The sequence below is a fragment of the Streptomyces sp. NPDC020845 genome (assembly GCF_044334165.1).
Lineage (GTDB): Bacteria > Actinomycetota > Actinomycetes > Streptomycetales > Streptomycetaceae > Streptomyces.
Map to the genome: position 1 here is coordinate 54,440 of NZ_JBIRSJ010000011.1, position 55,055 is coordinate 109,494.

55 protein-coding genes and 1 pseudogene (2 of these 56 running past the window's edge) are annotated in these 55,055 nt (G+C 71.9%); 30 read left to right on the forward strand and 26 right to left on the reverse strand.

The window, feature by feature from the left end:
* Window positions 1-829 carry the 5' portion of an FtsX-like permease family protein gene (locus ACH4U7_RS28790; RefSeq protein WP_398530726.1) on the reverse strand. It extends 1,613 nt beyond the left edge of the window, so only the first 829 of its 2,442 coding nucleotides appear in the window; the start codon lies at window positions 827-829; its stop codon lies off the left edge, out of view.
* The gene (locus ACH4U7_RS28795) at window positions 826-1,527 is read right to left on the reverse strand and encodes an ABC transporter ATP-binding protein (protein WP_398530727.1); all 702 of its coding nucleotides are present in this window, start codon (window positions 1,525-1,527) and stop codon (window positions 826-828) included. Before ACH4U7_RS28795 ends, ACH4U7_RS28790 begins: the two co-directional genes overlap by 4 nt.
* A gap of 218 nt (window positions 1,528-1,745) precedes the next feature.
* Between ACH4U7_RS28795 and ACH4U7_RS28800 the strand changes: the two genes are divergently transcribed.
* A complete protein-coding gene (locus tag ACH4U7_RS28800; RefSeq protein WP_398530728.1) occupies window positions 1,746-3,113 on the forward strand; it encodes a sensor histidine kinase in 1,368 nt (455 codons plus the stop codon).
* Window positions 3,114-3,158: 45 nt separating this feature from the next.
* On the opposite strand, the gene tnpB is transcribed toward ACH4U7_RS28800, so the two are convergent.
* A complete protein-coding gene (gene tnpB / locus ACH4U7_RS28805) occupies window positions 3,159-4,622 on the reverse strand; it encodes an IS607 family element RNA-guided endonuclease TnpB (protein WP_398530729.1) in 1,464 nt (487 codons plus the stop codon).
* Between the two features lie 264 nt (window positions 4,623-4,886).
* Here tnpB and ACH4U7_RS28810 point away from each other — a divergent pair, with 264 nt between their 5' ends.
* Window positions 4,887-5,573 (forward strand): response regulator, encoded by a 687-nt coding sequence (locus tag ACH4U7_RS28810; protein WP_398531021.1) that lies wholly within the window; start codon window positions 4,887-4,889, stop codon window positions 5,571-5,573.
* A gap of 168 nt (window positions 5,574-5,741) precedes the next feature.
* Window positions 5,742-7,100 (forward strand): DUF1996 domain-containing protein, encoded by a 1,359-nt coding sequence (locus ACH4U7_RS28815; protein WP_398530730.1) that lies wholly within the window; start codon window positions 5,742-5,744, stop codon window positions 7,098-7,100.
* A 57-nt stretch (window positions 7,101-7,157) separates the two neighbouring features.
* Here the strand turns inward: ACH4U7_RS28815 and ACH4U7_RS28820 are convergent, their stop codons facing one another.
* Window positions 7,158-7,613, reverse strand: coding sequence for a hypothetical protein (locus ACH4U7_RS28820; protein ID WP_398530731.1), 456 nt, complete (start codon window positions 7,611-7,613; stop codon window positions 7,158-7,160).
* Window positions 7,614-7,870: 257 nt separating this feature from the next.
* Between ACH4U7_RS28820 and ACH4U7_RS28825 the strand changes: the two genes are divergently transcribed.
* A complete protein-coding gene (locus ACH4U7_RS28825) occupies window positions 7,871-9,202 on the forward strand; it encodes a FlgD immunoglobulin-like domain containing protein (protein WP_398530732.1) in 1,332 nt (443 codons plus the stop codon).
* Window positions 9,203-9,259: 57 nt separating this feature from the next.
* Window positions 9,260-9,625 (forward strand): PH domain-containing protein, encoded by a 366-nt coding sequence (locus ACH4U7_RS28830; protein ID WP_398530733.1) that lies wholly within the window; start codon window positions 9,260-9,262, stop codon window positions 9,623-9,625.
* A 116-nt stretch (window positions 9,626-9,741) separates the two neighbouring features.
* On the opposite strand, the gene ACH4U7_RS28835 is transcribed toward ACH4U7_RS28830, so the two are convergent.
* From ACH4U7_RS28835 to ACH4U7_RS28845, 3 genes are all read right to left on the reverse strand, one after another.
* Window positions 9,742-10,050, reverse strand: coding sequence for a hypothetical protein (locus ACH4U7_RS28835; protein ID WP_398530734.1), 309 nt, complete (start codon window positions 10,048-10,050; stop codon window positions 9,742-9,744).
* A gap of 554 nt (window positions 10,051-10,604) precedes the next feature.
* Window positions 10,605-11,318 carry a response regulator gene (locus ACH4U7_RS28840; protein ID WP_398530735.1) on the reverse strand — a complete coding sequence of 238 codons (714 nt, stop codon included), beginning with the start codon at window positions 11,316-11,318 and terminating at the stop codon, window positions 10,605-10,607.
* Complete coding sequence (locus ACH4U7_RS28845; protein WP_398530736.1) at window positions 11,315-12,484, reverse strand: sensor histidine kinase; 1,170 nt, start codon at window positions 12,482-12,484, stop codon at window positions 11,315-11,317. The genes ACH4U7_RS28840 and ACH4U7_RS28845 overlap by 4 nt, the downstream gene beginning before the upstream one ends.
* 363 nt (window positions 12,485-12,847) lie before the next feature.
* Between ACH4U7_RS28845 and ACH4U7_RS28850 the strand changes: the two genes are divergently transcribed.
* From ACH4U7_RS28850 to ACH4U7_RS28860, 3 genes are read left to right on the forward strand one after another with little or no spacing between them, the layout of a single operon-like run.
* Window positions 12,848-13,771 carry an ABC transporter ATP-binding protein gene (locus ACH4U7_RS28850; RefSeq protein ID WP_398531022.1) on the forward strand — a complete coding sequence of 308 codons (924 nt, stop codon included), beginning with the start codon at window positions 12,848-12,850 and terminating at the stop codon, window positions 13,769-13,771.
* Window positions 13,768-15,210: an ABC transporter permease subunit gene (locus tag ACH4U7_RS28855; protein ID WP_398530737.1), complete on the forward strand. Its 1,443-nt coding sequence runs from the start codon at window positions 13,768-13,770 to the stop codon at window positions 15,208-15,210. Before ACH4U7_RS28850 ends, ACH4U7_RS28855 begins: the two co-directional genes overlap by 4 nt.
* Window positions 15,203-16,000 (forward strand): hypothetical protein, encoded by a 798-nt coding sequence (locus ACH4U7_RS28860; RefSeq protein WP_398530738.1) that lies wholly within the window; start codon window positions 15,203-15,205, stop codon window positions 15,998-16,000. Before ACH4U7_RS28855 ends, ACH4U7_RS28860 begins: the two co-directional genes overlap by 8 nt.
* 291 nt (window positions 16,001-16,291) lie before the next feature.
* Here the strand turns inward: ACH4U7_RS28860 and ACH4U7_RS28865 are convergent.
* A pseudogene (locus tag ACH4U7_RS28865) lies at window positions 16,292-16,399 on the reverse strand (RNA-guided endonuclease TnpB family protein); the annotation flags it as partial.
* A 12-nt stretch (window positions 16,400-16,411) separates the two neighbouring features.
* Window positions 16,412-17,371 (reverse strand): D-2-hydroxyacid dehydrogenase family protein, encoded by a 960-nt coding sequence (locus ACH4U7_RS28870; protein ID WP_398530739.1) that lies wholly within the window; start codon window positions 17,369-17,371, stop codon window positions 16,412-16,414.
* A gap of 105 nt (window positions 17,372-17,476) precedes the next feature.
* Between ACH4U7_RS28870 and ACH4U7_RS28875 the strand changes: the two genes are divergently transcribed.
* Window positions 17,477-18,232 carry a hypothetical protein gene (locus tag ACH4U7_RS28875; protein ID WP_398530740.1) on the forward strand — a complete coding sequence of 252 codons (756 nt, stop codon included), beginning with the start codon at window positions 17,477-17,479 and terminating at the stop codon, window positions 18,230-18,232.
* Between the two features lie 25 nt (window positions 18,233-18,257).
* Here the strand turns inward: ACH4U7_RS28875 and ACH4U7_RS28880 are convergent, their stop codons facing one another.
* Together ACH4U7_RS28880 and ACH4U7_RS28885 are read right to left on the reverse strand one after the other, a co-directional pair.
* A complete protein-coding gene (locus tag ACH4U7_RS28880) occupies window positions 18,258-18,557 on the reverse strand; it encodes a putative quinol monooxygenase (protein WP_398530741.1) in 300 nt (99 codons plus the stop codon).
* Window positions 18,558-18,589: 32 nt separating this feature from the next.
* Window positions 18,590-19,654, reverse strand: a complete 1,065-nt coding sequence (locus tag ACH4U7_RS28885) for an aldo/keto reductase (protein ID WP_398530742.1) — start codon at window positions 19,652-19,654, stop codon at window positions 18,590-18,592.
* A 186-nt stretch (window positions 19,655-19,840) separates the two neighbouring features.
* On the opposite strand from ACH4U7_RS28885, the gene ACH4U7_RS28890 reads away from it, so the two are divergent.
* Window positions 19,841-20,800: a helix-turn-helix transcriptional regulator gene (locus ACH4U7_RS28890; protein WP_398530743.1), complete on the forward strand. Its 960-nt coding sequence runs from the start codon at window positions 19,841-19,843 to the stop codon at window positions 20,798-20,800.
* 647 nt (window positions 20,801-21,447) lie between these two features.
* On the opposite strand, the gene ACH4U7_RS28895 is transcribed toward ACH4U7_RS28890, so the two are convergent.
* The 4 genes from ACH4U7_RS28895 to ACH4U7_RS28910 are packed head-to-tail and all read right to left on the reverse strand — an operon-like array spanning window position 21,448 to window position 25,197.
* Window positions 21,448-22,749: an ABC transporter permease gene (locus tag ACH4U7_RS28895; protein WP_398530744.1), complete on the reverse strand. Its 1,302-nt coding sequence runs from the start codon at window positions 22,747-22,749 to the stop codon at window positions 21,448-21,450.
* Window positions 22,749-23,405 (reverse strand): ABC transporter ATP-binding protein, encoded by a 657-nt coding sequence (locus ACH4U7_RS28900; protein ID WP_089513719.1) that lies wholly within the window; start codon window positions 23,403-23,405, stop codon window positions 22,749-22,751. Before ACH4U7_RS28900 ends, ACH4U7_RS28895 begins: the two co-directional genes overlap by 1 nt.
* Window positions 23,402-24,649, reverse strand: a complete 1,248-nt coding sequence (locus tag ACH4U7_RS28905; protein ID WP_398530745.1) for an efflux RND transporter periplasmic adaptor subunit — start codon at window positions 24,647-24,649, stop codon at window positions 23,402-23,404. The genes ACH4U7_RS28900 and ACH4U7_RS28905 overlap by 4 nt, the downstream gene beginning before the upstream one ends.
* A complete protein-coding gene (locus tag ACH4U7_RS28910; RefSeq protein WP_398530746.1) occupies window positions 24,649-25,197 on the reverse strand; it encodes a hypothetical protein in 549 nt (182 codons plus the stop codon). The genes ACH4U7_RS28905 and ACH4U7_RS28910 overlap by 1 nt, the downstream gene beginning before the upstream one ends.
* Before the next feature lie 159 nt (window positions 25,198-25,356).
* Between ACH4U7_RS28910 and ACH4U7_RS28915 the strand changes: the two genes are divergently transcribed.
* The 3 genes from ACH4U7_RS28915 to ACH4U7_RS28925 all read left to right on the forward strand — a co-directional run bounded on the left by ACH4U7_RS28915 (window position 25,357) and on the right by ACH4U7_RS28925 (window position 27,958).
* A complete protein-coding gene (locus ACH4U7_RS28915) occupies window positions 25,357-26,067 on the forward strand; it encodes a response regulator transcription factor (protein WP_398530747.1) in 711 nt (236 codons plus the stop codon).
* Entirely contained in the window at window positions 26,064-27,332 is a 1,269-nt protein-coding gene (locus tag ACH4U7_RS28920) for a sensor histidine kinase (RefSeq protein ID WP_398530748.1), read from the forward strand. Before ACH4U7_RS28915 ends, ACH4U7_RS28920 begins: the two co-directional genes overlap by 4 nt.
* Window positions 27,333-27,406: 74 nt before the next feature.
* Entirely contained in the window at window positions 27,407-27,958 is a 552-nt protein-coding gene (locus ACH4U7_RS28925) for a hypothetical protein (RefSeq protein ID WP_398530749.1), read from the forward strand.
* A gap of 36 nt (window positions 27,959-27,994) precedes the next feature.
* Here the strand turns inward: ACH4U7_RS28925 and ACH4U7_RS28930 are convergent, their stop codons facing one another.
* The gene (locus ACH4U7_RS28930) at window positions 27,995-28,366 is read right to left on the reverse strand and encodes a hypothetical protein (protein WP_398530750.1); all 372 of its coding nucleotides are present in this window, start codon (window positions 28,364-28,366) and stop codon (window positions 27,995-27,997) included.
* A gap of 677 nt (window positions 28,367-29,043) precedes the next feature.
* Window positions 29,044-30,222 (reverse strand): hypothetical protein, encoded by a 1,179-nt coding sequence (locus ACH4U7_RS28935; RefSeq protein WP_398530751.1) that lies wholly within the window; start codon window positions 30,220-30,222, stop codon window positions 29,044-29,046.
* A gap of 399 nt (window positions 30,223-30,621) precedes the next feature.
* Between ACH4U7_RS28935 and ACH4U7_RS28940 the strand changes: the two genes are divergently transcribed.
* From ACH4U7_RS28940 to ACH4U7_RS28950, 3 genes are all read left to right on the forward strand, one after another.
* Window positions 30,622-31,770: an ATP-binding protein gene (locus tag ACH4U7_RS28940; protein ID WP_398530752.1), complete on the forward strand. Its 1,149-nt coding sequence runs from the start codon at window positions 30,622-30,624 to the stop codon at window positions 31,768-31,770.
* Between the two features lie 178 nt (window positions 31,771-31,948).
* Window positions 31,949-32,929, forward strand: a complete 981-nt coding sequence (locus ACH4U7_RS28945; protein WP_398530753.1) for an ATP-binding cassette domain-containing protein — start codon at window positions 31,949-31,951, stop codon at window positions 32,927-32,929.
* On the forward strand, window positions 32,929-33,756 hold the full coding sequence (locus ACH4U7_RS28950; RefSeq protein WP_398530754.1) for an ABC transporter permease: 828 nt from the start codon (window positions 32,929-32,931) through the stop codon (window positions 33,754-33,756). Before ACH4U7_RS28945 ends, ACH4U7_RS28950 begins: the two co-directional genes overlap by 1 nt.
* Here ACH4U7_RS28950 and ACH4U7_RS28955 read toward each other — a convergent pair.
* Window positions 33,753-37,100 (reverse strand): ATP-binding protein, encoded by a 3,348-nt coding sequence (locus ACH4U7_RS28955; RefSeq protein ID WP_398530755.1) that lies wholly within the window; start codon window positions 37,098-37,100, stop codon window positions 33,753-33,755. The two genes, ACH4U7_RS28950 and ACH4U7_RS28955, sit on opposite strands and share 4 nt — an antisense overlap.
* A 92-nt stretch (window positions 37,101-37,192) precedes the next feature.
* Window positions 37,193-37,768 carry a MarR family winged helix-turn-helix transcriptional regulator gene (locus ACH4U7_RS28960; protein WP_398530756.1) on the reverse strand — a complete coding sequence of 192 codons (576 nt, stop codon included), beginning with the start codon at window positions 37,766-37,768 and terminating at the stop codon, window positions 37,193-37,195.
* Window positions 37,769-37,855: 87 nt separating this feature from the next.
* Here ACH4U7_RS28960 and ACH4U7_RS28965 point away from each other — a divergent pair, with 87 nt between their 5' ends.
* Window positions 37,856-38,326, forward strand: coding sequence for an SgcJ/EcaC family oxidoreductase (locus ACH4U7_RS28965; protein ID WP_398530757.1), 471 nt, complete (start codon window positions 37,856-37,858; stop codon window positions 38,324-38,326).
* A gap of 68 nt (window positions 38,327-38,394) precedes the next feature.
* On the opposite strand, the gene ACH4U7_RS28970 is transcribed toward ACH4U7_RS28965, so the two are convergent.
* Together ACH4U7_RS28970 and ACH4U7_RS28975 are read right to left on the reverse strand one after the other, a co-directional pair.
* A complete protein-coding gene (locus ACH4U7_RS28970; RefSeq protein WP_398530758.1) occupies window positions 38,395-39,741 on the reverse strand; it encodes a diacylglycerol/lipid kinase family protein in 1,347 nt (448 codons plus the stop codon).
* Window positions 39,742-39,957: 216 nt separating this feature from the next.
* Complete coding sequence (locus tag ACH4U7_RS28975) at window positions 39,958-40,644, reverse strand: TetR/AcrR family transcriptional regulator (protein WP_398530759.1); 687 nt, start codon at window positions 40,642-40,644, stop codon at window positions 39,958-39,960.
* Window positions 40,645-40,765: 121 nt separating this feature from the next.
* Here ACH4U7_RS28975 and ACH4U7_RS28980 point away from each other — a divergent pair, with 121 nt between their 5' ends.
* The 4 genes from ACH4U7_RS28980 (at window position 40,766) to ACH4U7_RS28995 (ending at window position 43,728) form a co-directional block, all read left to right on the forward strand.
* Window positions 40,766-41,326 carry an NAD(P)H-dependent oxidoreductase gene (locus tag ACH4U7_RS28980; protein WP_398530760.1) on the forward strand — a complete coding sequence of 187 codons (561 nt, stop codon included), beginning with the start codon at window positions 40,766-40,768 and terminating at the stop codon, window positions 41,324-41,326.
* Window positions 41,327-41,449: 123 nt separating this feature from the next.
* Window positions 41,450-42,193, forward strand: a complete 744-nt coding sequence (locus tag ACH4U7_RS28985) for an alpha/beta hydrolase (protein ID WP_398530761.1) — start codon at window positions 41,450-41,452, stop codon at window positions 42,191-42,193.
* A gap of 136 nt (window positions 42,194-42,329) precedes the next feature.
* On the forward strand, window positions 42,330-42,581 hold the full coding sequence (locus ACH4U7_RS28990; protein WP_385621976.1) for a hypothetical protein: 252 nt from the start codon (window positions 42,330-42,332) through the stop codon (window positions 42,579-42,581).
* 10 nt (window positions 42,582-42,591) lie between these two features.
* Complete coding sequence (locus ACH4U7_RS28995; protein ID WP_398530762.1) at window positions 42,592-43,728, forward strand: flotillin family protein; 1,137 nt, start codon at window positions 42,592-42,594, stop codon at window positions 43,726-43,728.
* Window positions 43,729-43,771: 43 nt separating this feature from the next.
* On the opposite strand, the gene ACH4U7_RS29000 is transcribed toward ACH4U7_RS28995, so the two are convergent.
* The gene (locus ACH4U7_RS29000; protein ID WP_385621972.1) at window positions 43,772-44,158 is read right to left on the reverse strand and encodes a luciferase family protein; all 387 of its coding nucleotides are present in this window, start codon (window positions 44,156-44,158) and stop codon (window positions 43,772-43,774) included.
* A gap of 888 nt (window positions 44,159-45,046) precedes the next feature.
* Between ACH4U7_RS29000 and ACH4U7_RS29005 the strand changes: the two genes are divergently transcribed.
* Window positions 45,047-46,231: a thiolase family protein gene (locus ACH4U7_RS29005; RefSeq protein WP_398530763.1), complete on the forward strand. Its 1,185-nt coding sequence runs from the start codon at window positions 45,047-45,049 to the stop codon at window positions 46,229-46,231.
* A gap of 151 nt (window positions 46,232-46,382) precedes the next feature.
* Here ACH4U7_RS29005 and ACH4U7_RS29010 read toward each other — a convergent pair whose 3' ends face one another.
* Window positions 46,383-46,871 (reverse strand): hypothetical protein, encoded by a 489-nt coding sequence (locus ACH4U7_RS29010; RefSeq protein ID WP_398530764.1) that lies wholly within the window; start codon window positions 46,869-46,871, stop codon window positions 46,383-46,385.
* A 321-nt stretch (window positions 46,872-47,192) separates the two neighbouring features.
* On the opposite strand from ACH4U7_RS29010, the gene ACH4U7_RS29015 reads away from it, so the two are divergent.
* The 6 genes from ACH4U7_RS29015 to ACH4U7_RS29040 all read left to right on the forward strand — a co-directional run bounded on the left by ACH4U7_RS29015 (window position 47,193) and on the right by ACH4U7_RS29040 (window position 50,173).
* The gene (locus ACH4U7_RS29015; RefSeq protein ID WP_398530765.1) at window positions 47,193-48,455 is read left to right on the forward strand and encodes a helix-turn-helix domain-containing protein; all 1,263 of its coding nucleotides are present in this window, start codon (window positions 47,193-47,195) and stop codon (window positions 48,453-48,455) included.
* 188 nt (window positions 48,456-48,643) lie between these two features.
* Window positions 48,644-48,979: a hypothetical protein gene (locus ACH4U7_RS29020; RefSeq protein ID WP_398530766.1), complete on the forward strand. Its 336-nt coding sequence runs from the start codon at window positions 48,644-48,646 to the stop codon at window positions 48,977-48,979.
* Window positions 48,976-49,161: a hypothetical protein gene (locus ACH4U7_RS29025; RefSeq protein ID WP_398530767.1), complete on the forward strand. Its 186-nt coding sequence runs from the start codon at window positions 48,976-48,978 to the stop codon at window positions 49,159-49,161. The genes ACH4U7_RS29020 and ACH4U7_RS29025 overlap by 4 nt, the downstream gene beginning before the upstream one ends.
* Entirely contained in the window at window positions 49,158-49,361 is a 204-nt protein-coding gene (locus ACH4U7_RS29030) for a hypothetical protein (protein ID WP_398530768.1), read from the forward strand. The genes ACH4U7_RS29025 and ACH4U7_RS29030 overlap by 4 nt, the downstream gene beginning before the upstream one ends.
* Window positions 49,362-49,492: 131 nt before the next feature.
* The gene (locus ACH4U7_RS29035; RefSeq protein WP_398530769.1) at window positions 49,493-49,618 is read left to right on the forward strand and encodes a hypothetical protein; all 126 of its coding nucleotides are present in this window, start codon (window positions 49,493-49,495) and stop codon (window positions 49,616-49,618) included.
* A gap of 69 nt (window positions 49,619-49,687) precedes the next feature.
* Entirely contained in the window at window positions 49,688-50,173 is a 486-nt protein-coding gene (locus ACH4U7_RS29040) for a hypothetical protein (protein WP_398530770.1), read from the forward strand.
* A gap of 171 nt (window positions 50,174-50,344) precedes the next feature.
* Here the strand turns inward: ACH4U7_RS29040 and ACH4U7_RS29045 are convergent, their stop codons facing one another.
* A complete protein-coding gene (locus ACH4U7_RS29045) occupies window positions 50,345-51,055 on the reverse strand; it encodes a DUF4232 domain-containing protein (protein WP_398530771.1) in 711 nt (236 codons plus the stop codon).
* A 205-nt stretch (window positions 51,056-51,260) separates the two neighbouring features.
* Between ACH4U7_RS29045 and ACH4U7_RS29050 the strand changes: the two genes are divergently transcribed.
* Window positions 51,261-52,193, forward strand: a complete 933-nt coding sequence (locus tag ACH4U7_RS29050) for an alpha/beta hydrolase (RefSeq protein WP_398530772.1) — start codon at window positions 51,261-51,263, stop codon at window positions 52,191-52,193.
* Between the two features lie 16 nt (window positions 52,194-52,209).
* The gene (locus ACH4U7_RS29055; RefSeq protein WP_398530773.1) at window positions 52,210-52,929 is read left to right on the forward strand and encodes a helix-turn-helix transcriptional regulator; all 720 of its coding nucleotides are present in this window, start codon (window positions 52,210-52,212) and stop codon (window positions 52,927-52,929) included.
* A gap of 30 nt (window positions 52,930-52,959) precedes the next feature.
* Here the strand turns inward: ACH4U7_RS29055 and ACH4U7_RS29060 are convergent, their stop codons facing one another.
* Window positions 52,960-53,571, reverse strand: coding sequence for a GNAT family N-acetyltransferase (locus ACH4U7_RS29060; RefSeq protein WP_398530774.1), 612 nt, complete (start codon window positions 53,569-53,571; stop codon window positions 52,960-52,962).
* Between the two features lie 22 nt (window positions 53,572-53,593).
* Window positions 53,594-55,055, reverse strand: partial view of a putative T7SS-secreted protein gene (locus ACH4U7_RS29065; protein ID WP_398530775.1) — the end only. The gene runs 3,224 nt beyond the window's last position; 1,462 of the gene's 4,686 nt are visible here — the last part of the coding sequence; the start codon falls outside the window, past its right edge — the gene reads right to left on this strand; it ends in the stop codon at window positions 53,594-53,596.

Sequence of the window (55,055 nt, forward strand, 5' to 3'; positions counted from 1 at the left end):
CGCCGACCGCACCGGCCACCACATTCCCCACGATCAGCACCGCCATGATCAGGCCGAGCACGCCGAAGGCGACGAGGAACGGCACGAACACCGCGGTCTCCTGCTCGGCCTCCCGTTTGACGGCGAGCCAGGGCTGGTCGCCGACCCGCGCCCCGGCGGGCACCGCCGCCGTCACCGCCGCGCGCCCCGCGGCGATCCGGGCGCCGGTGTCCGCGTGAGCGAAGCGGTAGAGCATCTGATAGCCGGGGCGAACGCCGGGCCCGGTCAGCGCGGCGATCTGGGAGGGGGCCACCCAGGCGTCGGCGGTGCGGCTGACCGAGCGGGCCACGCCGACCACGGTCAGCGTCGGGTCGCCGGGCAGGTCGGGGAAGTTCAACCGCAGGCCCGGCGAAGGGGGCACGCCGGCCTCGGCGGACAGCACGATCTGGCCGGGCCGGGTGGCCCAGACCCCCTGGGTCAGGGTGACGCGGTCGACCGGATCGCGGCCGGGATCGGCGCGGCCGACGACCGACATCGGTGCGAGCTTCTGGCCGTCGAGGCTCGGGGTGACCGACGCGGTCGGGAAGGGCCCGGCCGCCGCCGTGACCCCACGGGCGTCCGCGGACCCGGCCAACTGCGCGGCCGTGGCCTTGGCCGCGTCGTACCGCACCGACAGATGCGCGCCGCGCTGCTTGGCGAAGGCGTCGGCGAACGGCGCGCTGGAGGCCACGAGCAGCGAGGCGCACAGGACGGCCGCGGTCACCGCCATCGTGGTGGCCAGGCCGATCACTGCGTTCTGCACCCGGCGGCGGCGCACCCCCGAGCGCACGACGCGGCCCAGGGCGCTCATCGGGCCTCCTCCGCCATGACGGTGTGCCCTTCTGCGGCGATCCGGCCGTCGACCAGCCGGACCGTACGCGTCGTACAGGACTGCGCGAGCCCGAGATCGTGGGTGACCAGGACCACCGTCTGCCCGGCGGCGTTGAGCTCGGTGAGCAGATCGCGGACGGCCTCGCCCGCGGCGGTGTCCAGCGCTCCGGTCGGCTCGTCGGCCAGCAGCAGCGCGGGCCGGTTGACCAGGGCCCGGGCCACCGCGACGCGCTGCCGCTCGCCGCCGGACAGCCGGCCCGGGTAGGCGTCGGCGTGCCGGTCGACGCCGAGCGACTGGAGCAGTTCGGCCGCGCGCCGGTGAGCCGCGCCGCGCGACCGGCCCGCCATGCGCGCGGGCAGGGCGACGTTGTCCTCGACGGTCAGATCGTCGAGCAGATTGAAGAACTGGAAGACCATGCCGATCTTCGCGCGCCGGAAGCGCGCCGAAGCCGCCTCGCCCAGGGTGTCCACGCGCACGCCGTCCACCGTGACCGTTCCGGAGTCCGGCCGGTCCAGGCCCGCGATCAGATTGAGCAGTGTGGACTTGCCGCTGCCGGACGGCCCGAGGACCGCGACGGCCTCCCCGGGCCGCACGGTCAGCGACACGTCGTCCAGCGCGGGCGGCCCCCCGTCGTATCCGCGGCTCACATCCCGCAGTTCGATCACCGGCGTGGTCATGCACATCTCCCTCGATACGTACGCGTCTGGCGCGATTGGACGCTAGGCGTGGGGCCTGCCGGGGCACGTCGCTCGGCCGGGGCATTTCCAGTACCGCGCTGGGATGAGGGTGGCCGGTGTCATCCCCGCGATGTAGGCGAGCGATGTACGGGCGGACGGCCCCCAGGACCGGCGGGAGGATGTGGCGGGGCCGGGCCGGTGGCCAGAATGGGCCGGTGATGAACGTGCCGTTGGCGGACCGGCTGCGCGGAGCGGCCAAGGCGCTCAAGCGCGCGACCGGCCCGCTGCCCCGCCCCACCCGCCGCGGCCTGGTCTTCGACGCGGCGCTGGCGCTGGTCCTGGCCGTCGTCACGGTCCAGTACGCCGTGGAGCACGCGGACGGGCAGGTCAGGGCGGTCGTCGACGGCGTGGTCGAGCCGTGGTTCCCCGCCGGATCGCCCGAGCCCGAGCCCCCACCCGCGCCGCCGCTGCTCCCGGGCGGCCCGCCCCCGGTCCCGGACTGGCAGGGCGGCTGGTTCGTCCCGGCGGCCGTGGCGGTGCTCGCCTCGGCGCCGCTCGCGCTGCGCCGCCGGTATCCGCTCGCCGTGCTGTGGATCGTGACGGTCGCGGTCGCGCTGACGCCGACGGAGACGCCCAGGATCACCTCGTACGCCTGCGTGATCGCCGCCTACGGCGCCGCGGCCTACAGCCCGTACCGGGTGGCCACGCTGGCGAGTCTGCCGGTGGCGGTGTTCGCGCTGAGCAGGCTCGCGGACGGCTCGCTGCCCGTCGTCCAGAACGAGTACGTCCCGCTGCTGATCCTGGTGCCGATCGTGGTGGCGGCCAATGGGCTGCGCACCTGGCAGCTGCGGGCCGGCGAGAGCCACGCGCGCATGTCGGCGCTGGAGCGCGAGCGGGCCGAGGAGTTGCGCCGCGCCGCCGAGCAGGAACGCGCCCGTATCGCGCGCGAGTTGCATGACGTGGTGACGCACAACGTGAGCGTGATGATCATCCAGGCGGGGGCCGCCCGCAAGGTCATGGCGGCCACCCCCGACCGGGCCCGCGAGGCGCTGCTCGCGGTCGAGGCGAGCGGCCGGGCGGCCATGGCCGAACTGCGCCACGCCATGGGCCTGCTGACGATGGACGACGGCGCCAGAGGCGGCGCCTCCGACAAGGCCGAGGCCACCTCGGACCTGGCCCCGGACCTCGCCCCACAGCCGGGCCTGGGCCAGTTGGACGCGCTGGTCGCCCGGGTGCGGGAAGCCGGGCTGCCAGTCGAGCTCACCGTGTCCGGGACGCCGCGCCCCGTACCGTCCGGGGTCGGCCTCGCCGCGTACCGCGTGGTGCAGGAGGCGCTGACCAACACCGTGAAACACGCGGCCGGATCGAAGGCGGCGGTCACCGTCGACTACGGCGACGACCGGCTGCGGGTGGCGGTCACCGACACCGGCGGCACCCCGAGCGCGTCCGCGGCGGCCGGCGGCGGGCGCGGGCTGATCGGCCTGCGCGAGCGGCTGGCCGTCTACGGTGGGACCCTGCACACCGGGCCACGCCCCGGTGGCGGTTACCGCGTCGAAGCAACCATCCGTTGCTCAAAGTCTCAGTGACTCTCAGCATTCCAGACGTTTCTGCCTGAAAGGTCCGTGACGGTGTCACCAGAGCGCGAGTTGCGCTTCGGCGTCCTGACGACGGTCTCCCGTTTCCTTCCGCCGCGGATGCGGCAGGCTTGCGCCACCTGCCCGCCCGCCCCGGCCGGTGTTCCGGCCGAGGCGTTGGCGACGGGTCTTGCGGTCGGCTCCACGGGGCTTCGACACGCGCGGCGTGTCCTGGTCTCCGGCCACTCCGGTACCAGTGGTACAGGCCGCCGCGAGAGCGACCAGATTGCGCCCTGCGTTCTCGTCCCGGTCCAGGACCAGGCCGCAGGCATCGCAGGTGAAGACTCGAACATGCAGCGGCAGCTTGGCTTTCACCACGCCGCAGTTCGAGCAGGTCTTGGAGCTGGGGTACCAGCGGTCCGCCACGATGGTGGGACAGGCGTTCCGTTGGCCCTTGTAGGTGAGCTGGCGCCGGATCTCCCCGAACCCGGCATCGGCCACACGGCGGGCGAGCCGTTTGTTGCGGAGCATTCCGGCGACGTTGAGGTCCTCGACCGCCACGGTCCCGTACTCGGCACGCACACGGGTGGTGAACTTGTGCAGCGCATCGGTGCGCAGGTTCGCCACCCGGTGGTGGCGCCTGTTGCGCTCGCGGTTGGCCTTCTCCCACCGCCTCGACGGCTTCCGGCCGGTCCTGCGGTCAGGACCCTGCCGCCGGCAGACGCGGCGGGAGTGGAACCTCAGCAGTTTGAGGACGCCGTCCAGGTGCTTCGGGTTCGGCTCGTACCGTGTCTGGCCGGAACTGTCGGCCAGGACCGCGAGGTGCCCCACGCCCAGGTCGATCCCGACCGCCGTATCCGGCCGGGCAACGCGGGTGATCTCCCGGGCTGCCTCCACCTGGAGGGAGACGAACCATCGCCCGCGCTCATGCCGGACGGTCGCGGACAGGATGCGCGCCATGCCGGCCTGGATGCCGGCCAGGAGTTTCCGCGTGGGTTCGTGGGTGCGGATCGTGCCCAGCCGGGGCAGGGTGACGTGTCGGCCGTCCGGCTCCAGGCGGATCGTGCCGGTGGTGAACCGGCACGTCAGGCGGGCCTTCCGCTTCGGCTTCCGGCGCGGGACACCCATCCGGCGCCCTTTGCGTTTGCCCTGCTTGGACTTGGCGTAGTTGTCGAACGCGGCGGCCGCGTTCGCCAGGCCGGTGTTGTATGCCTCCTTGGAATTCTCCTCCCACCGCCCGGCGAATCTCGGGTCGGTGGCCTTGATCCGGTTGAACTCCTTGCGCAGCGCGGGCAGCGACCACGGCCGCCACGGCGTCAACTCCTCCTCACCCAAGCCGTAGGTGGCTTCGGCCCTGCGCTGCCACCACGAGGCCGTCACCCACGACACGGCCCAGTTATAGGCGGCACGGGCGGCACCGCAATGCGAGCGCAGCGCCCGCCCCTGCCCCGCGTTCGGATCGAGAGCGAACTTGTAAGCCTGCACCACACAGCCAGACCGCGGCCCGAACTTCCCCCTCACGTGGCTGCCTCCCCCTGCTCGAAGATCCCCTCACCGCACCCAGCGAGCACCACACACAAAGGTCACGCATTCGACGAAGGAACACCCGTTTCCATCCGGGAAGGCAAAGACCCGGGCCCATACCAGGCAGGACACGCCATGACACACCGCCCCGGTCAGAGAGCTTCACGCCATCACGACACAAACCGAGAGAGACTGAGATGCACTGATGGATTACTCGGCAGCTGTCATCCCCCTGGAGGAGATGTGCCCCCTGGAGGAGAGGTGACCGGGCCGCTGCGCGTGGTGGTCGCCGACGATCAGGCGCTCGTCCGTACTGGTTTCACGATGATCCTGGCGGCCGACGGCATCGACGTCGTCGCCGAGGCGGCGGACGGCGCCGAGGCCGTCGAGGCGGTCCGGCGCACCCGGCCGGATGTGGTGCTGATGGACATCCGGATGCCGGAGGTGGACGGCCTGGAGGCCACCCGGCGCATTCTGGCCGGTGCCCCCGGCGAGCCCCGCGTAATCATCCTGACCACGTTCGACCTCGACCATTTCGTCTACGCGGCGCTGTCCGCCGGGGCCAGCGGCTTCCTCCTCAAGGACGTCACCCCCGAGCATCTGGTCGCCGCCGTCCGCATGGTCCGCGACGGCGACGCGCTGCTGGCCCCGGCCATCACCCGCCGCCTCGTGGAGCGTTACGCCCGCCGCGACCCCGACACCTCCGCGCTCCACCGCGACCTGGCCGCGCTGACCCCGCGCGAGGCGGAGGTGCTGCGGCTGCTGGCCCAGGGCCTGTCCAACGCCGAACTCGCCGCCCGCCTCCACCTCTCCGAGGCCACCGTCAAGACCCATGTCGCCCGCATCCTCGCCAAGCTCGGGCTGCGCGACCGGGTCCAGGCCGTGGTCGTGGCGTATGAAACCGGGCTGGTCAGCCCCGGTGCGCGACGGGATGCCGTGGGCGGCTGAGAACAACCCTGAGAAGAACCGCCCCCGTTTACGTATCTCTTCGGTATGCGACGACAACCGATGAGGGGCGGCCCGGTGAAAAACAGGAAGAGACATAAGCGGTCCCGAGTGATCGTTATGTCCGTGGTCGGCGTGACGGCCTTGGCTGTCGGGGGCGGAGCGCTCCTGATGACCGACAACAACGCCTCGGCCGCCAAGGAGACCCCGGCGCAGCAAGCGGCCGCCCGGGCCGGCATGACGGTCAAGTGCCCGGATGTCGCCACCAGCCTGTCGAACGTGCCGCAGCAAGCGCGGCCCGCCGTCAACAACGAGCTGGCGAAGATGGACAGCCAGGTCGCCGACGCGTACCAGCGGCTCGCGGAGCCGGGCGCGAAAGCCGACCAGGAGTCCGTACGCACCCGCGTACTGGACCCGCTGACATCCGAACGGCGGCAGACCCTGGACCGGATCGCCACCGAGATCGAGAAGGTACAGCCCCGCCCGTCGGGCCTGGACTCGCTTGCGGCCTGCACGCTCAAGCAGGACCAGGCGGCTGCCGCGAACGCCCAGGCCGCGGCGCCGAACACCCCCGCGGCGGGGGACGCGGCCCCGGCCGCGGGCGCCCAGGGCACGGGCGCACAGGGCACGGGCGGTCAGCAGCAGTCCGGCCCGCAGCGGGCGGACTTCGTGGACATCCGCAAGGTCAGGCCCAACGTCAAGAACCCCCGGGTGCAGGCCAAGGGCTCCAAGGGCACCTTCTCCTCGCGCTGCGGACGCAACGAGAACAAGCACTTCAACTCCGACAACGTCATCGTGGCCCCCGGCGTGAGCAACGGCGCCCACCACATGCACGACTACGTCGGCAACAAGAAGACGGACGCCTTCGCCTCCAACCAGGTCCTCGAATCCGCCGGGACCACCTGCACCAACGGCGACCGCTCCACCCACTACTGGCCGGTCCTGCGGCTCCAGGACGGCACGAAGGAGTTCGACGCGGGCGCCCCGGGCGGCGGTACGGAGGGCAACGTGGGGCGCATCCTGCGGCCCACCTCCGTACAGCTCAGCTTCAAGGGCAACCCCGTCTCCAAGGTCGTGGAGATGCCCAAGTTCCTGCGCATCATCACCGGTGATGCCAAGGCGTTCACCAACGGCACGGCCAACGCCAACGCGTCCTGGAGCTGCACCGGATTCGAGAACCGCCAGCTGAAGGACAAGTACCCGGTGTGCCCGAAGGGCAGCAACGTGGTGCGCACGTTCAAGTTCCAGAGCTGCTGGGACGGCAAGAACATCGACAGCGCGAACCACCGTACGCATGTGGCGTTCGCCCGCGCGGACGGCTCGTGCCAGCAGGGGTTCAAGGCCATTCCGCAGCTGGTCCAGCGGATCACCTACAAGCTCGCACCCGGCGCCCGCAACTTCGCGGTGGACAGCTTCCCCGAGCAGTTGCACAAGCCGGTGACGGACCACGGCGACTTCATCAACGTAATGTCGCAGAAGCTGATGAAGCAGGCCGTGAGCTGCATCAACAGCGGCCGCAAGTGCGGCTGACACACTGACGACCCGGCAGGGGGATGCCCTCCCCTGCCGGGTCCTTTACGTTTCCGCTCAGACGGCGGGCGCGGGCCGCAGGCCCAGAGCCTTGAAGGCGATGCGCTGGTCGACGTAGAGCAGGGCCATCGTGGTCCCGCACATCACCGTGGCGAAGGCCAGATGCCCCGCCACCGACGTCACCTCGGCGCCGACCGCCCCCAGGGCGGCATGCGCGCCCAGACGCAGGGCGATCAGCCCGAAGGCGATCTTCCGGGTGCGGGAGTTCTTCAGCATCGCCCGCACCAGCTTCATCCGGCGGCGCAGCACGGTCAGCCCCACCACGATATTGACGGCGGCGAAGGCCGCGATCACCATCCAGGCGCCCGACCAGGCGTGACACAGGTCGTACGCCGCGCCGCACACGCCCTCGAAGGCGAAGAACCACACCGGCAGCGGCTTGACGTCCGCGAGGTCCGCGGCGGGCGCCGTGGCCTGGACCCGGTCCCGCTGCTTGGTGATGGTGGCGTTCATGTCCGTCCCTCGGTGGTCGGTGTCGCGCTTCCTGCTGACACTTCGATCCTGCCGATCGCCCGCCGCGGAGGGCAGATCCGGCCATCACCACCTGTCGATGACAAATGTCAGTGCCCGCCCGCTGAACAGAAGCTTCCGCTGCCGCCCCACTGCTACGCTCCGTCCGACTCGCCCTCGAGGCGCATACGGGGCCCCACACCCGAGGACCTGGTTCACCCCCGCCACCACGGCGGAATCCACCGTTCTGGGAGGCCCCTTTGAGACGCCCTGCCCGTCGTCCGTTACTTGCCGCCGCCATCGTCGCCCTCGTCGCGAGCGCCACCTCGACCACCGGCGCGAACGCCGCGGACACCCCGCTGCCGATCCAGACGGACGGCGTCTGGGGCATCGACTTCGCGGGCGGCACCTTGACCACCGTGGAGCACAGCGCGTCCCGCGAGCAGTACGTCATGACACGGCGGGTCGCTCCGGACGGGTCGACCGCGGCCACCCGGGTCCCGATGATGTACGCCGGTACGTTCGCCGACGGGGACCACATCAAGCGCGTGCCGTGCGACGCGGGCGACTGCGTCCCGCTGATGGGCTCCGGCAACGGCGACGTCGGCCTTGTCTTCGTGAACGACGACAAGGAATACGTCCAGATCCGGACCAGCCCCAACTCCTACCACGGCGTGGAACCGGCCGTGACGGGCGCCCGGATCGTGGATGTCACCGGCCGCTACTTCCTCCACAACGCCCAGTCGACCAGCAAGCAGTACCTCGACGACCTCCAGCCGTACCGCACCACCGACGTCCGGATCACCCGCTCCATCACCGCCGCCTCCGTATGGGGCACCCGGCTGTGGGCCGCGGGCTCCACCGCCGGGACGGTCACCCAGACCGACATCAAGACGAAGAAACTCGTCGAGACGGTCGCCACCGGCGCGCCCTGCGTCATCAAGGAACTGCAGGTCATGGGCCGCTGGGTCTACTGGAGCTGCGGCACGGCCAGCCCGGCCGGGGTGTACGACCGCACGGCGAAGAAGAGCTTCACCGTCCCCTCAGGACCCGCCCTGGTAGGCGACGGCTACCTGGTCCGCCACGACCGAACCGCCGGCCACCTCCTGCTCACGGACTTCCACACAGGCACCGCGACCGCCCCGCGCCCGATCGCGGACCTGCCGGCCGGTAATACGGCCGACCAGCGCCGGCTCACCTGGGCCGTGGACAAGTGGGGCGGCGATATCGCGTACGTCGACCCCGCCAAGGCCATCCACGTCGTGCCCAGCGGGGTGCCCAGCCAGTCCCTGGCGAAGATCGAGTCCGATGTGGACGACAATTCCCTGGACGTGGACAACCCGCCCTGGGGCAGCACCTGGCAGTTCAACAAGCCGGTGACCTGGACCTTCACCGTCAAGAACGCGAGCGGGCGCACCGTCCGCACCCTCACGGGGAGCGGCAGCCCCCAGGCGGACGTCGCGTGGGACGGCAAGACCGACGCGGGCACGTACACCGCCAACGGCCGCCACACCTGGACGCTGACCGCCAAGGCCGTCGAGGGCGCGGGCACGAGCACCACCACCGGGGAGATCGTCGTAAGCGGCGCCTGACCGGCGGGACACGGCATACATACGGAAATCGCACAACGACGATAAATGGGGGCTGACATGGCACTGTTCGGCAACGCACACACTGTCGACCCGGCGGCGGCGCAGAAGGACTACGAGCGGCTGCTGGGACAGGGTGAGCAGGTGCAGGCCGCGTATCAGTTGATACGGGACACCATCCTCTTCACCGACCGCCGACTCATCCTCGTCGACAAGCAGGGCATCACCGGCAAGAAGGTGGAGTACCACTCCGTCCCGTACAAGAGCATCACCCACTTCGCGGTCGAGACCGCTGGCACCTTCGACCTCGACGCGGAACTCAAGATCTGGATCTCCGGCACCGCCGCCCCGATCGAGAAGACCTTCACCAAGGGGGTCGACATCTATGAGGTGCAGGCGATCCTGACGCAGTTCGTGGCGAAGTAGCGAGGTCTTCACGATTCCGCATGGGGGCTGAGCGGGCGGTATCGGGGTGCAGATCAGACGGGTTGTACCGATCACCCCTACCGCACTGCTCAGGAGGGCGAGCGGGCCGCCTCGTCTCAGAGGGGGACGGCGACGGCGTTGAACGTCGTTTCCGGTGTCTGGGGCGAGGTGAAGCGGGCATTGACGAGGTAGAGGCGGTCGGCCCAGCGGGCGACGGTGGTGGGGACGTCGAAGCGGGGGTCGGTGATCGTGCGGCGCAACGTCGCCGTGCGGGCTCTGGTGTCGAGGTCGAAGACGCTGATGAGGTTCAGCCGGTTCTGTACCACGTACAGTGTGCGGCCGATACGGAGGAGGCCGTCGCCGTTGGCCACGTCGGCCGCGCCGACGAGCGCGATCTCCTTGGCGCGACCGCTCCTCAGGTCCACGCGGTAGAGCCTGCCGGGCGAGCTGCTGACGACGATCAGCCCTCGGCCGTCGAGGGTGCCGACGACGCCGTTGGCGTTGTAGACGTTGGGCGTCTGTACCCAGTCGCCACCGAGCCGCAGGCGGCGGACCTCTCCGGCGCGGCCGCGCGGTAGACGACCCGCGCGGTCCCTGCGCCGCCGCCTGAGATGTACAGCAAGCCGTCCTCGTCCAGCTTGAGCCCCACGGCCACCGTGCCCGTGGTGCCCTTATGGATGACTCGGCCCTTGCCCGTGCGCAGATCGGTGCGGTAAACCGCGCCGTTGGCGCGTGAGCCCATATAGGCGTACGGCCTGTGGCCGATGGTGATCCCTTCAGGGATGAAACCGTCGGGGAGCGGGAACTCGGTCGGCCACGCGGCGGCCTGCGCCGCGGAGAAGGGTGCGGCGCGTCGGCTGGGGGTGGTTCTGGGTTCGACTCGTCATGCCTCGCAGTCTCACGCGCGGGCGATCGATGAGTCCAACACATGCCTGTCACTTCATCGATCTCGATACGAGATAGGTCTACAACGGCAGGGCTACCAGGGCCCCTTCCATGGCCCGCCCGAACGGGGCACGACGAGCCCGAACTCGTACGCCAGCATCACCGCCTGGGCCCGGTCGCGGGCGCCGAGTTTGGCCAGGACTCGGCTGACGTGGGTCTTGACGGTCTCGGCGCTCACCGTGAGGCGGGCGGCGATCTCGGCGTTGGACAGGCCCTCCGCGATGAGCCGGAGCACTTCGGTTTCGCGCGGGGTCAGGAGGGCGAGCGGGGAGGGTTCGGCGGTGTGGGGGCGTAGGCGGACGAACTCGCCGATGAGGCGGCGGGTGACGGTGGGGGCGAGCAGGGCTTCGCCGGCGGCGACCACGCGTACGGCCTCGAAGAGGCGTTCCGCGGTCATGTCCTTGAGGAGGAAGCCGCTGGCGCCGGCGGCCAGGGCGTCGTAGACGTACTCGTCGAGGTCGAAGGTGGTCAGCATGACGATGCGCGGGCCACGGCCGGGTCCGGCGCCGGTCCCGGCACCCGCCCCGGCACCCGCGATGATGCGGCGGGTGGCCTCGATGCCGTCCAGGACCGGCATACGCACATCCATGAGGACGACGTCGGGGCGCGTCTCGCGGCAGACCCCCACCGCCGCGGCGCCGTCCGCCGCGCTGCCGACGACGGACAGGTCGGGCTGGGTGTCCAGCAGTGCGCCGAATCCGGCGCGCACCACGTCCTGGTCGTCGGCGATGACGATGCGTACGGTCATGCGGCCGCCTCGCGCAGCGGCAGTTCGGCCGCGACGACGAAGCCGCCCGCTGGGCCGTGTTCGGTGTGCAGGGTGCCGCCGGCCATGGCGACGCGTTCGCGCATGCCGAGGAGGCCGTGGCCGGCGTCGGGGGTGGAAGCAGGGTCGGTGAGGGCTGGTCCCGCGCCGATGTCGCGTACGGTGACGCGCAGTGCGTCCTCGGCGTAGTGGAGTTCGACGTCGACCGGTGCGCCGGGGGCGTGTCGGCGGGCGTTGGTCAGGGCCTCCTGGACGATGCGGTAGGCGGTGAGCTGCAGGCCCGGGTCCAGGGGGGTGATCCGGCCGCGTACGACGAGCCGGACCCCGCCGCCCGCGGTGTCGCGGGCCTCGTCGACGAGGGTGAGCAGCTGGTCGAGTCCGGGCTGTGGCCGGCGCGTCGCGGGCGCCTCGGCCGACGCGTCGTCGCGCAACACGCCCAGCAGGCGGCGCATTTCGGTGAGCGCCTGCCGGGCCGTGTCGCCGATCGCCAGTAGCCGCTCGGCGCCCAGCGGGGGCAGCCCGGGGGTGGTCAGCCGGGCGGTCTCGGCCTGCACGGACAGGGTGGAGATGTGGTGGGCGACGACATCGTGGAGCTCGCGGGCGATCCGGGCCCGCTCGCCGCGCGCCGCGTGTTCCAGCACGGTGTGCGCGTACGCCCCCTCGGCCGCGGACCGGGCGGCGGCCTCGCCGCCGGCCCGCCGTGCCGCGCCGGCGGCGAGCGCGGCCGCGGCGCCCACCAGCAGGGCTACGCCGAAGGGCTTGCCGCCCGCCGCGGTTGGGGCCGGGCCCACCGTGTATGCCACGAAGGGGACGGCGAGCAGGAGCGTGGTGCGGGGCGAGCGGCGCAGTCCGGTCAGATAGAGCAGTGCGGCGAGGGCGGGCAGCGCGGCGGCGCAGGGCAGCCGGCCGCTGAGTGGGGTCAGCAGGACCGCGGCCGTCACCGCCGAGGCGGCGGGGAGGAGTTGGCTGCGGGCGAAGGCGAGCGGTGCGGTCGAGCCGAGGACCAGGGCCAGGGTGAGTGGGATGTCGGCGGCCGGGGGCCGGTCGTCGAGGGGTACGACGGCCTGGAGCAGCCCGGCGGCGCACAGCGCCGCGGCCGCGACGAGCGGCAGGTCCGGCGCCCGGCCGAGCCGCCGCAGCGCCGACACCCCACGCCCCGCCGCCCTGCGCGCCCCGATCGCCCCTCGCCCGTCAGCGACACGCCCGACCGCCCCGCGCCCGTCGGCGGCGAGCCTCGCCGCTGCGCGCTCAGCCGCCCCGCGCCCGTCAGCGACGCCCCCGTCAGCAGCGCGCCCCGCCGCCCCACGCCCGGCTGTCCCAGCCGCTACGCGCCCCGCAGCCCGCTCCGCCACGCCGGCCAGGGGCTTTCTCCACCTCACGCCGGTCATTATGCGGCGTGCGGCGCTCCCTGCCGTCCCCCGTGCGGGGGACACCCGGGCCGGAAAGATTCCCCACCGGCGTGACGGCCTGCCGAACACCGCTGCGTAGCGTCCCTGGACATGGCGAAAACCATGACGGGCCTCTCGATCGAGGCCCACGAACTGCGGAAGCGCTATGGGCCCACGGCGGCCGTGGACGGGCTGACGTTCGCGGTGCGGCCCGGGCTGGTCACCGGGTTCGTCGGGCCCAATGGCGCGGGGAAGTCGACGACCATGCGGATGGTGATGGGGCTCGACGCCCCGGACGGGGGCACCGCCATGATCGGCGGCCGGCCGTACGCCTCGCTGCGCGAGCCGTTGAAGGTCGTCGGGGCGCTGCTGGATGCCGAGGCGGTGCATCCCGGGCGTCGGGCGCGCAGCCATCTGCTGTGGCTGGCGCGGTACAACGGGCTGCCCGCACGGCGGGTCGACGAGGTGTTGGAGCTGGTCGGGCTCGCGTCCGCCGCGCGGCGGCGGGCGGGGGGCTTCTCGCTGGGGATGCGGCAGCGGCTCGGTATCGCGGCGGCGCTGTTGGGCGATCCGCCGGTGCTGATTCTGGACGAGCCGGTCAACGGGCTCGATCCCGAGGGCATCCAGTGGATCCGTGGCTTTCTGCGGTCGCTGGCCGCCGAGGGGCGCACCGTGCTGGTCTCCAGCCACTTGATGAGCGAACTGGAGGACACCGCCGACCACGTCATCGTCATCGGCCGGGGCCGACTGCTCGCGGACACCGATGTGGCGACGCTGCTGGCCGCCGCGTCCAAGGGGCGCGTGACGCTGCGTACCCCGCGCCGCGCGGAAGCGGTGACGGCGCTGACCGGGGCCGGGGCCGAGGTAGCGGTGTTGGGGCCCGACCGGCTCACCGTGGACGGGCTGGCCGCCGAGCGCGTGGTGGCGCTGCTCGGCGCGGGCGGGGTGCCGTTCTCGGAGGTGGCGGCGCATCGCGCCTCACTGGAGGAGGCCTATCTCGAGCTGACTCGGGACGCCGGGGAGTTCCGGGCAAAGGAGGGCTCGTGATACGCGCTATCCGCGCCGAGTGGACCAAGCTGATATCGGTGCGCAGCACCGCCGTCGCCCTGCTGGCCGCCGTCGCCCTGACCGTCCTCATCGGCTATCTCGCCGCGCAGGGCGGCCACGGCAACGCCAACGACGCCCCGCAGACCGTCGACCACTTCAGCTTCGTACACCGCGGACTCGCCGGCGACGGCTCCGTCACCGCGCGCGTCGCGCGACAGAAGGAGAGCGCCCCCTGGGCGAAGTCCGGCGTCGTCATCAAGGCGTCCACGGCCAGCGGCTCCTCCTACGTCGCCCTGATGGTCACCCCCGACCACGGCGTACGGATGCTGGCCGACGCGAAGACCGAGATCACCGGCGGCGGCGACACCAACGCCCCCGTGTGGCTGCGGCTGACCCGCTCGGGGCGGGATGTGACCGGGTACGAGTCGGCGGACGGCCGTACGTGGCGGAAGGTCGGGACCCTCACCGCCCGCGCGCTGCCGGACAAGGCGCAGACGGGGCTGTTCGTGGCCTCCCACGGGCGCAACCATGAGCGCCTGGCGGGCCCCGGCAATATCCTGGGCGGCTTCCGTCCCACGATCGGCCGGGCCGTCTTCGACCATGTCGCGCTGGCCCCGGCAGGGGCTTTCACTGCGGACGACTGGCGGTTGACGGACGTGGCCGAGGCCCCCGTGACGGCCGGCCCGCCCGTGGAGATCCGTACGGCGGCCGAGGCCCCCGGCACCCTGCGGCGCGCCGGCGGCACGTTCACCGTCACCGGGAGCGGCGACCTGGGCCGTGTCGGGTTGGCGGGCGTCGGCAGCGAGCTCCATGGCTTCGACCGGGTCAAGAACAGCCTCTCCGGGACGGAGTTCGGGCTGATCGCGGTGATCGCGCTGGGCGTGCTCGCCATGACCGCCGAGTACCGGACCGGCACGATCCGTACGACGTTCAGCGCCTCCCCGCACCGCGCCCGGGTGCTGGCCGCCAAGGCCGTCGTGCTGGCGTCCACCGTGTTCGCCGCAGGGCTCGCCGCGGGCGTCACCGCGCTCCTGCTGACCCGGCCGATCCAGCGCCGCAACGGCATGGGGCCGCCGCTCTTCCCCGACCCGTCCCTCGGTGACCCGACGGTGCTGCGCGCGGTCGTCGGCACGGCGGCGGCGATGGCCCTGATCGCGCTGTTCTCCCTGGGTGTCGGTGTGCTGCTGCGGCGTACGGCGGGGGCGGTGATCCTGCTCTTCGCGGTGTTCCTGGTGGTTCCGATCGTCGCCCAGGTCAGCTCGATCGGCGTCAACACCTGGGTCAACCGGGCCACCCCGATCGCGGGCCTGGCCGTACGCCAGACGATCCACCAGCTCGGCGACGCGATCAGCCCGTTGGGCGGCCTCGCCGTGCTGTGCGGGTACACGGCGGTGGCCCTCGGCGCCGCGTTCTGGGTGCAGGGCAGGCGCGATGCGTGAGGCGCGGCGCGCCGGGCGGGGACTGAGCGCAGGGCGGGCGCTGCGCGCCGAGTGGACCAAGCTGTGCACGGTGCCGTCCCAGCTGTGGACCCTGGCGGCCCTGGCCGCGCTGATGGCGGGCGTGACCGCGCTCACCGCCGCGGGCCAGGGGCGCCCCCGCGACACCCCGGCGGACCCGGTGGCGCTCGTTCTGTCGGGCGTCTACGCCGCGCAACTCGCCGCCCTCGCGGTCGGGGTGGCGCTGGTCGCCTCCGAGTACCAGCCGAGGGTGATCCGTACGACGCTGGCCGCGCACCCGGGACGGACCGGCGTCCTCGCAGCGAAGGCCGCCGTCGTGACCGCGGCGGTGCTCGGCGCCGGTGTCCCCGGGGTGCTCGGGTCGGTGCTGGCCGGGCGGGCCGTACTGGCGGGGCGGGGGTACGGTACGGCGGCCCTGTCCGACCCGGAGCTGTGGCGTGCGGCCGTCGGCACCCTGCTGTACCTGGCGCTGGTCGCGCTGCTGGGCGCCGGGGTGGCCGCCGTGCTCCGGCACGCCGGGGTGGCCGTCGGGGCCACGGCGGCGCTGCTGTACGGCCCGTTTCTGGCCACGAAGGTCGTCCCGATGTCCACGCACGCCCTTCACCTGGTCCAGAAGGCCTCGCCGATGAGCGCCGGCCTCGCCGCCCAGACCACCCTCCCGGGCACCGGCCCCGCGCCACTCGGCCCGTGGGCGGGGCTCGGCGTCCTCGCCGCCTGGGCCGGGGCGGCGCTGGCCGTGGGGTGGGCGGGGCTGCGGTTCCGGGATGCGTGACGGGATGCGTGACGCGACGCGTGACGCGACGCGTAAGGGGACCGCGTCAGTTTTCCCCGGGTGACGCGAGCAGTTCCCGTACGGCCCGCCGATGAACTCGACGTCGTCGGGGTTGGCTCCGGCGCCCGTCAGATGGCCCCACTCGCCGGGAATGACCCGTACGTCACCGCCCGGGATATGGCCCGATGCCCATGCCTCGTCCTCGGGCGGGAATTGAAGTGCTCTTCCGGCTGAAGCCGGGAGATTCCCACCTACCCTGCGGTGGCGGGCTTGACGCCACGAGTGCGCCTGACGACTGCGGCCGACCTTGGGGATGTTGACCATGCCCCAGCGGCGGTGCACTCGCTTGATCTGAAGGTCACGCCCCTGGGGAATGTCCACCGACATCACCGTACGGAAGGCGTACGGGCGTCAGCCGAGGACGCGTACGGGCGAGCCGTCGAGGAAGGCGCGGATGTCCTCGACGGCCTCGCCGTAGTACCGGCGGTAGTTGTCCTGGGAGACATAGCCCAGATGCGGGGTGGCCAGCAGCCGGGGCACGGTGCGCATGGGGTGGTCCGCCGGAAGCGGTTCGACGTCGAACACATCGACCCCCGCCCCGGCGAAGGCGCCGCGCCGCAGGGCGTCGATCAGCGCGTCCTGGTCGACGATGGCGGCCCGGGAGGTGTTGACGAGGTACGCGGTCGGCTTGAGCAGGGCCAACTCGGCGGCGCCCAGCAGCCCGCGGGTGCGGTCGCTCAGCGCGAGGTGGATGGAGACCACGTCACTGGAGGCCAGCAGCTCCTCCTTGGAACCGGCGAGCGCCACCCCGACCTCGTCGGCCCGCTGCCGCGTCAGGTTCTGGCTCCAGGCCGTCACCTCCATCCCGAAGGCCTGCCCGATCCCCGCCACCCGGCTGCCGATCTTGCCCAGGCCCAGCAGCCCCAGCCGACGGCCGTGCAGATCCGCGCCGACCGTGCTCTGCCAGGGCCCGCCCGTACGCAGCGCGGTGTTCTCGACCACCAGGCCCCGGGCCAGGCCGAGGATCAGCGCCCAGGTCAGCTCGACCGGCGGCGCCTGGGAGCTGGCGGTGCCGCAGACCGTCACGCCGTGGCGCTCGGCAGCGGCGTAGTCGATCACCGAGTTGCGCATCCCGGAGGCGATCAGCAGCTTCAGCTTGGGCAGCCTGGAGAGCAGCGAGGCGGGAAAGGCCACGCGCTCGCGCAAGGTCACGATGAGGTCGAAGTCGGCCAGAGCCGCGGCGAGTTCATCCTCGGTGCCGAAGTGCTCGGTGAAGCTCACCACCTCCACCCGATCCAGGACAGGCGTCCAGTCGGCGCTGGTCATGGCCACCCCCTGGAAGTCGTCGAGCACCGCACAGCGCAGCTTCATTCCGCTCCCTCACCGCGGTTTTCCGCGTTATGTTGTCCGTTTCGTTGTCCGGGCACGGCCTGTGAGGCTGTTCCCGGCACAGGTTTATCGGCCATACTGCCCGCCGTGGAGCAGCGCATAGGACCGAGCACCCCGCCCGTGCCCGCCGCCGGGTTCGATCCGGCGTACATCCCGGGCATCACGGCCCCGCGCCCTGATGAGCCGAAGGAGGCAGCCGAGCCGTCACCCGAGGACGCCGTCCCTGACGAGGCCGCGGTCGCCGTGGATGACGTCGATGACGAGCGGGCCGAATCCGCGGACGCGGCCGAAGAGGACACCGCCGAGGCCGAGACCGCCGACGCCGAGGCGAAGGCCGAGGACGGAGACGAGGAGGAGGCCGACGGCCCCGTCTTCAAGGCCTCCGACCACCGCGGCTCGATCAGCGCCGGCCGTCGCGGTGTCACCCTCCTGCTGGACGGCGAGACGGCCGAGTTCGACTGGAGCGAGGTCGGCGCGGTCGAGATCGACACCCCGCGGTTCGGGCGCAGGTTCTCCGTCACGGTCTACACGACCGCCCGCCGCTGGTACTCGGCCGATGTCGCGGCGTCGTCGAGGAAGGCCCTCAAGGAGTGGACGGCGGAACTCGACGCGGTCCTGGACACCTACTTCGAGGACACGAAGCCCGAGGACAGGAAGCCCGAGGACACGAAGGCCAAGGACACGAAGGCCAAGGACACGAAGGCCAAGGACACGAAGGCCAAGGACGCCGAGCCCGAGGACGCCAAGCCCGAGAAGGCCGAGCCCAAGGACGCCAAGCCCAAGGACGCCAAGCCCGAGAAGGCCAAGCCCTCAGACACCGAGTCCTCAGACGCCAAGTCCTGATGCCTCCCCGCGCGTCCGGCCGGGGTCACCCCGGCGGCCGCGCGGCCATCAGCCTTCGTACGGCCATCGGCTCGGCGAGCACCAGGTCAAGCACCTGCCGGGCATGGCAGACATGCGGGGTGGTGCCGTGCCGGGCGAGGGCTTCGGGGTCCGTCCACTCCGCCACCACCACCATGTGACCCGGGTTGTTGGGGTCGGCGTAGGGCCGGTAGGCGAGACAGCCGGGCTCCTCCAAGGACGGTTCGATCAACGCTTCCAGGGCGGTGCGGAGCCGGTCCTCCTGCCCTGGCTCGGCCACGCACTCGGCGACGACGACAAGGGACATGCCGGGGCCTCCTGTGACTGCCGGGACAGCGGTCAGGGGCGGGCCGGTCCGGTACCGGCGCCGGACGCGGTGATGGCGGAGGCGATCTCGTCCAGATCGGCCCGCGCAAGCTCCACACCGCCCGCCCCGATCCAGCCGTCGACCTGGCCGGACTTTCGGGCGCCGACGATGGCCCCGGTGATACCGGGCCAGGCCAGCGCCCACGCGATGGCCACCTCGGCGACGGAGGCCCCGTGCCGCTCGGCGACGGGCCGCAGCGCGTCGGCCAGCTGGAGATTGGCGGCCAGGCCCGTGGTGAAGTCGGCGTGGGCGGAGCGCCAGTCGTCGGCGGACAGGCCCGCCGCCCGCTGGGCGGTGAAGGCGCCGGTCAGCAGCCCGGACTGGAGCGGGGAGTACACGATCACGCCGGTCTCATGGGCGTGCGCCCAGGCGATCTCGGCGGCGGCCGAGCGGTTGATGGCCGAGAACGGCGGCTGGATGACATCGACGTGGGCGATCCGCTCAGCGGCCGCCAACTGCTCGGCCGAGTGGTTGGACAGGCCGATCGCCCGGACCTTGCCTTCGGCCTTCAGATCGGCCATGACCTGCCAGTACTCCTCCAGCGGCGTGGCGTTCGGGGACACCGCGCCGAAGCCGCCGCCGGCGTACTCCAGGGATTCGCCGGTGTCCGGGTAGTGCACCTGGTACAGGTCGATGTGGTCGACGCCCAGCCGCCGCAGCGAGTCCTCGATCTCGCGGCGCACACTGGCGGGCTTCATGATCCGGCGGGGCGCGGCCTTCGGATCGGCCGGGTCCCAGACCAGCCCCGCCTTGGTGAACAGATACGGGCGCTCGCCCTCGGACAGGTCGGCCACGGCCTTGCCGACCAGTTCCTCGGAGTGGCCGAGCCCGTAGACGGCGGCGGTGTCGATCCAGTTGACGCCGGAGGCGACCGCGTGGCGGATCGCGGCGATCGACTCGGCGTCGTCGGTGGCTCCCCAGCTGAAGCGCCAGTTGGCCCCGGACACCGCCCAGGAGCCGAAGCCGACCCGGGTGATGTCCATGCCGGTGGTGCCGAGGGGGAGGGCGGGGAGGCCGCCCACGGTCGTGGTGGTCACAGCAGGTTCTCCTGAATGAGACGGGATGAGAGGTGTCGCGCCGGAACCGTTGGAACCGTTGGAACCGTTCCGGCGAGACCAACTCTCGCCGCCTCGCGGCGGCGTACCCAGTGGCAGCCGGTGCCTGGGCACGGCGTGACCAGGCTGGCCTCCCCGCGCCGAGCACGGGACGGCGATACTTACCGCATGGCACTGGACAGACGCGCGGAGCTCGGCGAATTCCTCCGGTCCCGACGGGCCCGGCTGCGGCCCGAGGAGCTGGGCCTGCCGGGCTACGGCGGCCGCAGGCGGGTCCCCGGGCTGCGCAGGGAGGAGCTGGCCCAGCTGGCCGGGGTGAGCGTCGATCACTACGTCCGGCTGGAGCAGGGCCGTACCCTGCACTTCTCCGAGGCGGTGCTGGACGCGGTCGCCCGCGCGCTGCGGCTGGACGCCGTGGAGCGCGAGCACCTCTACCGGCTGGCCCGCCCCTGGTCGGAGGCGGACCGTACGGAGGCGGCGGACCTGCCGCAGCGCGTACGGCCTGGGCTGCGGCGGCTGCTGGACTCGGTGACCGACGTCCCGGCGTACATCGTCGGCCGGAACACCGACGTCCTGGCCTGGAACCACCTCGCCGCGGCCTTGATCACCGACTTCGGGGCGCTGCCGCCGGCCGAGCGGAACCTGGCCCGGCTGGTCTTCCTCGACGAGGGAATGCGCAGCCTGTACGCCGACTGGCCCGGCAAGGCGAGCGATGTGGCCGCCTATCTGCGGCTCGACGCGGCCCGCCACCCCGACGACCCGGGGACGGCGGCGCTGCTCGACGAACTCTCCGCCGCCAGCCCGGCGTTCCGCGAGGCATGGGCGGAGCACCAGCTCAAGGACAAGACGCACGGGCGGTATGTCTACCGGCACCCCGTGGTCGGCGAGCTGGACCTCGGCTTCGAGACCCTGCGCCTGCCTGACGACCCCGACCAGGCGCTGATCGCCCACACCGTGGAGGAGGGCTCCCCGTCCGAGACCGCGCTACGGCTGCTGACGGCGTGGGCTCAGGAGCGCGGCAGCACACCGAGTGCCTGGGCAGTGGGGGTGGAGTCCGGCTTGAAGGAGACCGCCACCAGCGGGGCGTCCAGGCCGGGGTCGGAGACGGTGAGCACGAGGACCGGATAGTCGGCCGCGTCGTTGCTGCGGGGCGGGGTGGACGCCATGAGGTCGGACATCGAGTAGCCGTGCCGCAGCGCCGAGGGCGGCAGCTCGACCATGAAGTGCAGCGGCTTCTCGCGGGTGACGCGTATCGCCCCGTCCTTGGCGGCGGATGTCTCGACGGACTTCGGCGACAGCCCCTTGGCCTCCGCCATCAGGCCCTTCCCGTGCGGGGCGCAGAAGCGGACCGACACCCCGCCGCGCGCGAGAGGCGGGTGGAGGACGAGCGGGTGGCGGCCCACGTTGATGCTCGCCCCGATGGTGAAGTGCTTCTCGCCGCCCATCGCGGATTTCGAGGAGTATCCGTAGCTGAGCGTGAGCAGCCGCGGCTCCTTTTCGTCCCAGACCCCGGGGTGGGGCGCGTCCTTCACGCAGGGGTCGTCGGCGGGCCATGGGGCGGCTTCGCCGGCCGCGTCCCGCGAGCCGCGGGTGCCCAGGTACACCAGGGTGAGCAGGCTCAGGACCAGCACCGCGATCAGCGCGTACGAGCGCCGTGACAGGTTCAACTCCCCCTCCTTGCCCCACCTTGTCCGGTCCTGCCATCCAACCATGCCGGACTGACAAGGCGGCGAGCCGCCCGCCCACGGGGGGGGTGGGCAGGCGGCTGGGCCCGTTCACGGCATGGCCAGGGCCTCCGTCGGGGAGAGCCGGGAGGCGCGGAGCGCCGGGTAGAGGCCGGCCAGGCCGCCGATGGCGAGGGTCGCGGCCAGGCCGCCGAGCAGCGCCCACGGTGGGATCACCACGGGCCAGCCCTGCGACAGCGCGTAGCCCGCCGTCACCGTGGCGCCCAAAAGCGCGCCGCCCGCCCCGCCCAGGGCGGACAGGAGCTGGGACTCCGCGACGAACTGGGTGCGGATCTGGCCCCGGGTCGCGCCCAGGGAGCGGCGCAGCCCGATCTCCGCCCGGCGCTCCAGTACGGAGATCACCATCGTGTTGGCCACCCCGACGCCGCCGACAAGAAGCGCCACCGCGCCAAGGCCGAGGAGCAGTCCGGTGAATGCCTCGCCCGCCGCCTGCTGGGCGGCCAGGGCGTCCGACGGGCGGGAGACCTCGACCTCGCCGGGCGCCTCGGGGTTGGCGGTGGCGCCCAGGACGGAGGCCACCGACTCGACCGCGGAGTCCTGCGAGCGGGTGTAGATCGTGGTGGGGCGCCCGTCGAAGTACAGCTCGGTCTCGGCCGCGCGCCAGCCGACGAGGGCCGCGGTGTCCAGCTCGGGGGCGAGCGGGGCGGGTTCGAGGACGCCGACGACGGTGAACCACCGGCCGCCGATCAGGACCTGGGTGTCCGGGCCGACCTGCCCGATCCCGAGCCGTTCCGCGGCGGTGGCGCCGAGCACGGTCGTCGGGTAGGTGCTGGTCGCGCCGTTGAGCCAGCTGCCGGTGCGGAGCTTGGCGCCGAGGGTGGCGCGCAGATCGGTACGGGCGGCGTAGGCGGCGAGGCCGTTGGTCTCCGCCTCGGGGATCTTGTCCGTACGGTAGACCTTGGCGTCGGAGAGCTTGCCGACGGCCGACACCGAGTACACCGGGCCGATCCGCGACACCATCTCCTCCGCGGTCTCCGGCAGCCGCGCCTGGCCGCCCGACATCGTCGAACCGGGCGAGACGGTCAGCAGGTTGGTGCCCAGCGCGGCGAGGCTGCGGTCGAGATCGGCGCGGGAGGACGACGAGATGCCGACCACCGCGACCATCGCCGCGATGCCGATGGCGATGCCCAGCGCGGAGAGGAAGGCCCGCAGCGGGCGGGTGCGCAGGCCCACCGCGCCGACCTTGACCACATCGCGGGGGCGCAGCCGGGCGGGGCGGAGCGCATCGGCGCGCCGATCCGTACGCCCGGCCCGGTCCGTACGCTTCGTAGCCTCCGTAGCCTCCGTAGGCTCCGTAGGCTCCGTACGCCCAGGGTGTGTGTCCGTGGCCATCAGTCCGCCACCACCCGCCCGTCGCGCATCCGCACCTGCCGGGGCAGACCGCCCGCGATCTCCCAGTCATGCGTGATGATCACGACGGTCGTCCCCCCGGCGTGCAGCTCCCGCAGCAGCCGCATCACCTCGGCACCGGAGACCGAGTCGAGCGCGCCGGTCGGCTCGTCGGCCAGCAGCAGCGCGGGGTCGCCCGCGACCGCGCGGGCGATGGCGACGCGCTGCCGCTCGCCGCCGGACAGCTCGTGCGGCTCGTGGTGCACCCGGTGGCCGAGCCCGACCCGGTTCAGCATCAGCGCGGCGCGCCTGCGCCGCTCGCCCACCGGCAGCCCGGAGTACAGGAGCCCGTCGGCGACGTTGTCCAGCGCCGAGGTGCCGGTGGCGAGGTGGAAGTGCTGGAAGACGAAGCCGATGCGGCTCGCCCGCAGCGCGGAGAGCTTGGTGTCGGAGAGCGTGCCGATGTCGTAGCCGTCGATGCGCACACCGCCGGTCGTGGGCCGGTCCAGGGTGCCGAGGATGTGCAGCATCGTCGACTTGCCGGAGCCGGACGGGCCGACGATGCCGACGAGTTCGCCCGGTGCGATGTCCAGGTTGACGCCGCCCAGCGCGGTGACCCCGCCCGGATAGGTCTTGGTCACATCCGTCAGACGGATCACTTGGGCACCCCCACCTTCATGCCCTCGGCGAGGCCCTTGCCCGAGATCTCCACCCGGCCGTCGGCGAACAGACCGGTGGTGACCGGCACGTACTCCGAGGTCGAGCCATGGACGACCTCCACGCCGAAGCCGCCCTCGGCGAGCGCCAGCAGCGCGCCGACCGGCACGGTGAGCACGTCCTTACGGGTCTCGGAGGTGAAGTCGACGTGCACCGCGGCCAGTGCGTAGGCGTCGGCGGCCTTGCGGCCCGTCTCGTCCTTGAACCCGACGACCACCTCGACCTTCGTCTTCGCCTCCTCCCCCTGCCCGTTGCCCGGCTCGATCACCGTGGCGACGTCCTGGACGGTGCCCTTGACGGTCCGGTCGTCCGGCAGCTCGACCTCGACCTCCCTGCCCTTCTTGGCCAGCCGCTGGTCGGCGGGGTCGAGCTCCACCGTGACGGCCTGCTCGGTGCCGGTGTACGACAGCACCTTGCCGCCGGGGCCGACCGTGTCGCCCTTACGGGCCGCCACGCTGTCCACCCGGACCGCGTCGGGCGCGAACACCACGCTGCCCAGCTCCACGGCCCCGGTCTCCGCGAGCCCCAGGTCCTCCTGCCACTCGCGCACCGCGTCGGCCGTGGTGTCGGTGTACTCGTCGTCGACCGTGAAGCCCGTGTAGCCGAGCGCGCTGAGGTTCTTTTCCAGCTGGCGTACGTCCGCGCCCTCGGCGCCCTTCTTCAGGGCGCGGTACGCGGGCGTCGAGCCGTACATCAGCGTCACCGGGCGTCCGTCCACCTCGTACAGCGCCTTGCCGCGGGTGATCCGGTCCCCCGCCTCGGGCGCCTCGGTGACCGTGCCGGGCCGCCGGGCGGCCAGGGTGGTCGTGGGGCCGAAGCCGAGCTGTCCGTCGACGCTCTGGGTGTCCTTGAGCGTCCGGCGGGTCACCTCGGCGGTGCTCGGCGGCAGTTCGCTCGCCGCCTTGTCGCCCGAGCCGCGGTCGCCAAGTCCCAGCTTCGCGGCCGTGACGCCGCCGCCCGCCAGCAGGACGAGCACGGCGAGGGCGACCACCTTCCTGCCCCGGCCCCTGGCCTTACGGCGCCGGGGGCTCAGGGCGGTTGCCGGCTCCGGCGCCTGCTCCGATGCCCGCTGCGACGGCTGCTCCGACTTCCGCTCAGGCGCCCGCTCAGACTCCCGCTCGGGTGTCCGCTCTCGCTCGCGCGCCGGCTCCCGGTCCTGCGCGCTGTCCACGGTCACCTCCCCCATCAGCCCTTTTCCTTGTGGAGGGTGCCGCCACCGCCGATGAACTTGTTGCACGCCTTCTCCGCCTTGGAGAAGTCGGGGTCGTCCATGATCGATCCCTCGACCCGGAGTCCGCCCTCCGTCACCGGGTCCGGGAAGTTCTCCACGCCCTCCTCACGCATGCACTTGGCGTACTTGCGCATGTTCTCCTGCGCCTTCGCGTCCGGCTTGCGTCCGCCCCCGTTCTGCACCGGGTCGTACTCGCGGCAGGCCTCCTGGGCCTTCTCCACCGTCCCCTTGGGGGTGCCGGGCGGGATGGCGAGCCTGATCCCCTGCCCGGGCTCCGGGTCCTCCATGTCGATGCCGTGCTCGCGCATGCACTGCGCGAACTTGACCCCCATCTCCTGTGGATCCATGCTCGGGCCCGCGCTGCCGCCGCCGTCCTTCTTCGCGCCGTTCGCCGAGGCCACCTTGCCGTCGCCGCCGCCGTCGGAGCCACATCCGGTCAGGGACAGGGCGAGGGTCAGCGCCAGTGGCACGGCCGCTGCCATGCCGAGGATCCGCCTGCTCATGGCGTCGTCTCCTTCTGCTCGATCGATCCGTACGAGAAGGGATGCAAGAGCAGACCGCGTTTCCCCCACGTTTCCGTCGCCTCTTAACGGCGCGGAAACGCCGCGCCGGGCACCATGGCCTCGCCGGGCCGGGGAGGGCCGGACGGGGAGGGGAGACCGATGCGGGTACTGGTGGTCGAGGACGAACCCTTGCTCGCCGACGCGATCACGGAGTGGCTGCGCGACGAGCCGCACGCGGTCGATGTCGCGTACGACGGCGCGGCGGCGCTGGAGCGGCTGACCGTCAACGACTACGACGTGGTCGTCCTGGACCGGGACCTGCCCGGTGTGCACGGCGACGACATCTGCCGCGAGCTGGCCGGAACCGGAGCCGGAGCCGGAGCTGAGGCGGGAGCCGGGGCCGAAGCCGGAGCCAGGGCAGGGACGACGGCGCGGGTGCTGATGCTCACCGCCGCCGCCGAGGTCGCCGACCGCGTCGCCGGGCTCACCCTCGGCGCCGACGACTATCTCACCAAGCCCTTCGCCTTCGCCGAACTCGCCGCCCGCGTCCAGGCGCTGGGCCGCCGCAGCCGCCCGGCCGCGCCGCCGGTGCTGCGCCGGGCCGGTATCACCCTGGACCCGGCCCGCCGTGAGGTGTTCCGGGACGGGCGCTACGTACCGCTGTCGAAGAAGGAGTTCGCCGTGCTGACCGAGCTGCTGCGGGCCGACGGAAGCGCGGTCTCCGCCGAACAGCTGCTGGAGAAGGCCTGGGACGAGCACGCCGACCCGTTCACCGGGGCGGTCCGGCTGGCCGTGCTGAAGCTGCGCCGCAAGCTCGGCGAGCCGCAGGTCGTCGAGACCGTCACGGGCGTGGGGTACCGGATCGTATGACGCGCCGCCTGAAATTCCTGCCGCGCCGGATCAGCCTGCGGGCCCGGCTCACCCTGATCTACGGAGGGCTGTTCCTCGCGGCCGGCGTGGTGCTGCTCGGCGTCACGTACGCGCTGTTCAACCAGCAGCTCGCCGGCGGCGGTCTGAAGATCTACGCACGCAACGTGAAGTCCGACGGCCCCGCCACGGGCCCGCCCCAGGATCGGGTGATCACCGGGGACGGCGATGTCCTCACCGACAAGACGGCGCAGAAGTGGGTGAAGGACGAACGCGACCGGCTGAACGCGGCCGCCACCACCTCGCTCATCACCCAGGGCGGGCTCGCCCTCCTGGTCGTCGGCGGCGTGGCGGCCGGCTTCGGCTGGCTGGCCGCCGGCCGGGTGCTGGCCCCGCTGCACCGGGTCACCGACACCGCCCGCCGTATCGCGAGCGCCCCCGCCGCCGACCGGGGCCTGCATGAGCGAATCGCCCTGCGCGGCCCCGACGACGAGGTCAAGGACCTCGCCGACACCTTCGACACGATGGTCGAACGGCTCGACCGGTCCTTCGACGGCCAGCGCCGCTTCGTCGCCAACGCCTCCCACGAGCTGCGCACCCCGCTGACCCTGGGGCGGGCCCTGGTCGAGGTGGCCATGCACCGCAGAACCGCCTCCGAGGACGTCAAACAGCTCGGCGAGAACCTTCTTGAGATCAACGCCCGCCACGAGCGGCTGATCACCGGGCTGTTGCTGCTCGCGAGCTCGGAGAACGAGATCACCGAGCGGGCGCCGGTAGATCTCTCCGACGTCGTGGACCATGTCGTCGGACAGACCGCGCGGGAAGCGGAGGCGGCCGGGATCACGCTGACGCAGGAGACCGCCCCGGCCCCCACCACCGGCGACGCGCTGCTGCTGGAGCGGCTGGTGCACAACCTCGTCGAGAACGGCATCCGCCACAACACCCCCGACGGCGACGACGGTGGCGGCCGGGTACGGGTCGCCTGCCGCGCCCGCGACGACGGCCGGATCGAGGTCGAGGTGGACAACACCGGCCCCGCCATCCCCCCGTACGAGCTCCCCGCCCTCTTCGAGCCCTTCCGCCGCCTCGGCACCGACCGCCTGGTCACCGCCAAGGGCGCGGGCCTCGGCCTGTCCATCGTCCGCTCCATCGCCCGCGCCCACGGCGGCGAGGTCACGGCCCGCCCCCGCGAGGGCGGCGGCCTGACCGTGACGGTGACCCTGCCCGCGCACGCGGAGGCGGCCGAGGAGGCGGACGAGGCCCCGTAGCCGCCCCATAGCGCTTCGGCGCGGCTAGGCTTCGCCGCGATCTCGATCTCGAATGCGGCGCCGGAGGCAGCAGCGTGAGTGAGGAAACGGACCGGGCCAAGGCCGTCAGGCTGGAGCGGGAGTACCGCGACGCCCTCAAAGCCGAGGCCGATGACGACATATTGGATTCGCTCCGCGGCGAACTCGAAGAAACCTACCGCCGGATCCTGGAAACCGATCCCGACGATGCGAACACCCTGATCGAGCTGGCCGTGCTCCTCTCCACGGATGTGCAGGTGCCGGGCGGAGAGTCGGTGGAGCTGTTGTGGCGGGTGTTCGACATGGACCGCGCGGATGAAGACGTGTGCGAGTCCCTGGTGGGCCTGCTGGAGAACCTCTCCGAGGAGGAAGAAGCGGACGAGGTCTACCGGCTGGCCTCGGAAGCGGGAAATCTCCAGGCGACCTTCGAGCTCGCGGCGCGATTGGACGAACGAGGGGACCTCGAGGAGGCGGAACCGCTCTACCGCCGGGCGGCCGAGGCGGGCCACACCCACGCCGTGGCGAACCTCGCCGCCCTTCTGGAGGAACGCGGCGACCACGAAGCGGCCACGGCGCTCAGAAACGGCGAGGGCGCCCGCCCCCGCTAAGGGAAGGCCTGGTCCGGCCGATGGGACCGCGACGGCTCAGAAGTCGTCCGGCAGCTGCGAGATCCGCCGCTCTTCGCGTCGTTGCCTGACAAACATGAGCCGCACGTAGGCGACCGGTATAAAAGCCGCGACGCACCACCACAGGACCGCATCGAGAGCGTGCTCCGCATAGAGCGCCAGGCACGCCACCCAGCCGGCCGCCGGCAACGTCAGGCCCCAAAAGATCTCCCCGGCCCGGCCCTGGAAGCCCTTGACCGCCGACTCGGCCCCCCAGTCGTAGTGTTCCCACAACGCGGCCGTCATCAGCGCTCCGTACCCGGCCCAGAGCCAGCTCCAGCCGCGGAGCGCGATGGCGGCCAAAGCGATGACAACACCGAAAGCGGGGAAGAGGAGGGAGCGCAGCACCACGTGTCGGTCGAGGCGGGCGGGAGACGACGGGGGCGGCTCCGGAATGCCGGGCGGCGCCCCGCCCGCACCCCGCACCGCCCTCCAGTGCGTCCGCGGCCGCCAACCGTTCTTCCGCCTCGTCGCCGCGGCCAAGGCCCTCCAGTATCAACGCCTCCTGGACCAGGGCAGCCACCTCCTCATGCGGCAGCCGGTGCTCTCGGGCCAGATCGGCGGCCTGTCGTGTCGTGGTGATGGCCTGCTCCTCGTCACCCGCTCCGTTCAGCGCGACCGACAACGCGATCAGAGCACCGATGACAGCGCGGATGTCGCCCAGCCGCTGGGCCAGGTCGAGGGCCTGGGAGGCATGGAACCGGGCCGACTCCCAGTCGGGGGGCTCGCTCTCGGCGTCCCGCGGCAAGGGCCAGGAGCCGAAACCCTGCGCGAGCTTGGCCAGATCGATGTGCACGAGGCAGGCGGCGTCCGGGGCGGCTGCCGCGTGGGCGACGGCGAGCGCACGCTGGAACGCGTGCGAGGCATCGGCATCCCGTCCGAGGTGCGCGTGTGCCTCGCCCAGACAGTCGAGCGCAATGGCGAGTCTGCGCTGGTCACCCAGCCGGTTCGAGGCCTTGACGGCCCTGCGGAAGTGTCGGGCGGCGGACTTGTAGTCCGCCCGATTCAGGGCCACCGTCCCCAGCTGCTCATGGGCGAAGGTGACGATCACCCCCCCGGCGCGTCTGGAACCTGTCGTAGACGCGCAGACATACCCAGGACCTTTCGTCGTCATCCAGCGCCGCGTACTGCCGGCCCATTGCCAGGAACAGGTCCGCTTCCCGTACCAGGTCCCCCCGCCACTGGGCCGCGATCACCATCTCGCGGAGCAGGCGCAGGGCTTCGACGATACGGGCCTGCCGGACGAGGAACCCTGCCAGGGGCGCGGCCAGCGGCTCCACGCGCTCGTACAGGCCCGCGTCCACGGCCGCGTCGACGGCGCTCGCGAGCATACGGCGCTCTTGCCCGAGCCACTCGTCGTCCGCCCCCGCCACACGCTGTGCGCAGTGGGTGAGGAAGCGGTCGAGGGCAGCCCTGCGCTCCGGCTCGGGCTCGTCGGCCAGGCGCTCGCGGGCGTACAGCCGCGTCAGGTCGTGGAAGCGGACCCGGCCGTGCGCGTCGCCGGGTTCCAGCAGGTGGGACCGGCGCAGGCGGCGCAGGGCGGGTCCTGTCTCGCTCTCGGGGCGGCCGCTGAGGGCCGCTGCCGACGCCGCGTCGAGGAAGGTGCCGGGATGGAGGCCGAGCAGGCGGAACAGACGCGCGTCGGCCGGTGGGAGGGCGTGGTACGAGACGTCGAACGCGGCCTCCAGGCCGAGCTCGGCGAGCCGCGCCGACTCGGTGCGCAGGGCTGCCAACAGCAGCCCCGCCCCCGCTTCCTGGTCCTCCCTCAGCCGGGCCGCCGCGACGCTCAGGGCGAGCGGCAGCCTTCCGCACAGCCGGGCGACCTCGTCCAGTTCGGCGTCCGGGACCGTCCCCGGCGAGCCGAGTACGGTGCGGGCGTCCTCGGCGGAGAGCGGGGCCAGGCGCAGTGCGGCGGTGCCGGGGGCCTCAAGGGGCATGCGTGAGGTGACGAGGAGGCGGTGCGTGCCCTCGGGCGGGAGACAGGCGGCGAGCGGGGTGTCGTCGGACGCGTTGTCCAGCACGACGAGCACGGCCCCGCGTCGCTCGCCCTGTCGCACCAATTCCGTGCGCAACAGCGCGGTAAGTCCGATGCGATGGGCCGGCAGCTGATCACCGGGGATGCCCAGCATGCGCAGCAGCTCGCCCAGCAGTTCCTCTGTGGTGGGCGGCCGTTCGGCCCCACGAGTGCCCAGGTCGGCGTAGAGCACTCCGCCTCGGAAGCGGCGCTCGGTGACCGCGCGGTGCGCCGCTGGGTGACGACCTGGCGCCGGAACCACTTCCTGCGGTACCAGCGCACCGTACGGCGGTGGGGGAAGCGGCAGACGTCGGCCACCTTCACCATCACCCCGACCAGCCCGCCCAGCCGCTGGGCCACCTGCTCGTCCCGGGCCAGCGCCTCGGCCCGTTCCTTCATTTCCTGGAGGGTGTAGCGGCGTTCCTCGGCGATCGCCTGTTTGACCATCCGCGCGATCTTGGAGTTCTGCTTGGCGGGGAGCTGCCCGTCGTCCGGCCGCCAGACGTACAGCGCCGCGAAGGCCGCCGCGAAACGGGGAAAGCTGATGGGCAGCCGGTAGGCCGGGCGGCCGTCGTATCCGCAGCCCTGGGCGATGGCCAGCAGCTCGGTGACGACCTGCTGCTCCTGTGTCTCCTCCTCCGGCAGCTCGTCCGGGCAGTTGAGCGGCAGGACGCCGCGGTACCGCTCGTGGAAGCGGCGGGGCCAGCCCCGTACGGGTGGTCTGCTGGCGAGCACCGCCCCCCTGCGGGGGCGCGCACAGATGGAACTCGTGGTTCGCCCTTTCGGATACCGGGCTACCGCCGACTTCTGGGGGGTCGCCGACGCCCCTGCCCTTGCGGCTCGTCTCCATGCCGTGGTCGGCGGCACGCCGGCGTACCGACGGCAGTTCCTGGGGGACGATGTGCCCGGCAGCCTGGAGGAGTTCGACGACTGGATCTGCCGTACGGTCCTGTCCCCCTTCAGTCCTCTCTTCAGGGAGGCGCGGTATCTGCCCGCCGAGGAGGCGGACATCCGGGACACCGCGCTGTACCACTCGGTCCTCGCCGCGGTGGCCCAGGGCAACACCACCCGGGGCGGGATCGCGGGCTATATCGGCCGTAAGTCAGTGGACATCTCACACCCGCTCCGTGTGCTGGAGGACAGTCATCTGCTGGCGCGGGAGGCGGACATCTTCCGGGCCGGGAAGTCGCAGTACCGCATCACCGAGCCGCTGATCAATTTCTACGAGGCCGTAATGCGACCCGCCTGGGCCCGCCTGGAGAGTGGCCAGGCGGCCGAGGTGTGGGGCCAGTCCGCGGAGCGTTTCGCTGCCCAGGTGGCCGGGCCGCACTTCGAGGCGGTGTGTCGTGAGTACATGCTGGGGCCCGGACGGTCCCTGCTCGGCTCGACCTTGGGCGAGGTCGGCTGTGGTGTGGTGACAGACCCGGCAGCGCGGCGGCAGATTCAAGTCGATGTGGCCGTGGCCGAACCCGGGTCGGGCGGGAGAAAGCCGGCGGTCCACCTGCTCGGTGAGGCGAAGTGGGGCACGATCATGGGGCTGAGCCACCTGGAGCGTCTCGCTCGGGCTCGGGAACTCCTCGCCGGACGCGGCATGGACACCGGACAGTGCGCGCTGGCCTGCTTCAGCGCCGCGGGCTTCAGCGACGCGCTGCGCGGCGAGGCGGCACGCGGCGGCGACGGTGTGCTGCTCATCGGCGTCGACGAGCTCTACGGCGAAGCGGTGCCCGCGCCGCAACGCTGATCGGCCCGGCGTTCCAACGGCCCTGGGCACCGCGTGCGACTACGCCGGACGAGACGGTAGCGGCGGCCCGTTCTCGGGACCGGGTCGGCCGGGTCGGCCAGGCGGTCATCGAGCGGGGCCGCGGGCGTGAAACCGTCGTGAAACCGCCGTGAACCCGGCCGCCCGCACCCTCTTGGGCATGACGACTTCCCAATCCCCCCGGGCCATCACGGCGACCGGACTGCGCAAGGCGTACGGCGAGCAGGTGGTGCTCGACGGCATCGATCTGGACATCGCCGAGGGCACGGTCTTCTCGCTGCTCGGGCCCAACGGCGCCGGCAAGACCACCATGGTCCAGATCCTGTCCACGCTGATCGGCGCCGACGGCGGTGATATCCGCGTCGCCGGGCACGATCCGGCCGAGGACCCCGACGCGGTGCGGTCCGCGATCGGGGTGACCGGACAGTTCTCGGCGGTGGACCATCTGCTCACCGGCGAGGAGAACCTGCTCCTGATGGCCGACCTGAACTACCTGGGCCGGCGCGAGGGGCGGCGGCGCGCCGCCGAGTTGCTGGAGCGGTTCGACCTGGTCGACGCGGCCAAGAGGACGCCCGCCACCTATTCGGGCGGGATGCAGCGGCGGCTCGACATCGCGATGACCCTGGTCGGGCAGCCGCGCATCATCTTCCTCGACGAGCCGACCACCGGCCTCGACCCGCGCAGCCGGCACACCATGTGGCAGATCGTCCGGGACCTGGTGGCGGACGGGGTCACGGTGTTCCTGACCACGCAGTACCTGGACGAGGCCGATCAGCTCGCCGACCGGATCGCGGTGCTCAACGGCGGGAAGCTGGTCGCGGAGGGGACCGCGGAAGAGCTCAAGCGGCGGATTCCCGGGGGGCATGTACGGCTGCGGTTCGCCGTGCCCGGCGATCTCGAACGGGCCGCCCGCGCCTTCGGCGAGGTCTCGCGCGACGACGAAGCGCTCACCCTCCAGGTGCCGAGCGACGGCAGCGTCCGGGAGCTGAGGTCCCTGCTCGACTGGCTGGACGCCGAGTCGATCGAGGCCGAGGAGCTGTCCGTACACACCCCCGACCTCGACGACGTCTTCTTCGCCCTCACCGAAAAGCCCGGCGACCCGACCGACCGGACCACCACCGCACAGAAGGTGAACGCGTGATGAGCAGCACCCTGTCCCGTCCCCCGTCCCGTCCTCTGTCCCGTCCGCTGAGCGATTCCATGACGATGCTGCGGCGCAACCTCCGGCACGCGCTGCGCTACCCCGCCATGTCGATCTCCGTCCTCGCGATGCCGATCGTCATGCTGCTGCTGTTCGTGTACGTCTTCGGTGGCGCGCTGGGCACCGGTGTCGGCCCGATGGGCGGGGCAGCGGGCGGCGATACGGACTACATCGACTACGCCGCCCCCGGAATCATCCTGATGGCGGCGACCTCCGGATCGCTGGCGATGGCGGTGGCCATCTCCGTCGACATGACCGCGGGCATCATCAACCGGTTCCGTACGATGGCGATCTCGCGGTCGTCGGTGCTGATCGGACACGTCGTCGGCTGTGTGCTCCAGACGCTGATCACCATCGCGCTGGTCATCGGGCTCGCGCTGGCCATGGGGTTCCGGCCGAACGCCACCGCCGTCGAATGGCTTGCCGTATTCAGCCTCCTGGCGCTGGTCACCATCGCGCTCACCTGGCTCGCGGCGGCCATGGGAATGGCGTGCAAGAGCCCCGAGACCGCGAGCAACGCGCCCATGCCGCTGCAGTTCCTGCCGTTCCTCGGCAGCGCGATCGTCCCCACGGACTCGATGCCGACCGCGCTGCGCTGGTTCGCCGAGTACCAGCCCTACACCCCGATCATCGAGACGCTGCGGGGGCTGCTGATGGGCACGGAGATCGGGAACAGCGGCCTCATCGCGGTGGCCTGGTGCGTGGGGCTGACCCTGGTCGGCTTCCTCTGGGCGCGGGCGATGTTCAAGCGGGAGCCCCGGCGTTAGCGGGCCCGGCAGTGCCCGCCTGGCCTGCGTTGCCCGCCGTACTCCCGTGGCGCAGGCGTCAGAGGCTCGATCGCCGTCAGGGCCGTGGCCAGCAGCTCTTCCCGCCCCAGGGCGGCGTACGAGGACACCGCGCCCTCGTACGCCGCCCTGTCGGCCTGTTCGGCCGCGTGGCGGGCGCGGGCGGAGGCCATGGTCGGCTGGAAGCCGCGCAGGAAACGGAACCGCTCCGCCAGGGCGATCAGCCGCGCGCCGGTCGTACGGGCCGCCGCGTCCCCGGTGCGCTCCGCGCGATCGAGTTCCACCATGGCCAGGGCCAGCAGCAGCGCACCGCACACCGGGAGGTCCATCAGATAGGCCGGGGGCTTCTCGACGGGGTGGCTGAGCATTGTCCACAGCTTGTGGGGAAGTTCGCGGACGGCCTCCTCGATCAGGTCGAGGCGGCCGTGGTGCGCGTGGGCGACCACGGCGGCGGCCTCGATCTCCAGGGTCCAGGGCTCCAGGCCGGGCGGATCGGTGCGGTAGAGCGCGTTCTCGCCGCTCTCCGACGTCCCGACGGCCCGCCGCCACTCGCGCAGCCCGGCCTCGGTGTCGCCACGCGCGAGCCACAGCTCCGCCCGCATACCGAGGCCGAAGGCGAGCGCGCCGACCGTCTCCGCCTCCGTCTCCGGCTCCGGCTCCGTCTCCGTCTCCGCCGCCTCCTCCTGCCGTTCGGGCGTCGTCAGCGGCAGCCAGTGCTCCGCCTCGTCGATGGCGCCGAGTTGCAGATTGGCGAGGATCAGGGCCGCCTTGATGCCGGTGATGTCCCCCCACGGCATGGCCCCCTCCATCAGCCGCAGCGCCGCGACCAGATGGCGCTTGCCCTCCTCGCCCCGCTCGGCCTGCAGGGACAGTTCGCTGATCCGAGTGCGGGCCATGACCTCGACCCAGTCGGCGCCCCGGCCCCGGAACGCGTCCAGCATCCGCTCGGCCGCCCGGATCGCGCCGTCCACATCGCCCTGCCGCTCCAGGACATAGCTCGCGAGGGAGTTGGCGACGACCGCCAACAGCGGCTCGTCACTGTCGCACAGCGCACGCAGCGGGGCCGGATCCGGCCCCAGCACCTCGGGCGCGGCGGCCATTACGGTCGCGATGGCCCGTACGAGGGTGTCGGGCGGGGCGGGCGGCAGCCGGCGCAGGACGGCCAGCGGGCGGCCTGCGCGCAGCCCGACGACGGTGAAGGTGTTCGCGGTGAACAGCGCCGTGGCGGTCCGGGTGACCTCGATGAGCGCGGGGTCGGACCCCCGCTCGGGCCGGTAGTGCGACAGCAGCCGGCTGCTCTGCTCGGCCAGTGCGGCGACGCGCGTGTAGTTGCCCTCGACCGTCCACAAGGACGCGAGTACGGCGGACGTCGCCGCGACCGCCGGGCCGTCGTCTCGTGCCAGCCCGTACCGCAGGGCGTGGACGAGGTTGTCCTGCTCCGCCCGGATCCGGTCGAGGGGCGCGAAGAAGTCGCGTTCATGGGGCGAGTCGTGGTGCGCCACGCCGAAGTCGCGGGCCCACCCGAGGAAACGGCCGATCACGCGATCCGTCTCCCCGGCCGCCTCCCGGTGAGCGGTGCTGAACTCCCGTACGGTCTCCAGCATCCGGAAGCGCGCCCCCGCCGGGGTGTCGGCGACCTTGAGCAGCGACTGGTCGGCCAGGTCCGCGAGCACCCCGAGGGCGTCGTCCTCTTCTCCCTCGTCTTCTCCCTCGGCGCCCAGGAGGTGGCACGCGGCGTCCGCCGTGAATCCGCCCGGGAAGACGGACAGCGCCCGCAGCGCCGCCTGTCCGGCCGGATCCAGCAGGTTCCAGCTCCAGTCGACGACGGCGTGCAGCGTACGGTGGCGGCTGGGCGCGTCCCGCGCGCCGCCGCGCAGCAGGGTGAACCGGTCCTCCAGGCGACGGGCGATCTCCGCGACCGACATGACCCGGACCCGCGCGGCCGCCAGCTCCACCGCCAGCGGCAGCCCGTCCAGATGGCGGCACAGCTCCTCGACGGCGTCGGCGGGCAGATCGGCGCCGGGCCGTACCGCCCGCGCCCGCTGCTCGAACAGCTCGACCGTCGTCGCCCGGCTCAGCTCCGGCAGCAGATACACGGCCTCGGAGGACAGGCCGAGCGGGGCCCGGCTCGTGGTGAGCACCCGCAAGTCCTGCGTCATGGACACCAGGTGGTGCACCAGCTCGGCGGCGGCGCGGATGACATGCTCGCAGTTGTCCAGCACCAGCAGCACCGGCCCGGAACCGAGGGCGGCCAGGATGCCGCTGAGGACGTCAGTCGGCAGGCCCAGATGGCCGACCGCGCCGGGCGGGGCCTCGCCGACGCCGAGCGCCGACGCGACCTCCCTGACCACGTCCTCGTCGGAGGTGACGCCCGCGAGCCCGACGAAGTACACGGCGCGCCGCTCGGCCCGGCGGCTCACGGCGTGCGCCAGCCGCGTCTTGCCCAGGCCGCCGGGGCCGACGACCGAGGCGACGCGGGAGGCGTGCAGCAGCTCCGCCACCGCGGCGATGTCCTCGTCGCGGCCGAGCAAGCGATTGGGCTCGTACGGGACGCCGTGCCGCACCAACGGCGCCTCGCCCCGCAACAGCTCCTCGTGGACGGCCTGGAGCGCCGGGCCGGGGTCGGTGCCGAGCTCGTCGCGCAGCGCGCGGCGGTAGGTGTCGTACCTGGCCAGCGCCGCGGACGGGCCGAGCGTGGCCGCCTCGCAGCGCAACAGCTCCAGCAGCACCTCCTCGTCCCGCGGCCGCTCGCGGGCCAGGCCGTCCAGCGGCTCGGCCGCCTCGGCGCGGCGGCCGAGCCGGGACAGGGCCAGCGCGCGGGCGCGCGCCAGCGTCCGGTACGTCGCGGCCCGCTCCGCGCGCAGGGCGGCCACCGGGTCCTCGGCCGCGCCGCCCCGCACCGCGCCGTCGGCCTCGCCGCCCGGGTCGCCCTCCCACAGCGCGAGGCCGGCCTCGGCGTGGGCGAGCGCCGCGGCGTGGTCGCCGGCGCGCGCGTGCCGGGCGCTCGCGGCCGCGCTGAGCAGGACGGCGGAGCTGTCGACCTGGTCCTCGGGCAGGGCGAGGCGGTAGCCGGTGGGGGTGCTGGCGATCACATCGGCGCCCAGCTGGGAGCGGGCGCGGGAGACCAGGATCTGGAGCGCCTTGGTCGGGTTCTCCGGCCGGTCCTCCGGTCGGTCCTCCGGCCAGAGCCCGTCCACCAGCCGCGCGGTGCCGCAGCCGGTACGCGGCTCACCCGCGAGAAGCGCGAGCAGGCCGCGCAGCCGGGGCCCGGTTATCTCGCGGCCGCGGCACGAGACCCGCGACAGCAGGGTCAGCTCGGTGGTCACCGGGTCAGATTAGCCAGTCGGCGGATTGGCCGGTCAGCGAGTTGTCGCCGCCGTACGGTTGTCGCCGCCGTACGGTTGTCGCCGCCGTACGGTCAGGGCTCGACCGGCTCCAGCCCCTTCGTCTCGGCGGTCGCCGCGCGCAGGGCGGGCGCCGCCCGTTCGAAGTAGCGGCGCAGCACCCGCAGTTCGTCGTCGTCGAAGCCGTCGAAGACCTCGGCCATACGGCGGCGGGCCGGGCCGAACGCCTTCTCGTCCGCCTCCTCCGGCACGGGCACGGCGGCCACCACGACCCGCCGCCGGTCCACCGGGTCCGGCCCGCGGCGCACCCAGCCCGCCCGCTCCAACCGGTCGACGAGGCGGGTGGTGGCGCTCTGCGACAGTCCGATCCGCTCGGCCAGCACGCCGGTGGTGAGCGGGCCCGCGAGCTCCAGCGCGTTCAGGGCGTACAGGTCGGTGGGGTTCTGCCCCAGGGCGTCGGCGGCCGCCTGTCCGTGCAGTACGACGGCGGTGAGATAGCTCCGGTAGACGCCCGCCAACTCCCCGAGCAGCGGCCCGCGTTCTTGGTCGCGTTCTTGTCCGCGTTCTTGGTCGCGTTCCTGGTTTCGTTCCTCGTCGCGTTCCTGGTCGCGTTCCTGGTCGGCCATGGTGTCGCGCCCCTCTTCCGTCATGTCGTCCCACGCCCCCTTGCCAACTTCATGCACGTCTGCATATATTGCATGCACGCAAGCAAGCTTACCAGCGCCGGAGGAACACCCATGACCACCGCCACCACCGAAGACATCGCGACCACCAACACGGCTGCCGTCCGCGCCCTCTTCGAGGCCAACAGCCGGGCCTGGGGCGACACCGAGGCGTTCGCCGACACCTTCACCGAGGACGCCGACTACGTGACCTTCTTCGGCGGTCACATGACCGGCCGCGACGGCATCGCCGACGGACACCGCGGACTCTTCGAGGGCGTACTGAAGGGCTCCCGGCTCTACGCCGAGATCGACTCCCTGTCCTTCCCCGCCCCCGACACCGCCCTGATCCACTCGCGCGGCGCGGTCCTCAAGGGCAAGCGCACCAGGCCCTCCGCACGGGCGATGTCGGTGCAGACGTACGTCATGACGCGCGGCACCGACGGCCGCTGGCTGATCCGCGCCTTCCACAACACCCGCCACCGCCCGCGCGTCGAGGCCTTCAGCAACTGGCTGGCCAACCGGTTCGGCCCCAACGGGAGGTGACCCAACGGCCCGACGGCCCGACGGCCCAACGGCCCGACGACCGCCGAGGCGCCGGAGCGCCGGGACGCTCAGAACCCGCGCCCGCCGACCGCCGTACGCCCCACCACCGCGCCCAGCTTGCGCAGCCGCCGCCAGTCCATGGGCGGCTTCACCGCCGGGACGCCGGGCCGGGCCCGGGGGACCCGTACCCGCAGCGCGCCGGGCGCGATACGGCAGCGCACCGGGACCGACACCATCAGCGCCTCGCCGTCCACGCCGACCTCGATCTCCTCGCGGTCGGCGTCCACCAGCACCTCCTGGGCGGTCCGCACCGTCAGCCCCGCGGCCTTCCGGCCGCGCAGCAGCCCGGCGGCCTGGGCGGCGTTGTCGACCTTGACGCCGAGGACGCCGAGCCTGCCGGAGTTCAGCAGCTCGCGGCGGCCGAGCCCGGCCACGTCGCCGGTGCGGTACGGGTTGTTGCTGACCAGCAGGGCCTGGGGAGCGGGGATCTTGACCCCGTCGGCCTGCGCGATCATGCGGGGGCCGCGCTGGCGGGTCAGCAGGTCGGGCAGCAGCTCCAGGGTGGTGCGCACCTTGTCGTCGCGGTAGGCGGGGCTCTGGACGACCGCCGCGTACGCGCCGAAGGACGCGTTGTTGACGAAGGGATGCTCGTTCGCGTAGCCGAGGTCGACGCGGAGTTCCACGCCGTCGGTGAGCGCGTCCAGACAGGTCGACGGGTCCTCGCGGTCCAGGCCGAGGTCCAGCGCGAAGTGGTTGCGGGTGCCCGCGGAGATCACCAGGAAGGGGAGTCCGCGCTCCACCGCGACGGCCGCGACCAGCGCCTGCGTACCGTCGCCGCCCGCCACGCCCAGCAGATCGGCGCCCGCGTCCGCCGCCTCCCGGGCCAGGGCGGCCACGTCCTGCGGATGGTCCGGGTCGAGCAGCACCACGCGCGCGCCCAGCCGTTCGGCCTTCTCCTTCAGCCCGAACCGCCCCACCTTTCCGCCGCCGGAGCGCGGGTTCATGATCAGGAAGGGGTTCCGCGGCGCGGGGGTCTCGTACTCCGGCACCGGTACGGCGCCATAACCGGTGCTGCGGATCGCGGCCCGCCCCGCCCAGACCGCCACCCCCCACAGCCCCAGGGCGACCATGACCACCCACAGCAGGTTCCGCGCGTCGTAGAACCCGATCACGGTCAGCGGCGCCGCCACCGCCAGAACGGCCGCCGCGATCCGGATCACGCCGCGGCGGGTCAGCACCCACCAGACAGAGGCCGCGGTCACCGCCATGCCGCCGAGACCGACCACCAACAGGATCAGGCTGGCGGTCCCGGCGAAGATCATCGGCAGCAGTACGCCCAGCGCGGCGGCGGCCAGGGACAGCCGTGCCGACCAGCGCTGCGCGGCGTGGGCCCCCTCGTCGGGATCCAGCACCATCGGCCGTCCCCGGCCCGGCATACCACTCAACGGCGTTCTCGACTCTCTCTCGACAGCGCGTCATGGTAGGCCGTACGGCGGGCCGTTCGTACCCATCCGCGCCAAGAGCATGTCCGCGTCACTCCGGAGGACGGAAAGTCGGTGGTGTGAGGTTCAGTCGGCTGAGGTTCAGTCGGCTGAGGTCGAGTCGGCTGAGGTCGACTCGCCCAGGGCGGCTCAGGCGGCAGCGGGCCCGACCGTACCGACCGTACGGGCGACGAGATCGCGCCAGCCCGCCTCCAGCCGCTCCAGCGCCATACCGCGCTGCCGGATCAGATGGTGGATGAGCGCGGGCTCCAGGTAGCCCATCAGCGTCTCCGCCAGCAGCTCCACATCGCCATCGGCCCGCGCCTCGCGCAGCAGCATGGTGATGTGGGTGAGCCGGACCTGGCGCGGGGCCACGGCCAAGCGGCGGCCGGCGGGCGGATCCCCGGCCAGGTAGAGGTCGAGATACGCGAACATGTGCCGGAGGGTGGTCACCCCGAACGCCGCCAGCCGCTCAGCGGCCGGGGCGCCGGGCCCGAGCGGGGGCGGGCCGGTGAGAAACGCCTGCTGGTAGGCCTGCTCGGAGTGGTCGAGCAGGGCCTGGAGCAGACCGGTGCGGTCGCCGAAGCGCCGGAAGACCGTCCCCTTGCCGACCGACGCGGCGCAGGCGACCGCCTCCATGGTCAGCTTCTCCACCCCCTGCTCGGCCACCAGCCGCACAGCCGCCTCCAGCAGCCGGGCCCGGTTGCGTACGGCGTCGGCCCGCATCGGGGGCGCCTGGCCGGCCATGGGCAGCAGCGGCCGTCCGGCCACGTCCGCGGCGGATGCGGATGACGCGGCGGGAGGGGGAGGGGGCTGGGACGGCGCTGACGGATTCATGATGGGCCATCGTAGCGGACCACGGTCCGTTTAGATTAAAGTGGACCGCGGTCCGATTATCTGGTACAACCTTCAACTAATGAGGTCCGCACCGCGGGCGCCTATCGATCTTGGAGAACTCATGTCTGTTCGCATCCTCGCCCTGGTCGGCAGCCTCCGTGCCGGCTCGACCAACCGCCAGCTCGCCGACACCGCCGTGAAGCTCGCCCCCGAGGGCGTCGAGATCACGATCTATGAGGGCCTGGCCGAGATCCCCTTCTACAACGAGGACATCGACGTCGAGGGGTCCGTACCCGCGGCGGCCGCCAAGCTGCGCGCCGCGGCCGGTGAGGCCGACGCCCTCCTGTTCTTCTCGCCCGAGTACAACGGCACCATGCCGGGCGTCCTGAAGAACGCGATCGACTGGCTGTCCCGCCCGTACGGCGCCGGCGCCATCTCCGGCAAGCCGGTGGCCGTCGTCGGCACCGCCTTCGGCCAGTACGGCGGTCTGTGGGCGCACGACGACGCCCGTAAGTCCGTGGGCATCGCCGGCGGCACCGTTGTCGAGGACATCAAGCTCTCCATCCCCGGCTCCCTGACCCGCTTCGCCGAGCAGCACCCGTCGGACGACGCCGAGGTCACCGAGCAGCTGACCCACGTGCTCGCCCGCCTGACGAAGGAAGCCGCGGCCGCGAAGGCCTGAGCCCCGAATCCCCCCAGCGGGCCCCGTCGACCGAACGCGGTCGGCGGGGCCCGCTCGCCGTACGGGGCCGTTACGCTGCCGCCGAGACAACGATGCCGCCGCATCCAACCAGCGGGAGCACCCGTGGAATTCATCCACCACACCGACGGCGAAGCCCTGAGCTGCGCCGCCTTCGAGCCCACCGAGCCCGCCTCATCCGCCACCGCCCGCGGCCGCGTGGTGATCATGCACGGGGCCGGAATCGGCAGCAAGGAGCGGAGCATCCCGCTCGCCCGCGACTTCGCCGCGGCGGGCCACCCCTCCCTCGCGTTCGACTTCTCCGGACACGGGGACAGCTCCGGAAAGCTGGAGGAGCTGAGCCTGGAGCGGAGGTTCCGTCAGGCGCTCGGCGTCATCGAGGCGTTCGCCCCCGACGGCGGCCCGCTGGCGCTGGTCGGCTTCAGCATGAGCGGCCAGACCGTCGCCGATCTGACCTCGCACCTCGGCGGCCGGGTCGAGGCGATCTGCCTGTGCGCACCGGCGGCGTACGGACCCGAGGCGTGGCCGGTGCCGTTCGGGGACGGCTTCACCGAGCTGATCCGTCGGCCCGGGAGCTGGCGCCCCAGCACGGTCTTCGACGCGCTCGGCGCCTTCACCGGCCGCTCCGTCCTGGTCGTCCCCGAGCGCGACGAGGTCATCCCACCCGAGGTCACGGCCGGGATCGAGCAGGCACTCCGGACGAAATCCCGATTCTCCAAGATGGTCCTGGACGGTGCCGACCACCAGCTCGGCCGCTGGCTCTCGGACCACCCCGAGCACCGCGCCCGCCTCGTGGATCTGTGCACCCGGCCGCACGACCCGGACCACACCGACCTGGCGCGGGCCTGAACCTCGACAACCGCGGCAACCTCGACAACCTCGACAACCTCGACAACCTCGACACCGACCCCGGTCAGAGGCGTTGACGCCACGGGCGTAGTGTCCGAGCCTCGACATCAGCAGGACGAGGGGGGCGTGGCCATCCATGGCGACGGACGATGCCGTACGCGGCTGCACGGGTGTGCTGGTCATCGGCACGCGCGGCCCCGCAGGCCCCGGCGAGGTCCTGGTACGGATCAGAGGCGGCTCCGAAACCTTCCTCGCCTGGTCCGACGAGCCCTTGCCCAAGGGGGCGTCCGTGCTCGTGATCGACTGCCGCGGCACGCGCCAGGTCGATGTCGTCGAGTGGGCTGATCCGTTGAACGCGTTGGCCGGCGGGGCCGGCAACGCCGGCTGAGGAGACGAAAATGTTCGGTTACCGCGTTCCCGCCCCCGACGAGGCGATGCTCATATCCGGTGGCAGGCGAGGCCAGGGGGGTGCGCCGTTCCGTGTGGTGACCGGGCACGGCAAGTTCGTACTCCCGGTCTTCCGCAAGACCCGGTTCCTCACGCTGGCGATGTGCGAGGCGGAGGTCGCCGAGAAGTGTGTCACCAAGCAGGGCATCATCCTGACGGTCCGCGCCGTGATCGCCTTCAAGGTCGGCAATGACACCGAGAGCATCGTCAACGCGGGCCAGCGATTCCTCTCCGACCAGGACCAGATGTCCGTACTGACCGGCCGGATCTTCGCCGGGCACCTGCGCGCCATCATCGGCTCGATGACCGTCGAGGAGATCATCACCGAGCGGCAGAAGCTCGCCACCGAGGTTCTGGACACCTCCAAGACCGAGATGGCGAAGATCGGTCTGATCGTGGACTCGCTGCAGATCCAGTCCATCGACGACGGAGACACCGGCTACATCGCGGCGATGTCGGCCCCGCACAAGGCCGCCATCCAGCGCCAGGCCCAGATCGCCCAGGCCCAGGCCGCACAGGCCGCAGCCGAGGCAGAGCAGGCCGCCGCGCGGAAGCAGGCCGAATACGCCCGGCAGACCGCCGTGGTCCAGGCCGAGTACTCGGCAGAGGTGGACCGCGTCCAGGCCCAGTCCTCGCAGGCCGGACCGCTGGCGGAGGCCCACGCACAGCAAGAGGTGCTCGCCGCCCGGACCGAACTGGCCCAGCGCGCGGCCGACCTGCGCCAGCAGCAGCTCGTAGCCGAGATCGTCAAGCCCGCCGAAGCCGAGGCCGAGCGGATCCGGGTGCTGGCGCTGGCCGAGGCGGAGCGGATGCGGATCCAGGCCGAGGCCGCGGCCTCGCACGGCCGGGTCGCGCTGGACCGCATGCTCATCGACCAACTGCCGCAGATCGTCAAGGAGGCCGCCTCCGGGCTCTCCGGAGCCAATGTCAACGTCCTCAACGGCGCCGACGGACTGGGCGAGATCGCGGCGGGCCTGGTCGGACAGGGCCTGACGATCCTGGACTCGGTACGGCGCAACCTGGGTTCGCCCGACGGCGGTGCGGAGAAGAGTGGCGGGACCGGGGGCGGCAAGGTCGAGATCCGCTGAGGGCCGACGGCCGGACGGCTACGTGTCGTCCGGCCGCCGTACGTCAGCACATCTGGTAGTCCCGCCGGTCCGGGAACGTCACCCGGTTGAGATTGCACCGGTGCGGCGCGGCCCCCGCACATCGCGCATGCTCCCGCAACGCGACGCTGACCAGGCACAGCAGCACATCCGCGTCCCGCTCGTTGTCCAGGTGCACGGTCACCCACTGCGAGTCCGGCACCAGCCGGATCGCCGTCGACCGCCCCAGGTGGACGGCCAGATGCCGGATGGCCGGTTCGGTAAGGTGCAGGTCAGCGTCCCGGTCGGAGTGGAAGTGCACGATCTCGCACTCCGCCGTCCGCACCGCCCGGCCCATGCCACAACAGGCCGGGCCTACGTCGAGGTCCGGCCAGTCCCGCAGTCGCTCCATGGCTCGATGCGCCACGCTCACGGATACATCCTCCCCCGGTTTCCCGGGGGCTCACCCTCGCGTTGCCCGACCGTAACCATCCGATGTGACAAGCCGATTGGGCTCGTACGGCCGAGGGCGCCGACGGCTCGGGCGAGCTGCCCGGCAAGGAAAAGCGGTCCGCGAGGTTCCTGATCTGCGCCGAGCTGGGCAGCCCGGCATATGTCGTGGTGCTCCCCCGGTAGTGACGGACCGGGAGAGCGCCGGGAGGGGCTGCCGGGACCGATTCCCGCGTCCCCTCCTCATCTCGTCATAGGGTAGAGACCCCCAACCACTCATCAATTATCTGCCCGTCGGGCTTGAACGAGTAGTCGAGCTGCTTCACCGTCGGCGCCGGGTTGGGAAAGTAAAGGTGCCCGCAGATGGAAGGACTCGAGTGGTAGTGCCCGCTCGACATTTCCACCACCCATGACGCGCAGTAGAAGTCAAAGGGCGTCAGATCTTCCACGTAGCCCGTGACGTGCCATCACGGCGAGCGCGCGCGGAATTAACTTCATTTGACGGTCTCCCATGTCTCGATGACAGGAGCGGAATAATATCCGCCCACTTACAGCCATCGGAAGAACCACATTCAACGCTTTTCGACTTGACTTCTGGGCCTCTGGGCTTCTGAGCTGCTTCGCTGTCGCCCACATCGCTTGAATTCGCACCCCGGATTTCCGCAGAACTGCCGGTTATCGCCGGCACCGCAAATGACCAGTAAGCGCGCGTTTCGGGGGTTGATGCAATAAGTGACACCCGCGGGGCGACTCGGACAGCGCTCCACGAAGGACGAGGGTTGTGACGCCGCGGCCTCCTTGCTACTCTGCGGTAGCAGGGAGCGTTGGAAAAACAAACTTACCGCCCTCGCTGAAAGAGGAGGCGATCGCCATGCGCGACGCCGTCATCGTCGAAGCCGTCCGCACCCCCATCGGCAAGGGCAAGCCCGGCGGCGCGCTCGCCGGGGTGCATCCGGTGGAGTTGCTGGCGCATACGCTGGGCGCCCTCGTCGAGCGGAGCGGGGTGGACCCGGCCCTGGTCGACGACGTCATCGGCGGCTGCGTCGACCAGGTCGGCGAGCAGGCCATGAACCTCACCCGGTACGCATGGCTCTCCGCCGGTTTCCCCGATACGGTCCCCGCGACGACCGTGGACCGGCAGTGCGGGTCCTCGCAGCAGGCCGTGCACTTCGCCGCGCAGGGGGTGATCTCCGGGGCGTATGACCTGGTGGTGGCCTGTGGGGTGGAGTCCATGAGCCGGGTGCCCATGTGGTCGAACGTACCGGAGGGCGTCGATCCGTTCGGGCCGGGGATCGCGGCCCGCTACCCCGAGGGCCTGGTGCCCCAGGGGATCAGCGCCGAGCTGATCGCCGCCAAGTGGTCCCTGACGCGCGACCAGATGGACGAGTTCGCCACCGCGTCCCACCAGAAGGCGGCCCGCGCGACCGCCGAGGGCCGGTTCGCCGCCGAACTCGCGCCCCTGACGGCTGACGGGCGCACGGTGGACACGGACGAGTCCATCCGGCCCGCCACCACGCCCGAGGTCCTGGCCGGACTACGGCCGGCCTTCGCCGACCCCGGGTTCGCCGAGCGGTTTCCGCAGATCCAGTGGTCGGTGACGGCGGGCAACAGCAGCCCGGTCAACGACGGCGCCGCCGCGCTCCTCATCACCACCAGCGAAACCGCGGCCCGCCTCGGCCTCCGCCCCAAGGCCCGGCTCCACAGCTTCGCCGTCACCGGCTCGGATCCCCTGCTGATGCTCACCGGCGTCATCCCCGCCACGGAGAAGGTGCTGCGCCGCGCCGGGCTCGACCTCGCCGACATCGACCTGTTCGAGGTCAACGAGGCATTCGCCAGCGTGGTCCTCGCCTGGCAACAGGAAACGGGCGCGGATCCGGAGAAGGTCAACGTCAACGGCGGCGCCATCGCGCTCGGCCACCCCCTGGGCGCCAGCGGCGCCCGGCTGATGACCACCCTGGTCGGAGCCATGCGCGAGCGCGGCGCGCGGTATGCGCTGCAGACCATGTGCGAGGCGGGCGGGCTCGCGAACGCGACGGTGCTGGAAGCCATCGGGTAGGTCGTTGTAGGTCGTTTGGTCGGGGGCTCGCCCGCGGTGCTGTGCTCATGTGGTGTGCGGTGGGCGGGCGCCCCGGGGCTGTGTCGTTTCCGGTGTTGCTCGCCGTCGGTTTCCCCCAGAATGAGTTGCTGGGGGAAACCGGGGGCCTTCGTCACGCCTGGCGGGACGCCCCGTCCGGCCATACGACGTCCACGGGCAGGCCCGCCTCACGCGCCTCGTACACCACGTCTGCCGTGCCGCCGCCCTTGCCGGTCGGCGGCTGCCCGTTCCACACGGCCACAAAACGTTCGGCTCGCTCCAGCAGTACGGCGTTCGCCGCTTCGTACGCCTCGCGGTTCGCCGTGGCATGCGGCATCACCAACACCTCGTCCGCCACGTCCATGAACCGGTCGAAGGTCGCCGCGTGGTCCGGCTTCACCTTCGCCTCCCGGTAGTCCCGCGACGGAACCACCACGACCAGCCGCCCACCCGCGGCCAGGACCGCGTCCGCGAACAGGCTGTCGCTGCCTCGCGCGATGCACGACACGCCTACCAGGCTGGAGGGGTCGTACGCGGCGAGGGCCCTGGCCAGTTCCTCGCGCACCAGCGGTACGGAGTCCTCAGTGATGTCCATGTGTCCGGTCACGGCGATCGTCGTCATCGTCGTATCCACCTCGTCATGCGGTCAGCAGGCTCCGGATGCTACAGCGGACATCGACCCCGGCCCGGGGCACGCCGTCCGTGGCTTCACCGCCGAGGGCGTGCGATCAGCCGGATGTCAGGGCCTGATCGCGCGACGTCCAGCAACTCGCACCGCAAGATGTCTTCCATGGTCTCGATGGTGCCGCCCTGGAGCGCGCTCTTACCGCGGCCGAGGAGCGCGGGCGTGTCGCTCTCCTTCCCAAGAGTGAACGGCCCGCACATGAGAAGGGTTTCGCCTCATACTCTGGCAGTGACGAGCTGGACTGAGAGGGGCACGGCCATGCCATCTGACGCTACCCCGAACCCGCTGGACCACCCGCTGGACCACCCGCTGGTCTTCGGCCAGCGGATGCAAGTCCTCCGCACCCGCCGAGGCATGAGCCGTACCGTCCTCGCCGGTCTCCTCGACAAGTCCCCGAGCTGGGTCAAGCAGGTGGAGAACGGCGCTCTCCACACGCCCGGACTTCCGATGATTTTGCGCATCGCCGAGGCTCTACGCGTCCGCAACCTCGCTGAGCTCACTGGTGACCAGACCATGCCCATCGATCTCTTCGTCGGCCCCGGTCACGCCAAGCTGCCTGCGGTGCGCGCCGCGATTGACGCGTACCCCGTCGCCGACGATCGCGAAGCGCCCTCGGCCGCGCATCTGAGTGCACGCCTCGAACGCGCTTGGTCAGCCCGCCATTCCGCACGCAACCACCGCGATGTGATCGGCGGTCTCCTGCCGAATCTCATCCGGGATGCACAGCTCGCCGTACGCCAGGCCGACCGTGCCCCCGAACGGCGAGCGGCTCAAGCGGTGCTGTCCGAGGTCTACTCCCTCAGCCAGTTCTTCATCGCGTACCAGCCGGACTCCGCCCTTCTGTGGCGCGTGGCCGAACGCGGCATGGTTGCTGCTCAGGAGAGCGAGGACCCGCACGCCATCGGCATGGCCGCCTGGCTCACCGCCCAGGCCCACCGCGACAGCGGCCCCACCCACTTCGACGCAGCCGACGCCGTGACTCTGGAGACCCTGCGCTACCTCAAGCCGCTACTGCCGGACGCGTCGGACGACGTGCGCGCCATCGCGGGCGCGCTGCAGTTCGAGGCCGGATACACCGCCGCACGCCGCGGAAATACCGGTACCGCGTGGAGCTACTGGGACACCGCAAGCAAGGTGGCCAAGCGGCTGCCTGCCGACTACTACCACCCCATGACGTCGTTCTCCCGACCCATCATGGGGGCGCACGCGGTCACCGTCGCCGTCGAGCTGCATGCGGGCCCGGAGTCCGTACGGCAGGCCGCGAAGGCCGACGCCGAGGCGATCCCGTCACGACCTCGGCTGGCCCGGCACCGGATCGAGGAGGCTCGGGGCTACCAACTTGACGGGCAGCCGGAGACGGCGCTGGCAACGTTGGACAAGGCGTACGAGGCCGCGCCAGAGACGATTCGCTACAACGGCTACGCGCGCCGCATCGTCTTGGAAGAGACGGAGGCGAAGTCTCCGGAGCGTCGCTGTCGTGCGGCCGCACTGGCCGTGAAGATCGGCGTACTGGCCACCTGAACCCGCGTTCGAGGGGCAGAATCTCTGCCCCTTCCCCGCCCCCGGCGCTCTTACGGTCGGTAATCACCTGATCACCGAAAACGTCGGGGGCTCCCGTGGAGACGACGAACACCGGCCCGGTCCTGCCATGGACGCCGCCGAGCGGCCGTAGCGCACAGCTACAACCCGCTGGCCAATCGTGGGATGTCGTGCGCGTCCCACGCTTCATCGGCAAACCGGCCCTGGAATCGCTCGGCGGAGCCACGGGCGCGGTCATTGAGAACCCGATCGACCGGGTGCTGTACTGGCTCATCGAGCCGGGCGCCGCCACCGAGTGGGACACGAGCCTGCTGCCCTCCGTCCAGGTGTGGGGAGCGACCGCCTACATCGAGGTGCCACCGGTGGCCCGCACGACCGGGCCCGGCGTCCACTGGCACGTACCGCCCCGGCACCCCCGGCACCTCACCGACCCGCCCGCTCTCCTCGCCGCGCTGAAGATCGCCACCAGCGCGGCACTCGGCCCACGCGAGGGGGCCACCCGGTGACCGAGTGCTGCTATCGCTGCGACAAGCCCACCCGCGAACCGATCACCGTGCTGCGCGCGTCGGCCTCCGGGCCCGGCTGCCTGCGGCACCTGTGCCCGGACTGCAACCGCCGACGGCCGCACCCCGACGCCGACCTGTACGCCGTGCTCGTCACCCTGCAGCGCGAGAGGTACGCGACGTGACCGTCCAGGTCGGCAACCGGCGGATGTCCCCGTGCTGCGCGCAGTACACGGCCGAGCCCGACACCACACCCGACGAGATCCACACCTTCTGCAAAGGGCCCGGCGAGGTACGCGCGGCACCCATACCGCCCGCGACCGTTGGCGCGCTCATCTTCACCGTCCGCTGTGACTGCGACTGCCACAAGGCGGACGCCACATAGACCGGTGGGCCGCTGGTGGCCCACCTCACCCTCGCCCCGGCCTCCCGCTTGCAGGCCAGTGGGCCGGGACGAGGACCGCGCAACCGCGCGGGGGACACCCCTGCGCAACTCAACAACTCACAGGAGGCCCTATGCGATTACAGCATGCCGCCCGTCAAGACCGCGAAGGCGGCGACAGCATGCCGGACACCGACGCCCCGACACCCGGCGGCCAGACGCCCGGCGACTCGGACGACGGGCGCCAGTACGCGCGCTAGCCAGACCGCGGCCCCGTCCTCAGACCGCCCCCGCCGTGGGCGGGGCCGCTCCCACCACGCAGGAGCCCCATGACAGCACCACCCATGCCCGACCACTGGCACTGCTACCGCTGGACCGGAGAACGCCGAACCTACGACGACGAGTCCGCGCGTCGGCCGCCCCACCTCATCGCCCAGAACATCCCACCCCACGAGTGGAAACAGATCGCAGCCGCCAGCCCCGCCTTCATGGCAAGCGACGTACCACCCCTGGAGGTACCGCACTGGCTGCTGCGACCAGCCAGAACGATCAAAGCCACCTTCCAGGAACCGCAGAAAGCCACAGCCTGGTACCGAGACCAGGTCACCGACCTTGCCCCCACCTTCATGGCCCACCACGACAAAAATCCCACCCGGCAAGCCGAACGCTTCGCCGCCGCCGAAGACCGGCTCAGCTGGGGCGGGGACGTCGTCGGCGGGTGGTATCTGCGGGGGACAGGATTCGCCTCGGTCCAGGTGGTCGCTTGCAGCGCGAACCGGACCCGCCCGACCATCCCCTGCCCCGTACTCCCCTAGCTACCGCCGGAAGATCCCACCGGATGCCTCGCCCGGAACGCCGATGGCCCCCGCGGGGGCGGGGGCCATCGGGGCGGGAAGCCGGGGGGAGGCGGCTCCCCGGGTCTGTGGGCCGGGTTGGTCGGCCGGTCGTCAGCTGGGCGAGCGGGCTGAACGGGTCAGCTGGGTGCGTTAGTCGAGGGCGTTGGACAGGTCGCTCTGCCAGTAGGTGACCTGGGCGGTGTCGTCGATGTAGACGGAGCCGCCGGGGAGTTCGACGGACTTGGAGTCGTCGGAGCCTTCGAGGAAGACCTCCAGGGAGGTGGCCTTGTAGCCGTTCTGGCCCGAGCCGTCGGCGGAGGAGGTGCGGATTCCGGCGTAGGCGGTCTCGCCGGGGGCGAGGGTGACGACGGCCTGCGGCTTGCTGTCCTCGTAGACCGGGGTGGCGGCCTGGGCGTCCTCGCCGAACTTCAGGACCGGGTAGCCGGGCATGTTGCAGTCCACGCCCGCGTGGTTGTTCACCTCGAGCACCATGTAGTTCACCGGCCGCTGAACCGACTTGACGCCGACCGTCAGCTTGTTGATGTCACAGGGGCCGATCTCCTGCTCCGAGTTGTCGGAGCCGCCGGAGCCGCCGGAGCCCTTGGCGCCGTCCTTGGAGGACCCGGCCTCCTGGGCACCGCCGCTCTTCTTCCCGTCGCTCGCGCCGCCCGTGGCGTCCGACCCGCCGGAGGTCTGGTCGGCCGGGGCCGAGCTCGGGCTGTCCGCCTTGCCCTCGTTCTTGGTGCCGGTGCCCTCGTTGCTGTTGCAGGCGGTGAGGGTGAGGGCGGCGACCGCGGTCAGGCCGACCGCGGCCAGACGCAGGGTACGGGCGCGGCGGGCGGTGAAGGTGGTGATCGACATGGTGGGTTCCCCCCAGATGGACTTGGCCGTTTCCGGTGTGTCTTTCTCGGTACGGCTCAAGCCTCTCGTCCTCCGCTGTCGTGCCACTGCCGCCCGGCTGCCGCGCCGCTAACGTCCCACTAACGTCCTGCCCTCACTGCTATGACGCAGCTCACCAGGAAACGGTGACAGGGTGTTGTCGCGGACGGCTGCGACTGTCGACGGCATGACGATCACCGATGAGGACTGCCTCGCCGAGACCCTGGCGTTCAACGAGCAATTCGAGGCCGCTGCCGCGAACCGCCCGCCCCGCGAGCAAACACCGGACGCGACCGTGCTGGCGCGCCTGCGGCGTAACCGCCTCGGCGGCGACACACCACCCGTGAGGCTGCCGCATGGCCAAGACCGCGTCGTAGCTGGTGGGGTGGGGGTCCGGGTGTTCGTGCCAGGGCAGGTCGACGGCGTGTATCTGCACATACACGGAGGTGGCTGGGCGTTCGGCTCCGCGGACGGGCAGGATGAGCGGCTGTGGCGGCTGGCCGTGCAGGCGCGGCTGGCTGTCGTGAGCGTGGAGTACCGGCTGGCGCCGGAGCATCCGTTTCCCGCCGGGCCCGACGACTGTGAAGCGGCCGCCCGGTGGCTGGTGGGCCACGCCGCAGCGGAGTTCGGCACCGGGCGGCTGCTGATCGGCGGCGAATCAGCCGGCGCCCACCTGAGTGTCGTGACGCTGCTGCGCCTTCGCGACCGGCACGGCATCACGGGTGCGTTCCGGGCCGCGAACCTGCTCTTCGGCCCGTACGACCTGTCGATGACGCCGAGCCAGCGGTCGTTCGGCTCCAGGCGGCTGCTGAGCAATACGGACACGCTGCGGGGCAGCTATGAGCTGGTCACGCCCGAAATGGGGGCGGAACGGCGCCGCGACGCGGAGATCTCGCCGCTGTTCGCCGACCTGACCGGCTTGCCGCCCGCCCGTATGGTCGTCGGTACGGAGGATCCGCTGCTGGACGACTCTCTGTTTCTGTCCCAGCGGTGGCAGGCGGCGGGCGCGGCCGTGCAGCTGGGCGTCGTCGCCGGCGCGATGCACGGCTTCACCCTGTTCCCGCTGACCATCACCGAACGGGAGCAGGAGCGTCAGCGCGAGTTCCTGGCTACTGCGTGACGGTAGCGTCGGCCTCATGAACCGTACTGCCCGGCTCTATGCGCTGGTGGAAGAGTTGCGCGCGGCGGCGCCACGGCCGCTGACGGTCGCGGCGCTCGCCGCACGGTTCGAGGTCAGCACGCGCACGGTGCAGCGTGACCTCCAGGCGCTGATGGAGTCGGGTGTCCCGGTGCGCAACACGCCCGGGCGCGGCGGGGGCTGGACGGTCGACCCGGCGATGACTCTGCCGCCGATCCGCTTCACCTCCGATGAAGCCTGGGCGTTGGCCGCCGCGCTGGCCGCCGCCGAGACCGCCGCCCCCTACGCCGGGGCGGCCCGCACGGCGTACCAGAAGATCACGGCCTCGATGACCGGTCCCACCTCGGCGGCGGCCCGGGAACTGGCCGCACGGATCGTCGCGCTGCCGTCGCGGACCGACTCCGCGGTCCGCGCCGCGGTGGAACAGGCCGTCACCGACAACATGGTGCTGCGGCTGTCCTACGTCGATGCGGCAGGACGCGAAAGCGACCGCGTCGTGGAACCGGCCGGGCTGCTCACCGCCGACGGCCGGTGGTACCTCATCGCCTGGTGCCGCATACGGCGGGCCGGCCGGGGTTTCCGGCTGGACCGGATCGCGTCGGCGGCTCCGACCGGTGAGCAGGCGCGCCCCCATGACCTGGCCGAACTGCTGCTCGGCTCGGTCGCTGCCAGTGCGGTACGGCCCGCTGCGCTGGCCTCACTCACACCCCCGCCATGAGCGGTCGAAGCCACCACGCCGGGACCTCGATCACGAGCGGCGCGACGAGGCCCCCGCGCCGACCGCCGCCGAGCCGTGCACCGCGACCCCGGCGGGACGGCCCAGCTCCAGATACATCTTGACGTCGTCGAAGCGCTCGTCGCCGACGGCTATCCCGCTCGGCAGCCGCCCCCACTCCCGGAAGCCCAGGTCCTCGTACAGGGCGATCGCGCCGTGGTTGTTGCCGCGTACGCCCAGGAGCAGCAGCTCAAGACCGGCCGCGCGCACGTCGTCGATCAGCGCGGCCACCAGGAGCCGGCCGATGCCCCGGCCCCGGGCCTCGGGGTGGGTCATGACCTGCTGTAGCTCGGCGCTGTGCCGGTAGCTGGCCACGGAGGCGCGCCGCCGCCACAGCGCACAGCCCAGCACCTCACCCGGCCCGTCCGCCGCACTCGCCTCGGCCGCCAGGGCGAGCGCCGCGTCCCCGGCCCGTACGTCGGCCAGCACCCCGTCGAGCCAGGTGTCGGTCTCCGTGCGGCTGGGCGGCGCGAGGTAGCCGATGGCCCCGCCGGTCGCGCTGACGGCGTGGACCATACGGTGCGTCCTCGCGCGCAGCGCCTCGTCCAAGGCGGTCGGCCAGACCAGCTCGACGGGGTCGGTCATGTCGTGTGTTCCTCGCTTCCGTTCAGTCCGGGATCATCGTCCGGCAGGCGGCCCAGTGCACGCGGCCCATATTCGGCTTGAGCAGGGACGACAGATTGACCCATCCGTCGTCCACACTGATGTACTTGCCCTTGAGCACCAGGCCGTCGGGTGGGTCCAGGATGTAGTCCGGCATCATCTGCCCCGGCAGGAATTCATCCACCATCGGCGGATCCGGGTATCCGGAAATGATGCGGTTGGCGTCCCAGTTCGTCAGGAACTCGCCGTGATCGGAGTACACGGCGACGCTCGTGCCCTCGGGCATCTCGAACGTCGGCATGTCCGAATCAAGGCTGCCGTGGCCTGCGATCACTCGCTCGCCGTCCGCTCGTTCTCCGGGGAAGCCGTCCAGCAGGGGGCAGGCCGACAGCCCCAGGGGGTCGACCCGGCGGTGGGGGTTGGGGACGTAGGCGACGGGGTTGGGGGCGGGGGCGAGGCCGAGGGGGTCGGGGGTGAGGTAGCGGGCGGTGGTGGGGTCGTAGTAGCGGTGGTGGTTGTAGTGGAGGCCGCTTTCGGGGTCGTGGTACTGGCCGGGGAAGCGCAGGGGGGTGTGCGGCAGGCCGGTGGGGTCTTCTGTGGTGGTGCCCCACAGGGTGGTACGGGTCCGCCAGGCGATGTCGCCGGTCTCGTCGATGAGTTCGGTGGGGGTGCCGACGAGATCGGTGACGATGGCGAAGAACCGGTGGTCGATCTGGCGCCGGCTGGTCGCCTCGGTGACGCGTTCGGTCTGGGTCAGGGGGCGGAAGCCGTCGTGTTCCCACGTCAGTGTCATCGGATGGGGGTGGTCCGGTGTGGTGGTGGTCTGTTCGGCGAGGGTGGGGCCGTCCCAGGTGAAGGCGACTTGTTCGAGGACCGTTTCGCCGTCGTCGGCGAGGCGTTGTTTGGCGGTGCGGCGGCCGAGGGGGTCGTACAGGTAGCGCCAGTGGGCGCCGTCGGGGGTGGTGAGGGCGGTGAGGTGGTTCTCCGCGTCCCAGGTGTAGCGCCAGGCGTCGGGCTTGGCGGAGAGGCGGGTCTTCTGGCGGAGGGTGAGGCGGCCTGCGGTGTCGTGTTCGTAGCGGACGCGGCCGGCGCGGGTGATGCGGGTGCCGTTGTAGGTGCGGGGGCCGGTGGCTTCCGGGGTGGGGTGGTCGGTGGGCCAGGTGGCGTGGGTCTGGTTGCCCGCCTCGTCGTAGGCGTAGGTCTCCGTCCAGCCCTCGGCGCGGATGGTGGTGACCCGGCCCGCGTCGTCCAGGTCGAAGGTGCGGGGGCCGCTGAGCCGGTCGTGGATGGCGGTGAGGTGGCCGTCGGGGCGGTAGGTGTAGGCGCGGTGCTGCGCGATGTCGTCCGCCGGGCCGGTGGTCAGGGTCTGTTCGGACAGCCGTCCGGCGGGGTCCCAGATCTGCGCGAGTGAGGCGTTGGGCCCAAGTCGGCGGGCGGTTTCCCGGCCTGCCGCGTCATACGTGAAA

Bases quoted from the DNA above. Each gene is read 5' to 3' on its own strand.
- ACH4U7_RS28960 (WP_398530756.1), bottom strand. From the start codon at position 37,768: ATGACGGAAGAGGGGCGCGACACCATGGCCGACCAGGAACGCGACCAG.
- ACH4U7_RS28980 (WP_398530760.1), top strand. From the start codon at position 40,766: ATGTCTGTTCGCATCCTCGCCCTGGTCGGCAGCCTCCGTGCCGGCTCG.
- ACH4U7_RS28945 (WP_398530753.1), top strand. From the start codon at position 31,949: ATGACGACTTCCCAATCCCCCCGGGCCATCACGGCGACCGGACTGCGC.
- ACH4U7_RS29050 (WP_398530772.1), top strand. From the start codon at position 51,261: ATGACGATCACCGATGAGGACTGCCTCGCCGAGACCCTGGCGTTCAAC.
- ACH4U7_RS28940 (WP_398530752.1), top strand. From the start codon at position 30,622: ATGGCCAGCAGCTCGGTGACGACCTGCTGCTCCTGTGTCTCCTCCTCC.
- ACH4U7_RS28800 (WP_398530728.1), top strand. From the start codon at position 1,746: ATGAACGTGCCGTTGGCGGACCGGCTGCGCGGAGCGGCCAAGGCGCTC.
- ACH4U7_RS28895 (WP_398530744.1), bottom strand. From the start codon at position 22,749: ATGGCCACGGACACACACCCTGGGCGTACGGAGCCTACGGAGCCTACG.
- ACH4U7_RS28965 (WP_398530757.1), top strand. From the start codon at position 37,856: ATGACCACCGCCACCACCGAAGACATCGCGACCACCAACACGGCTGCC.
- ACH4U7_RS28870 (WP_398530739.1), bottom strand. From the start codon at position 17,371: ATGAAGCTGCGCTGTGCGGTGCTCGACGACTTCCAGGGGGTGGCCATG.
- ACH4U7_RS28915 (WP_398530747.1), top strand. From the start codon at position 25,357: ATGCGGGTACTGGTGGTCGAGGACGAACCCTTGCTCGCCGACGCGATC.
- ACH4U7_RS28910 (WP_398530746.1), bottom strand. From the start codon at position 25,197: ATGAGCAGGCGGATCCTCGGCATGGCAGCGGCCGTGCCACTGGCGCTG.
- ACH4U7_RS29005 (WP_398530763.1), top strand. From the start codon at position 45,047: ATGCGCGACGCCGTCATCGTCGAAGCCGTCCGCACCCCCATCGGCAAG.
- ACH4U7_RS28795 (WP_398530727.1), bottom strand. From the start codon at position 1,527: ATGACCACGCCGGTGATCGAACTGCGGGATGTGAGCCGCGGATACGAC.
- ACH4U7_RS28970 (WP_398530758.1), bottom strand. From the start codon at position 39,741: ATGGTGCTGGATCCCGACGAGGGGGCCCACGCCGCGCAGCGCTGGTCG.
- ACH4U7_RS29040 (WP_398530770.1), top strand. From the start codon at position 49,688: ATGACAGCACCACCCATGCCCGACCACTGGCACTGCTACCGCTGGACC.
- ACH4U7_RS28975 (WP_398530759.1), bottom strand. From the start codon at position 40,644: ATGAATCCGTCAGCGCCGTCCCAGCCCCCTCCCCCTCCCGCCGCGTCA.
- ACH4U7_RS28990 (WP_385621976.1), top strand. From the start codon at position 42,330: ATGGCGACGGACGATGCCGTACGCGGCTGCACGGGTGTGCTGGTCATC.
- ACH4U7_RS29010 (WP_398530764.1), bottom strand. From the start codon at position 46,871: ATGACGACGATCGCCGTGACCGGACACATGGACATCACTGAGGACTCC.
- ACH4U7_RS29035 (WP_398530769.1), top strand. From the start codon at position 49,493: ATGCGATTACAGCATGCCGCCCGTCAAGACCGCGAAGGCGGCGACAGC.
- ACH4U7_RS28995 (WP_398530762.1), top strand. From the start codon at position 42,592: ATGTTCGGTTACCGCGTTCCCGCCCCCGACGAGGCGATGCTCATATCC.
- ACH4U7_RS28880 (WP_398530741.1), bottom strand. From the start codon at position 18,557: ATGTCCCTTGTCGTCGTCGCCGAGTGCGTGGCCGAGCCAGGGCAGGAG.
- ACH4U7_RS28860 (WP_398530738.1), top strand. From the start codon at position 15,203: ATGCGTGAGGCGCGGCGCGCCGGGCGGGGACTGAGCGCAGGGCGGGCG.
- ACH4U7_RS28815 (WP_398530730.1), top strand. From the start codon at position 5,742: ATGACCGACAACAACGCCTCGGCCGCCAAGGAGACCCCGGCGCAGCAA.
- ACH4U7_RS28840 (WP_398530735.1), bottom strand. From the start codon at position 11,318: ATGACCGTACGCATCGTCATCGCCGACGACCAGGACGTGGTGCGCGCC.
- ACH4U7_RS29055 (WP_398530773.1), top strand. From the start codon at position 52,210: ATGAACCGTACTGCCCGGCTCTATGCGCTGGTGGAAGAGTTGCGCGCG.
- ACH4U7_RS29015 (WP_398530765.1), top strand. From the start codon at position 47,193: ATGCCATCTGACGCTACCCCGAACCCGCTGGACCACCCGCTGGACCAC.
- ACH4U7_RS28820 (WP_398530731.1), bottom strand. From the start codon at position 7,613: ATGAACGCCACCATCACCAAGCAGCGGGACCGGGTCCAGGCCACGGCG.
- ACH4U7_RS28950 (WP_398530754.1), top strand. From the start codon at position 32,929: ATGAGCAGCACCCTGTCCCGTCCCCCGTCCCGTCCTCTGTCCCGTCCG.
- ACH4U7_RS28830 (WP_398530733.1), top strand. From the start codon at position 9,260: ATGGCACTGTTCGGCAACGCACACACTGTCGACCCGGCGGCGGCGCAG.
- ACH4U7_RS28905 (WP_398530745.1), bottom strand. From the start codon at position 24,649: ATGGGGGAGGTGACCGTGGACAGCGCGCAGGACCGGGAGCCGGCGCGC.
- ACH4U7_RS29060 (WP_398530774.1), bottom strand. From the start codon at position 53,571: ATGACCGACCCCGTCGAGCTGGTCTGGCCGACCGCCTTGGACGAGGCG.
- ACH4U7_RS28920 (WP_398530748.1), top strand. From the start codon at position 26,064: ATGACGCGCCGCCTGAAATTCCTGCCGCGCCGGATCAGCCTGCGGGCC.
- ACH4U7_RS28850 (WP_398531022.1), top strand. From the start codon at position 12,848: ATGACGGGCCTCTCGATCGAGGCCCACGAACTGCGGAAGCGCTATGGG.
- ACH4U7_RS29045 (WP_398530771.1), bottom strand. From the start codon at position 51,055: ATGTCGATCACCACCTTCACCGCCCGCCGCGCCCGTACCCTGCGTCTG.
- ACH4U7_RS28890 (WP_398530743.1), top strand. From the start codon at position 19,841: ATGGCACTGGACAGACGCGCGGAGCTCGGCGAATTCCTCCGGTCCCGA.